Consider the following 57,671-nt stretch of genomic DNA (forward strand, 5'->3'; position numbering starts at 1 on the left):
AGCGCCCCCGAAAAATTAAGCCCTTCTATGCTCGGAGTAATGTCAAATAACTCAACTTTATTAAAAACCAGATGGATATCTTTGTAAGAGTTCTTGCCCATCTTCCCTCCTATCGAGATAATTTGCTCTGCTTGTTGTAACTGAAAGTTTTCTATATGAATCGAATCAAGTTTCTTGTCAAAAACCACCCGATTGTTCTTACCTTCTTTATTTACAATCCAATCTTTTCCTTTGAAATGCACAATCGATTTCTTTAAACCCACAACCGAAGACTGATTCTGGTCAAGCGTATGATAAAAATTCAAAGTATAATTATCTTCCTTCTTATTCCCACCTTTGAACTCCGTGCGAAAAAAAAGAGTATCCTTAATTGTAGCGTTAATCAGATTGAAATCGGATATATCGTATATGGAATTTTTAAATTTGTCTATCTCGAAAAACGTATTATACAACGGATTTTTATTATCTATTAACAAATTGATTTTTTCTAACTTATTTCCATAAAGGTCAATGCTTGGCGATTTAAAATTCAACTTAAAATCACCCGAATCAGCAACAATATTCCCTCGTATGAATGTGTTTTTGCCCAAAGTAACTTCCGGAAGGAATATTTCTATAATCTTATTATAAATTTTGAAATCAAATGAAAGGTATTGCCCCTTCGAAACTTTAAAAGGCTTGTAATTTGCATAAATACTCCCTATGGAATTTCTAAAAATCTTGTCCAACTCACCAAAAGCAAAGTTACCCACAACCTTTCCAGTAATAACATCTGGAGAATCAATCAGAATTGTTCTTACTTTTTTCTCATCTAAAGAAATATTTACATCAAAATCTTGAAAAGTATACCGAGTAGCATTCTTTTCGAATATGGTATTATGTATTCCTACTTTCCCTGTAATATCATCAAGTGTTTTACCTTTTACATCAAGTATAACAAGACCTTTTAGTTTTGCTATCGAATCATTCTTAATAAAACCAAGCGCTTTTAGGTCAGCATGCTCTATATCCGCTATGAAATCATATATATTTTGCTTCTTATCAAGCTGTGCAAGCCCATCTACCGACATTTTCAGATTGACATCATTTATTTTAACCTCTCCCTTGAAGTATTGTTTGACAAAATCACCTTTTACATCTATATTTGTATAATTGTAATCATTAAAAACAATTTGTTGTATCTTTCCATCAACAAATATTTTATCAATTTTGTCAAAATTCAACCCTTTTCCTACAAATTGAATATTCGATGTTATTTTTCCCAGATTATTTTGCTCAATAATTTTCCCCAAATCCAACTGATGTGTAGTCAAATACCCTTTGTATGAAGTTTTTTCCAAATTATCAAGGTCATTTAATATTCCTTCTATTGTAAAATCACCCAATTGAGAAGAAAAAGCCATATCAAGTTCTAGGTCAGTTGTTGAATAATCAATAGTTCCACTGGTTTCAAAAAAACCAAAATGGCGAACTTGTTCAGGTAAGTTTTCTCCTAACTGGACTGGCATAAGTCCTACCAAATCAGAATAAATCGAAACCAAATGTGTAATATCTCCTTTTATATGAATAGGTTTGTTTTCTTCAAATAAATTAGCCAATGTAAAATTTCCTAAAAGTTCTGTATTCTGATACCAAGCCGAAAGATTATTTATTGAAAAATTATTAAGTGTTCCTTGAACTTCTCCTTCTAATTCAATTAGTTTTTTATTAGAAAATCCATTATACAAAGGAATAATATCTTCGGTTCTTACTTTACTATTGTATATACGAGCGTGTACCTTTACATCATTTAAAAAATTATTATAACTTCCATTAGCAGAAGCAAATTTTACATCGGCTCTTATATGAGAAAAAGGAGTAATAAGCGTTGTATTATCAATAGAAATAAACGAATTTGTATATGAAAAATCGGTTTTTAAATCCGTAATTTTCAGATGTTTGTCCAAAACGAAACTTCCCGAATGAAGTTTCAGACCTATATCAGAATCTTTTATCGAAAAATCTGAAATCTCAGTAAAAAGACTATCTACAACAAGCTGTGAAGGATTTTCATTATTATAATCTAATATATGAAAATAGCTATTTTTCAAATAGATACCTTTGGCTTTCATAATAAAAGGTTCTTGTGAAGGTGGCGTACCATCATCAAAACTATTTATAAATACATCTAAATTAGAAAGTGTATCTCCTTTGTACGTATTAAGATGAAAATGTAAATCTTCACCATAAATATTTCCAAAATACAAATTACCTTTTATAAGTTTATTAAAATTGGTTATTGAAGTACGAAGCGTTCCTGCTGATATTAGCGTATCATTCTTAAAATCGTTAATTAAAACCTCTTTAAGAGAAATCATTCCAAGTACGCTTATTGAAGTTTTCCCTATGCGAATATCAATTCCATAACTTTCATTGAGTTTTTTAGTTACAAACGACGCAATTCCACTTTGCACTGGTGGTAATAGTAACAATATGAAAATCAATACTATACTCAGTACAAGTAGTTTTATAATTCGAACAATTATGTGAAAAAATTTTTTGATATCAGAAAAGGTTTTATTTTTGTGCAAAAATAATACATTTCTTAAATTAAGCAATGAATACAAACAATATTTTTATACTTTCGATAGAATCTTCGTGCGATGATACATCAGCAGCAGTATTGCAAAATCAGAAAGTACTTTCTAACATAACAGCAAGTCAAAAAGTACATCAATTATACGGAGGAGTTGTTCCTGAACTTGCCTCGCGCGCTCACGAACAAAATATCGTTCCAGTAATACAACAAGCCTTAGAACAATCTGGAATAACAAAAGAACAACTCTCAGCAATTGCTTTTACCCGAGGTCCGGGACTTATGGGGTCACTCTTGGTGGGAACTTCTTTTGCCAAGTCATTAGCTTTGGGACTTTCTATTCCGTTGATAGAGGTCAATCATATGCAAGGACACATTTTAGCTCATTTTATTGAAAACGAAAAACATAAACGTCCTACATTTCCTTTTTTAGCACTAACTATCAGCGGAGGACATACTCAAATTATTCAAGTAAACGATTATTTTTCAATGACTCTTTTGGGCGAAACCCAAGATGATGCCGTAGGTGAGGCTTTTGACAAGACTGCTAAAATACTCGGATTACCTTATCCTGGAGGACCTTTAATTGACCTATATGCTCAACAAGGTAATCCAACTGCTTTTTCTTTTCCTAAACCCAATGTTGAAGGGCTAAATTTCAGTTTTTCAGGACTGAAAACATCTATTTTGTATTTTATTCAGAAAAAAACACAAGAAAATCCAACTTTCATTGAAGAAAATTTACCTGATATTTGTGCGTCTGTACAAAATACAATTATTGAAATTATTATGTTAAAACTTCGAAAGGCAGTAGCACAAACTGGAATTACTCAAATAGCAATTGGAGGTGGTGTTTCTGCAAATTCTGGTATTCGTAATGCTCTAAATAATGAAGAAAAATATGGTTGGACGACTTTTATTCCGCGTTTTGAATATTGTACCGATAATGCCGCTATGATTGGTATTGCCGCATATTTTAAATATTTACAAAAAGATTTTGCCTCGATGGATATTACTGCACAAGCAAGAATGATGATTGATAAATCGTAATTTTTAAAAGTAATTATTCTTAAAAACGCATCACTATTTGATTTAAAAACATTACTTTTGTTGCCAAAATAAAATATTATGAATATTGCGATTGTTTGTTATCCTACCTTTGGGGGGAGTGGCGTTGTGGCTACTGAACTGGGAATTGCCTTAGCTCAAAAAGGACATCAAGTGCATTTTATCACGTATAGTCAGCCTGTAAGACTTGCCCATTTTTATAGAAATATCCATTTTCATGAAGTTCATGTAGAAGAATATCCTTTGTTTCACTATCAGCCGTATGAGTTAGCCCTTTCTAGTAAAATTGTTGAAGTGGTGAAAAAATTCGGTATTCAAATTATTCATGCACACTATGCAATTCCGCATGCATACGCTGGATATATGGCAAAACAAATCTTAAACGAAGAAGGTATTGATATTTCAATAATTACAACCTTACATGGAACTGATATTACGCTTGTTGGTAATCATCCATATTACAAAACTGCTGTAAATTTCAGTATCAATGCGTCTGATGTTGTAACTTCGGTATCAGAGAGTTTGAAAAAAGATACATTAGAATTATTCAATATCAAAAAAGAAATACACGTAATTCCCAATTTTATCAATCTGAACAAATATAAACAAATCCCTTCAGTTTGTAAACGAAGCGCCGTTGCCACTACAGACGAATTTGTTATCACTCACATTAGTAATTTCAGAAAAGTGAAACGTACACAAGATGTAGTTCGTATTTTCGAACTTATTCTACAAGAAAAACCTGCCAAACTGGTGATGGCGGGTGATGGTCCGGAACGTGAATCAACCGAAGAACTTTGTAATAAAATGGAAATTGCAGACAAAGTTATCTTCTTAGGCAATTATTTGAATATAAACGAAATACTTTGTTTTTCAGATTTGTTTTTAATTCCGTCTGAGTCAGAAAGTTTTGGGCTGGCAGCCTTAGAAGCAATGGCGATGGGTGTTCCTGTTATTTCGAGTAATGCAGGTGGACTTGGCGAGGTAAACAAAAATGGATATTCTGGGTATTTAAGCCCTATTGGAGATGTTGCTCAAATGGCACAAAAGGCACTTTCTATTTTGAGTTCGCTTGAAATTTTAAAAAAATTCAAAAAACAAGCTAAAAAACAAGCTATGCTTTTTGATGAAGAAAAAATAATTCCGATGTATGAGGATATTTATCAAAATATTATAGATAAAACTTTTTGAAAACAAGCCTTTTATTTACAAATTATATAACAGCATAAGCTATTTAATTAAAAAAAGATGCCTCTACAAAAGGCATCTTTTAAATGAAATAGTATGTAAAATAAAATAATTAGTCTTTTTTGTAGAAAGGTAGTTTTACCACTTTGGCAGGTATATTTTTATTTCTGATTTGAATAAAAATTTCACTTCCTACCGATGCGTATTGTATGGGGACATACCCTAATCCAATGCCGATACCCAACGAAGGCGACATTGTCCCACTGGTTACTTTTCCAATTACATTTCCGTCAGCATCTACAATTTGGTAATCGTGGCGCGGAATGGCTTTTTCTTTCATTTCAAAGGCAATTAACTTACGCGTAACGCCAGCTTCTTTTTGTTTTTTCAAGAAATCGGTATCAATAAAGTCTTTGGTGAATTTGGTAATCCACCCCAAGCCTGCTTCAAGTGGCGAGGTTGTATCGTCAATATCATTTCCGTAGAGACAATATCCCATCTCTAAGCGAAGTGTATCACGAGCGGCAAGTCCAATGGGTTTTATTCCATACGATTTACCCGCTTCAAATACTTTGTCCCAAAGTTTTTGGGCATCTTCATTTTTTACATATACTTCAAATCCGCCACTGCCTGTATATCCTGTTGCAGAGATAATAACCTGTGGAATTCCTGCAAAATCACCTATTGTAAAGTGATAAAATGGAATAGCTGCCAAATTGATTTGGGTAAGCGATTGCATAGCCTCTACGGCTTTGGGACCTTGAATTGCAAGCAACGAATACTGGTCTGAACAATTTTCGAGTATAGCTCCAAATGTGTTATGTTGGTTTATCCATTGCCAGTCTTTATCAATATTCGAGGCATTGACCACAAGCATATAATTTTCATCAGCAATTTTATAAATGATTAAATCATCAATTATACCTCCTTTACCATTGGGCATACAACTATATTGCGCTCGCCCATCAACTAATGTAGAAGCATCGTTGGAAGTTACCTTCTGAATAAGGTCTAAAGCTCCTTTTCCTTTGACAAAGAATTCGCCCATATGACTTACATCGAATACACCTACACCAGTGCGAACAGTCTGATGTTCGGCGTTAACCCCTTCGTATTGCACGGGCATATTGAACCCAGCAAAAGGAACCATTTTAGCTCCTAAGGCATTATGTACATCGTTTAATGTGATATTTTTCATAAAAAATCATTGTTGATAATCTGAGACCAAAGGTACAATTATTTTTTTAGATACCAATTGTTTTTTCAAAAAACTTTTTACAGCGTTCCGCATCTGTTTATTCAAAATAAAAGCGTAATTTTGCTAAATTTTTGAACTATTTCACTAATGAAACTTATAAAATATCTCTTTTGGGCTATTTGGCGCAGTTGGTTTTATACCCTTGTTTTTATACTTACAGTTACCTTGGCTCCTGTGCTACTTGTGCTTATGCTTCGAGCGCCTTGGTACGGAGCGCTGTACTTTGTAGGACGCCATTTTTGGGCTACACCTATATTGTATGGGATGGGATTTTTACCTCGTATTAAAAAACATCAGCGTCTTGAAACTTCTAAAAGTTATGTTCTTATTGCCAATCATACTAGTATGATGGATATTATGTTGATGTTTTACATCAGCAAAACACCTTTTGTTTTTGTTGGGAAAAAAGAGTTAGGCGATTTACCTATTTTTGGTTATTTTTATAAACGTGTAGCTATTTTGGTCGATAGAAATAGCCCCGAAAGCCGAAAAGCTGTCTATGCTTCTGCAAAGGAGCGTATGGACAGAGGGCTGAGTATTTGCATTTTTCCCGAAGGAGGCGTACCTGACGAAAAAGTAGTCTTAGCTCCTTTCAAAGACGGAGCTTTTCGCTTAGCGATAGATTATCAAATACCACTTGTTCCGATGATTTTTTACGATTGTAAAAAGCGCTTTCCGTTTCGATTCTTTTCAGGAAAAATGGGGATAATGCGGGCTGAAGTATTCCCTTTTATTTCTACCGAAGGATACACACAAGAGCAACGAAGTGAATTAAAAGAAAAAACCTATCGCTTTATGCTAGAAAAATTGACTCGCTAAGTATAAACACTTACCTTCTGTATAATAATTTTTAGCTTTTTTACTAAAAAAATCGCAGGCAATGTTTTTTTTGATAGAAAATAATTTTCAATCTAAATAACAACTTGCCCACGATACTTAAAAAGAAAGCATGCACAAAATTTCCGTAAGCGAATTGGGTTTGTTTACCTGTTGGTTTATTGCTCCAATTCTTGATTGATATTTCTGATTAGCCGGTCAAACTTGTCTTTGCCCTGCAAAAAAGCTAATGAGTTAATGGTCTGCATAAGTTTTTTGAACACTTCGTACATTTTACTACGTGCCACTTTGCTCACTTCCATTTTTATTATACAAAATAATATTTCTTTGAATTTAAAACTTTTATTTCCTTTTTAAAACTTTCATAACGGCGGTAATCACACCATCTTTGTTCAATCCATATTTCTTCATTAGGGCACCAGGAGTTCCTGACTCTCCAAAAGTATCATTAACGGCGACAAATTCTTGTGGAGTAGGTAATTTTTGTACCAAAACACGAGCTACACTTTCTCCTAACCCTCCGTAGTAATTATGCTCTTCGCAAGTAACAACGGCTCCTGTCTTTGTTGCTGATTTTATGACGATTTCTTCATCCAAAGGCTTGATTGTGTGAATGTTTATCACTTCCGCAGAAATGCCTTGCTTTTCTAGATCGTCGGCGGCAAGTAAAGCTTCCCAAACCAAATGCCCCGTTGCTATAATCGTAACGTCTGTACCTTCGGTTAGTTGAATTCCCTTTCCGATTTCGAATTTTTGATTTTCGGGGGTAAAATTAGCTACTGCAGGACGTCCAAAACGCAAATAAACTGGCCCAACATAGTCCGCAATGGTGATAGTCGCAGCTTTGGTCTGATTATAATCACACGGATTGATAACAACCATTCCTGGGAGCATCTTCATCAGTCCAATATCTTCTAAAATCTGATGTGTAGCCCCATCTTCTCCGAGAGTAAGACCGGCGTGCGAAGCACAAATCTTCACGTTTTTGCCCGAATAGGCTATCGACTGACGGATTTGGTCATAAACTCGTCCCGTAGAGAAGGCTGCAAATGTACCTGTAAACGGAATCTTTCCGCCAATGGTAAGCCCCGCTGCGATTCCCATCATATTGGCTTCGGCAATACCTATTTGAAAAAATCGTTCGGGATTTTCTTCAATAAATTTTTCCATTTTGAGCGAACCTATAAGGTCAGCACACAATGCTACTACATTAGGATTGGTACGCCCCAATTCCGCTAATCCTGCACCAAAACCACTACGTGTGTCCTTCTTTCCTGTGTCTGTGTATTTCATAAACTAAATGTATTTCTTTGTTTGTTATTGATTATTTGTTATTGATTATTTGTTATTTATACTATATAATTGATATAATCTTCCTTATCTTTTTCAATGTCCAAAGGAATAGTTTCTCCATCAGAAATACTTTTAACGAATGGCGAAATTTTGATTTGTTATTTTACATCATCTTCACCGAGTATCTGTAAGTAATCCGTTATCAATTGAGAAAGACTTATCTTTTTTTACTTAGCATATTTGGTAGCTTATCTATAATTGACTCGTCTACTTTTATAGTTAATATATTCATTTTAACTTAACTTTGTTTTTTCTTTTTCTTACTTCAATTCTGTCAATACTTTTTCGAGTCGCGGTAATACGTCCTTGATGTCTTGTAAGGAGCAGCCACCTACCGAAGCTCTGAACCAAGGCATTTGACGCGAATTACCAAACGCCGAGAAAGGAACTAACGCCATTCCTGCATTTTTTATGAGATAGAATACCAAGTCCGACGAATCTTGTATCGATTGGTGCTTCCCTATATAGTCGAGCTTGATTGTCAAGTACAAAGCACCCATTGGCTTGATGCTATCTACCGCAAATCCTTTCTTTTTGAGGTCTTGAATACCGCGGTGTAAGGTTTCTAAGCTGGTTTGTATCTTCGCTTTGAAGTCAGCTACAAAATCGTTTACCGAATGGGAGTCTTTCAGAAAGTCAGCCATTGCTTGTTGTTCCGGTTTGGGAGCCCACGCTCCTATGTGCGTCAGTAATGCCGCCATTTTGGAGATTACTAACGAAGGACCAAAGCACCAACCTACACGAACACCTGTCGCAGCAAAGCATTTCGATGACCCATCAATAAAAATGGTATAATCCTTCATTTCGGGCATCAAACTCACGGGGTTAAAATGTTCCTCGCCAAAGGTAAGCATTGCATAAATCTGGTCATACATTAGGTAGAGCGGTTTCTGTCCTTTGTCCCGACGTCTGTTTTCTTGAACGATTAGCTCACATATCTCTAAAAGCTGCGTTTTTGAGAACATCGTTCCGGTGGGGTTCAAAGGCGAACACAAAGCGATGAGTACCGCTTCTGAAAGGTGTGGTTTTAGCTCCTGAGCCGTAGGTAGAAAATTATTTTCCGGAAGGGTTTCTATCTCAATCTTCTGTGCCGAATTCAAATACGTATAATGGTTATTATTCCACGAAGGCACGGGATAAATTACCTTATCATTTTCATCAACAATGGTCTTAAACGTAGCGTAAATCAACGGTCTTGACCCTCCGGCGACGAGAATATCACTGGCGGGGTAGTCCAACTGATAGCGGTTCTTTAAATCTGAAGAAACGCTCTGCCGTAATGATAGCAATCCGCTGGCTGGCGGATAGTTGGTCAAGTTATCGGTGTACGCCTGTTGGATTCCATTTTTGAGAGCCAACGGAATGGGATAAATATGGGAGTCCAAATCTCCGATAGTTAGGTTTGTTATCTTCTCGCCTTTGGCTTTTAAATCATTTACCTCATTCCCAATTTTAACAATCTCAGAACCAATTAAATGTTGTGCTAATTTTGATACTTTCATTATGTTTTAACTTTTTAATTCTCCAAATCTGTAATCGTTTTTTTACCTCTCTATTTTTTGCAGTATGGAACAGTAAACTTACCAGTAGCTTTATTTCCGTTGATGGTTTCTGCTTCTATCCAAATGGTAAAACTCGTATCTGTATACTCATATTTTACACTGCTATTGAGGGCATTCATTGATTTGTTCTTAGAATTGAAAACAACATTTAGCTCATTCGATGTAGAGTTCTTTGGGATAGTTACCGAAATATAATCTACAAAATCAATAACCTTGGAATTGCAATCACTTTCGTGAGGTGTAATATTTACAAAAATAGAATTATCACTATCGAAAGCCTTTCCACCTTTTGCTGTGAAATTTTGTCCATTTGTAATCCAAGTAAGTGGACTATCATTCCTATCATCTGATGAGTTATTATTATCTTTTGAACAAGAAACGTTCAAAAATAATAGTCCCATTAACGTAATCTGTGTAATTTTCTTTAACATTGCTAATTGTTTTATATTTAATAATTTATTTTACTTAAAAATTGTAATCCAATCAATTGGTTTATAAATTGCATTTTTAGAATTCAAATACCATTTTTTACTCTGCATTTCCGTAGCCTAACATTATAGGTTATTTTCATCGCTATAGAAATAAGAAACCCATAGTTTGTAACTATTTTTGCTTATTTTTCTGCTCCGATTCCAAATGTTGGAGTAAATTCATTCGATTATTATCTTAAAATACAAAATTTATTTCCTTTATTTATACAAAACTATCCTGGGTCTTCGCTATGATACTCCATTTTGTTGATTAAATTTTTATCATTATAATAAAGTATCAAATAATCTGATAATCCACCACCTTCTATAATAGTATTTTTTTCAGTATCGGTAGTAATCTCAAATCTATCCCACTCAATAACTTCCTTTTTTAAGGAAAATTTTAATATATTGGTACTTGGAGGCAACTTTTCAAACCAACCCTCTCCATCAGTCTCTACTTTTACTTCAATAATGCCGTCTATCTGTTCTTTTTTCAATTGTGTAACTTCTCCTTTGGTAGTTCCATCACCACGAAAGTATGCGTGATAAACAAAAGTCCAGCTATCACTAAAAAAAGCACTTAAATTAGCTCCTTTTTCGAGTGTTTGTAAAAATTCAACCGTATGAGAAGGGTGGATATTGGTATCTGGAAGTATATCTTTCTCTTCACCGAACGATTTTTCTTCACTTTCAGTTATTATTTCTTCTTCTATAATATCTGAAATAGGATTTTCCTCTTCTTGAACCATCTGATTGGTTGCATTACGACACGAACTAAATAAAAAAGCTATGAAAAAGATACTAATAAAAATAGTTTTTTGCATAAAAACCTAAATTATTTTACATTTTCCAAAGTTTCTTTTTCTCCTTTGCCTTTTCTACCACTCCGAACTGCCAGAATATCAGCGTAATACTTACGGCTGTTGTTCATCACGTCCAAAACTTTTTTGTAGTACTCATCTTGCTTCACATCGGCTAAGGTTTCAATATATTTTGTCATTTTCCGATAGATGGCAGTCATCTCCTTACGCAATTCACGCGAATTTAGCGTCTCTTTTTGTAGCATCAGAAACGAGCGATGAGCAAAAACATCATTAAAAGCCTTGTTGGTCTTTTCCAGTTCGGTAACAAATTCCCCGATTCTTAGTGTTTTCACGTGCGGAGCATATTTGTCGGACTGCAATGTAGAAACTAAAGTGCTAATTAGGCTTGTTTCTTTCTCGTATCCTTCCTTGGAAGCGTTTTTATAGACGTCGATAACTATTTTCAGTGCCTCGTAAGCGTTCTTCTGAACGGCGTTCTTAGTAGCTCGATAAGGCTTAATACTATCTCTAAGTGCCTGAAAGTCGATGTCACGAACCTTGTCCAATTCGGCTATTTTTTTAGACTCTTCGGTAGCTCGGAATTGCTCAAGCGACCTATTATAGCTCGGAATTAGCTCTTTCAAACCATCGAAAAGCATCTTAAAGTCCGCATCGGTTTCTTCACTTAGTGAAGTCTTTCCAAAATCTTCATAAAATCGGGTAATAAATTGCCCAAACTCTGCCTGATGTAGCCCGTGTAAGTCTACCGTAATCAATTTGTTTGCACTCATAATAAAAAATTTTAAATTACTAATTAGTATTCTATGTTCCGAATTTCGGTTACTGAGTTGATAACCTAAAACCTACCCTCCGCACATTGGGAAGGAGATTTCGCCTCAAAGGTACTTATTTTTTTATTCAAAAACAAGCATTTAGAATGTTAAAACTCACTTTTAGCTTTATTTTTACTAATTTTTAAGATGGATACTCAATAGCTGCCACTATTAGTTATCTTCCTTGACAATTATCTTCTTAGATTCTAACCGAGTGGATAGCCAACGCTTCATTTTTTCCATTTCTGCCTTGCGGTCAGTAGCTTTTGCTTCTTTTTTCCAATGAATTCTGAATACAGGAATGGTATCAATTTTCTTAAAGTTATTTTGAAGCTCATTGGCAAACGAAACTGAAACTACATCATCATAATTTACTGAAATTTCCTTACATATCTGTTTGAATTTGGACGCCTCGCGATTGTATTTGCTAAGTACATCTACTTCTTTCTGCAATAATTTTATCTTACTCTCGCTGGACAAAAGTTGTTGCTTGCTCGTGGTGTAAAGTTCTTGCACATAATGACTTTGATCTTTCTGCTGCGTGTCGTTCAGTATGTAGAGTTTGGCATTTTTAAGATATTGATAGTTATCTTTTTGGTTATTCCAAAGTGTCTGTACTTCCTGCGATATGGGCGTATCCCCGAAAAAAACCAACTCTATGTACGGATTTCCGTCGTTATATTCCACCTTTGACAAATCCTTCAAAAAGCGTCCGTCTGTAAATTCGTAAGTCTCAATACTATTCTCGATAAAGGTATTTGCACTATTTTTAAACTGCGACACCTTCCACACTTGGTAGAATGTATATCCAGCAGGAATCATTATCAGTGTTGCTACTACGTAAGCTATTCTTGAAATTCGTTTCCTTCTGGACGAATTAGCATATACTACCATTGGGAGTTTCAATACCCGAAGCACAATAAAAGTTGCCAAACCAATAAATATCGTATTGATTAAAAATAGATATAATGCTCCAAAAGCCAATTTCCAATTACCTACCGCCAAGAAAAAACCAACTGTACAAAGTGGAGGCATCAAAGCCGTAGCAATGGCAACACCAAATATAACACTTGCCATCGTGCCGCGTTTCGCACGAGCGATAACCAATGCTAATCCTCCGAAAAAGGCAATCAACACATCGCGAATATCAGGAGTAGTTCTTGCCAGAAGTTCGGACGAAGTGTCACGAAGTGGAAACAACCAAAAAAAGATAAATGCCGATGTAACACTCAAAAAAACCATCACTCCGAAGTTCTTAACTGCTCGGCGGAGTAAATCTACATCATTGATTGCCAATGACAACGCCATACCTAAGATAGGACCCATCAGAGGCGATATTAACATCGCACCAATGATAACCGCCGTGGAGTTTGCATTCAGTCCGAGCGAAGCAATGACAATCGAGCATATCAGAATCCAAGAGGTATGTCCCTTAAAAGAAATATCATTCTTGATACTTTCGATAGTTGCTACGCGGTCGGTATCTTGCTGAATATTCATCAGCTCTCCAAAAAAGTCTTTTATCTGTTCCCAGATATTTTTCGGTTGTTCTTCTAAAGATACACGTTCTTTTGTTTCATTTGTCTGATTCATATATAGTAGTTTTTAGTTTATTTACCCTTGATTTTTTATTATTTTTTGTTCCAATCCCGAGCGAATATGAATATCCCGTTGTGGAAATGGTATCTCAATATTATGTTTTTCAAATTCCTTAAAGATAATATAGTACAGCTCACTTTTAAGTACCACAGGTTTCTGTATATAAGTAGAAGTCCAAACAACAAGCTCAAAATTTAGTGAGTTATCGCCATACTCTACAAACCAAAGGGCAGGTGCGGGGTCTTTAAGCACACCTTCGTGATTTTCGGCCACTGATAATACTATCTTTTTTACCTCTTCAGGATTTTCTTTGTATGAAACGCCTATTGGATAATGGAAACGTACCAATCTATCATTGTGCGACCAATTGGTAACATTCCCGTTGATAAACTGAGAGTTTGGCACGATTACGGAAATATTATCATTAGTGATAATTCTTGTAGAACGCATTGAAATTGCTACAACATCACCCATAATATCACCTACCTGAATGCGATCGCCGACTTTAATCGGGCGTTCAAACAAAATAATAATCCCAGAAATGAAATTATTAGTAATATTCTGCAAGCCGAACCCCAGACCGACACCCAACGCTCCTAAAAGCCAACTAAACGCCCCCAAATCAAACCCCGCTGATTTGAAAATAAACAAAAATCCAAAAAGTAGAATCAAATAGCGTATAATAGTAACAATCGCCGACCGATTTCCCTTTTCTGTAATTCGAGTAGCAAAAAATTTATGCTCCAAGAAGTAAGTAATTCGCTTAACCACAAATACAAGTACCATACTTGACACCACCAAATAGATAAGCGTAAGCAGTGTAAAATTACTTCCTTTGACATCAAATATTACAAAGTTCATTACATCTTTTAGTTTCTCTACAAAATTTATTTCCATAAAAAGATATTATTTTTATATGTTAATAATTTTATTTCTTACAATACAAATCAAAATAAACACATATAAATATATAAATCTCTATTTTGATTTAATTTTGATAGACAGAAAAATAAAAATTCTATTTATTATATCAAAATTGATACAAATACATTTTTATTTCTACCTTCCGAATATCAAATACTACATTTTAACAATTCAAATTTCTATCCGAATTTCGGAATATAGCATACTATTTTATTTTCTCCTATCCGAACTTCGGACGATATATTTCATTTTATAAAACTAAAATCATAACTTCGGACGATATGTTTTATTTTATAAATCTACGCTCCGAATCTCGGACAACATATTTCAATTTATAAAACTCCAATCAGAACTCCGGACGATATGTTTTAATTTTTATTTACTCCGTCCGGACTCCGGATAAAGTGTTTCTATTTTTATTTTTTCCTTCCGAACATCGGATAATACCTTTTTATTTTTCTAATTACTATTTTTATACAAAAAAATACAATTATATTTTTAAATATCTAAATTTACTATAAAATAGATAGTTTTTAAATTATAAATATAGTAATTATAACCAAAAAAGATATAGCCTAATATTTTTTTGGTAGTTCATAATTACTTTTTTTAGTAAAAAGTATCAGAATACATAGAACTGAAAAAGGGATTGGAATTTATATTTTTTCTTTTCTTACGTCTTGCAATGTATTGGTAAATAAATTAGCTATAAATATAAAAACAATAAACAAAACAGATAGATAACTCATTACCAAACGTTTTTTTATAAATATTTAGTGAGTAATATTTTATCTTCTCCGATGCCTTTCGATAGTAATTAGTAGCATTACATACATCAATAGTATAAAATAGAGCGTATTCGTTAGCTTTACATATAATATTCTAACCTCCGACATATAAATTAATAGATATCAACCAAAAAAATAAGGAGCAATCTACCTAACGGATAAGTATACTCCTTGATTTATACTAATAATCACCCAGAGTTTCAGGATTCTGAGCCAGAGCCTTTGCCAATTGCTCATCATTGGGGGATTTTCCGTGCCAAGCGTGTGTTCCCATCATAAAATCTACGCCATTACCCATTTCGGTATGTAGTAATACACATACGGGCTTACCCTTTCCAGTTAGCGACTTGGCTTCTTTCATACCTTTTAATATAGATGAAATGTCGTTCCCTTTCTCTATATCGACAACTACCCAACCGAACGCTTCGAACTTAGCTCTTAGGTCTCCCAACGGAAGGACGTTGTCTGTACTCCCATCGATTTGCTTTTTGTTATAATCAATCGTCGCTATCAGATTATCGACCGCCTTTCCGCCGGCGTACATCGCAGCTTCCCACACTTGTCCTTCTTGCAATTCACCGTCTCCGTGAAGTGTATATACCAAATGTGTATCCCCATTGAGCTTTTTCGCAAGTGCAGCCCCTATCCCGACGGACAGCCCTTGCCCTAGCGACCCCGAAGCGATGCGTATGCCTTCCAATCCTTCGTGTGGCGTAGGGTGGCCTTGCAATCGGGAGTCTATCAATCGGAATGTATTTAGTTCTTCCACTGGAAAGTATCCTCGCCGAGCCAATACACTATAAAATACCGGCGAAATATGCCCGTTAGATAGGAAAAAAAGGTCTTCTCCTTTGCCATCCATCGAAAATTTCGTCTCGATTTCCATCAGCTCATTGTACAGGCATACTAAAAACTCCGCACACCCTAGCGAACCACCTGGATGCCCAGAATTTACCTTGTGAACCATTCGTAAAATATCTCTACGCACCTGCGTAGTAAGGTCTGTAAGTTGTTGAATATTTGACATTTTTGATTTTTTTGATTTTTAATTGCACAAAGATACATTTTTTCAAGAAATAATTAAAATATTTTATTTTTTTAACCGCGTTGTCAGATGAAAATATAGCTTAAATATGATTATTTGACAAAATATGGATCGGGAGTCTTGTATTTACTAAGTCGTTCATCTTGTGGCTTGTCAGTCATATCGAATGTTAATTTACCTCCTTTCATTATTTCATCATATGTAATGTATAAACGATCTAAAGGTTGATTATTCAAATACAAATCTTTAATATATCGATTACTATGTGATAGATTACGCGCTTTTACCACAAAAGTATTTCCATTTTCTAACTGTAATGTAATTTCTTTGAAAGCAGGTATTCCCAACATAAATGTTCCTTGAGCCGGATTGACAGGATAGATTCCCATAGCGCTGAGAATATACCAAGATGACATTTGCCCACAATCCTCATTGCCACAATGTCCGTCAGGAGTATTTTTGTATTGTGTATGTAATATTTCCCAAACGCGTTCTTGGGTTTTCGATGGACGTTTGGTATAATTATAAAGATAAGCTACGTGATGACTTGGTTCATTGCCGTGAACGTATTGTCCTATCATTCCGGTGCTAAAAATAGGTAGCTTTTCATCGACGGTTGAAGCAAAGTTGAACATTGAATCTAATTTGATTTCAAAGGCATCTTCTCCGCCCATCACCTCGACAAGAGCAGGAATATTTTGAGGAACTGCCCAACGATATTGCCAAGCATTACTTTCACAGAAATATTTTGTATATTCTTTTGGATTGAAGTTTTTTATAAACTGATTTTTAGCATTTTTAGGACGGAAGAATTTTGTTTCTTGATCAAAAAGATATCTCCAATTTTCGGAACGCTTCAAGAAATATTCGTAGTCTTCATTTTTTCCTAAATCTTTGGCAAACATAGCAATACACCAATCATCGTACGCATATTCGAGAGCTTTTGATACAGACCAATTTTCTCCTGAAGAATCCAATTCGTAGGGAATATACCCATAGTTTTTGTACAAATTGATTTCTCTTCCGTCTTCCATAGCACTTTCTTTGCAAGCTCGGTAAGCCAAATCTTTATCCATTGGTATTCCTTTAAAATAAGCATCAACAATGACAGGAATGGCATGATACCCTATCATCATATTGGTTTCATTTCCTTGCATTGACCAAACAGGGAGCAATCCTGTTTCTTTGTAATGAGCTAAGAAAGAGGCAATAAAATGTGCCGTTTTTTCAGGTTGTAAAATCGTATATAATGGATGTGCTGCACGAAAAGTATCCCAAAGCGAAAAGGTATCATAGCGGTTGTAAGTATCTATTCGTTGGACACTTCCATCAGCTCCTTTGTAAAAACCATCTACATCGCTCAGTAAATTAGGAACAATCATTGATTGATACAACATTGTGTAAAAGATTGTTTTTTCGTTTTCATTCATTGTTTTTATCTGAACCTTTTGAAGTTCTTGTTCCCACATATCATTTGCTCTGATTTTAAACAAATCAAAGTCAAATCCTTGTGCCTCGGCTTGCATATTTTGATAAGCTCCTTCAATGCTTGTAGAAGATATTGCAGTTTTTAAGACAATTTGTTCGTTTTCATTGGTTTTATAATTCAAAACTATTCGTGTATCTTTGGAATGCGCATAATAAGTTGAAGCCAAAGAGTCTTGGTCAAAAAGTTGATAACTAACAAAAGGTTTGGATAGTTTTATCACAAAAAAAACTTTTTGGTCTTTTGCCCACCCAGTAGAATGTCGATATCCTTCAATAGTTGTACTATCTACTACATTGATACAAGTTTCGGTAGGTTTGTCCCAATTTATGGCATATCCTAAATCGACACTAATTTTTGTTTTTTCATCGGCGGGGAAGGTATATCGATGTATGCCTACACGTGGAGTTGCTGTTAATTCAGCTTTTATTTGAAAACTTTGCAAATCTACGGAATAGTACCCTGGTGAAGCGATTTCATTCTGATGATTAAATATGGAATAAGGAATATAATTATTGGCTGAAATTCGTTTTTTGAAACGACTATTGGTAGGCATTATCAAGATATCATACAAATCACCAGCACCTGTTCCTGAAAGGTGCAAATGTGAAAAGCCCGAGATAATACTATCTTGGTAAAAATATCCTGATATTCTGTCCCAGCCTGCAATTCCTATATCGGGACTTAATTGTACCATTCCGAAAGGAGTAGTTGCACCAGGATACGTATTACCTGTTCCATCGGTGCCTATAAAAGGATTAACATACTGAGTAAGTCGCATGTTTTCGGTTTCGCCAAATTCTTGTTTGCACGAAAGAAGAGTACTTACAATTCCGAAAATAAAAAGTATCTTTCTCATAAAATAATTGATATAAAAATTTCCTTGCAAAAATACATTTTTCTTATCAAAATCAAATATGAAAAATTGATTTTATTGTTTTTATTTTTTACAATATACACTCATTTTTATATTTTTTGATAGTAGCAATTAACTCTTTCGGTATAAACTTTGGAAATTATTTTTTCATAAAAAACATAATATTCTATATATCAATAAGAAATAAAGTATTATAACATAAAAAAATATTTTTATAAAATGATTTTTATATTTATTTGTTTTTCTATACATTTGCAAACGCTTGTTGATTATAAGATATTTGTTAAATTTTATAACTATCGAGCACCGAAGAATTTTCTAATAAAAATAAAAACTAAACTTACATAACAAATGGATAACGGAATTTATGCAAAATTTATAACTTCCAGAGGAGAAATTCTGGTACGTCTTACTTATGACAAAACACCTGCAACGGTTGGAAATTTCGTAGCTTTGGCAGAAGGGACAATGAAAAACACAGCTCGCAAAGAAGGTGAGCCTTACTATGATGGATTGAAATTTCATCGTGTAATTGCTGACTTTATGATACAAGGAGGTTGTCCTTTGGGTACGGGTACAGGCGATGCTGGTTACAAGTTTGATGATGAGTTTCACCCTGATTTAAAGCACGACAAACCCGGAGTACTTTCGATGGCTAATGCAGGAGCTAACACCAATAGTAGTCAGTTTTTTATTACCCACACTCCTACTCCGTGGCTTGATAATAAGCATGCTGTTTTCGGTCAAGTTATTGAAGGTCAAGATGTTGTCGATTCGATACAACAAGGAGATACTATTGAAAAAGTAGAAATTCTTAGAATTGGTAAAGAAGCCTTGGAATGGGATGCTTTGGTTCATTTTAATCAATTCAATGCAGAAAAAGAAGAGCGAATAGCCGAGCAAAAACGAAAAGCAGAACAAACCTTCGCTCAAATAACACAAGGTTTTGAAAGAACCCAAAGCGGACTTTTCTACAAAATAATAGAAAATGGAAGCGGAAAAAAAGCACAAAAAGGGCAAAATGTTTCAGTGCATTATACCGGTATGCTCTTAGATGGACAAGTGTTTGATTCTTCGCTTAGAAGAGGTGTACCGCTTGATTTTGTGGTAGGAATTGGGCAGGTTATTGCCGGTTGGGACGAAGGTATTTTATTATTGAATGAAGGGGACAAAGCTCGCTTTGTTATTCCGTCAGAATTGGGATATGGTAGTCGTGGAGCAGGTGGAGTTATACCTCCTAATGCTATACTTATATTCGATGTAGAACTAGTGAAGGTTGGGTAGAAGCTATTTCTTCTATTATTTTCAAATTATCTTTAACACATATTGATTCGTATCAATTGTTAATACCACAAAATAATTTTATAGGAATAAATATTATACTTTGTTCTAATGAAACGAATATTTGATAACATACTTTCAACTCGTAAAGAGCCTTGTTTATTTATAAACTTAGGAGGTGTTTTGAAAAAACTCTTAGAAGGTTCTAAAATGTCTAAGCAATATAAACCTATTATATTCAATACGCTTGAAAATAAGCATACAATTACAGAAGTAGTTAATCGATTGAATATCCGAATTATTGTAATTGAAACATCAAAAGTAAAAGAATATAAAGAAGACGAAATACACGAGCTTATAAAGCTTAGAACTCAGGGAGTTATTATTTATGAAGCCGAAGAGTTCTATGAACTAATAAACAAACGGATACCGATTGTACGTTTGAATGAACGGGAATACTTAGGAGATGCCATTTTTTCTATTCGGATGCGAAGACGTTATAAATATTTGAAAAGGCTCTTTGATTTGTTCTGTGTGCTGATGATTTTTCCTTTTGCTTTGGTACTAATTATCATAGGGGGAATTTTGGTGAAACTAACCTCTAAGGGAAGTGTCTTTTTTTCGCAAGTACGAGTGGGTGAGAATAGTGAAAAGTTTGTCATTCGCAAAATAAGAACGATGGAAACGAAAGGAAATGACGGAGGTTTTACACAAACTAATGACACGCGTATTACAACTGTTGGGAAATTTCTGCGTTTGACCAAGATTGATGAGTTACCTCAGTTGTGGAACATTCTAATAGGTGATATGAGTATTGTAGGTCCTCGACCTGAGCGCCCCGAATACGTAGAACAATACTCAAAAATCAATCCGTTTTTTAATTTAAGACATATGGTAAAACCAGGAGTTTCTGGTTGGGCTCAAATTCATATTCCGAAAGCTACTCCGCAGGACAATTTAAAAAAATTGGAATATGATTTATTTTATATCAAAAAATATCACTGGTCGTTGGATATAATTGTCTTATGGGAGACTATCAAAATCGTTTTCAGAATGGATAGTAATTGATATTTTGAAAAAAATTTTTATCTTTGTCCGAAAAAAAAAATTCTTATGAAAACCATTACAGACATCAATCAGTTAGATATGAACGGCGTATATACGTATGCGGATTATCTGCTATGGAAGTTTCAGGAACGAGTGGAGCTTATCAAAGGGAAAATTTTTAAAATGTCGCCTGCGCCGAGTAGGAAACATCAAGATATTTCAAGAAAAATAAATCGCAAATTAGATGCTTTTTTTTGCAACGGAAGTTGTAATTTGTACTATGCTCCTTTTGATGTTCGTTTACCTCAAAAAAGTAAAAAAGACGAACAAATATACACGGTAGTTCAGCCTGACCTTTGTGTGATTTGTGACCCAAAAAAACTTGATGAACGTGGGTGTATCGGTGCACCCGATTTGATTATCGAAATACTTTCGCCGGGGAACTCTAAAAAAGAAATGAAAAACAAATATGAACTTTATCAAGAGGCAGGTGTTCGGGAATATTGGGTGGTAAATCCTTTGGAAGAAAATATTTTGATATATGTGTTAGATAATGGAAAATATCATTCACTAAAACCTGTTGTTGATGATTTTGCTTGTTCTGAAATTTTCCTTGATTTGAAAATACATACAGATGATATTTTTGAACAGGAAATAAAACATTCATAATCAACAAAATACAAATTGCAAAATCAATTATGAAAACCATTACAGACATCAATCAGTTGGATATGAACGGCGTATATACGTATGCGGATTATCTGCTATGGCGTTTTCAGGAACGAGTAGAACTCTTCAAAGGGAAAATTTTTAAAATGTCGCCCGCTCCCAATACAAAACATCAACGAATTTCTAAAAATCTGAATGGAGAATTATATCCATTTTTCAAAGGAAAAACTTGTCAACTCTTTGCTGCTCCTTTTGATGTTCGTTTGCCTCAAAAAAGTAAAAAAGACGAACAAATATACACGGTAGTTCAGCCTGACCTTTGTGTGATTTGTGACCCAAATAAACTTGATGAACATGGGTGTATCGGTGCACCCGATTTGATTATCGAAATACTTTCGCCGGGGAACTCTAAGAAAGAAATGAAAAACAAATATGAACTTTATCAAGAGGCAGGTGTTCGGGAATATTGGATTGTTGAGCCTGAATATGAAAATGTGTTGATTTATGTGCTGAAAAATGGCAAATATACCTCTCTCCCACCCGTTGTTATGGACGATATAATTACTTCGGAGGTGTTTTCGGGACTAAAAATCAACACAAAAGACATTTTTACCTAACAAAAATACGATTGATCTACCAAAAAATACTTTTTTTAGGTCAAAACAAGGTATTTTTAGTTTGAAAGAGTACATTTGTTGGTTGAAGGAATGCACTTGTTACTCGAAGGAGTGCAGATGTAGGTTGAAGGAATACAAATGCAGGTCGAAGGAACGCATTATTGCTTTTTAGAATTAAAAAATAAATTAAATATCATGACAAAAGCTAAATTTTCACAGGAAAAAATCTTACAAGATATTGATATTTTGTTAGATAATTTAAAAAATCAGCCTATAATTGCTGAAAAAATGAAAGCTTTCACGTATGATGAGGCAAAAATACAAGAAGGAAAAACGCTTTGGAACATCGCTAAGCAACAATACGAACTTACCAAGCAAGAAAGTGCTGAAAGTACGCAGGCATATGCCGATTATACAAGCAAATGGAAGGAATTGCAACAGATTTATTCGTTTGACCGGAAGAAGGTACGCACTTTGTTCAAAGGAAAAGACGAAGTATTGAAAGCTCTGGCAGTTGATAAGCCCGAAGCACGTGTATATTCGGTATGGATTACAGAAGTAGAGCGTTTTTATGAGCGTTTGCAACAACATTCGGAGTATCTGAAAGCCTTGGAGGCAATGCAACTGAATTTAGACCATGTAAAGGCACAACAACCGAAAGTTCAGGAGGTTATTCGTCTGTATTCGAACTATATACGAGAGAAAGGAGAAAGCCAAGATGCTACACAGAAGAAAGATATAGCCTTTAAAAACTTGCAAGAATGGGTACGTACCTGCTATGGAGTAGCCAAAATTGCCCTGAGAGACCATAAACAACTCTTGGAAAGCTTAGCTAAATTAGTAAAAGGGTAAATAACATGCAAGCAAGACTTGGAAATATTTTGACTATTTTCAGGAATAATAAAAAAATAATTGAGAATTATTTTTTTATGACTGTTTTATTAGCTCTTAACTCACTTTTTGCCTTACTTATATATCCTTATTTAATAAGAACATTGGGTAAAGAGATGTATGGTTTGTATATTTTTGCTACAACTATTACAAACTATTTCATTTGTTTTATTGAATTTGGTTTTGATATGCATGGAGCTCGAAAAATTGCAGAAAATTCAACAGATACGAGAATAAAATCAGAAGTAATGTCAAAAGTTTTTACTGCTAAACTTTACATAGAATGTATCTCTATTGGAATTTTTGCTTTTTTATTACAAACTATTGATGTGTTACAATCCTATCATTCTATATATTGGATTTGTTTCTCTATTACTTTGGTAAATATCCTTTTTCCTTCTTGGTATTTTCAAGGAATACAAAAAATGCGTATTGTTACTTATATTCAGTTGGTATTTAAGCTTTTATCATTACCTTTTATCTTTTTTTTAGTAAAAAAACCTGAAGATATTTCTCTTTTTGCTTTTATAATGTCTTGTTCAACAATAATGGGAGCCTTTACTGCTTTTTTATATTTATTAAAAAAAGAAAAAATACGGATATATATAGTAAGTATACAAAGTGTGTGGAGATATATTAAAGAAGCTCAATATTTTTTTTATGCTAATTTTCTGAACATATTAAAAAATCAATCATTAAACATAATCATTGGAGCACGCTTTGGAATGACGGATTTAGCTGTATACGATTTAGCAACCAAAATAACTATGGTTCCAAGAGTTTTTCTTACAAGTATTAATGCTGCACTTTTCCCAAAAATAATACAAGATTTAAATTTTTCAAAAATAAAAACCATATTAAAAATAGAGCGATTAATAGGAGTTTTAGCTATTTTGTTTATTGTTTTGTTTGGAAATATAGGTATTAATATTTTAAGTGCAGGGCAACAGATGCAACAGGCCTATCCTATTGCTATTATTTTAAGTTTTACAGTTTATGCTTTTTTGCAAACAGGGGCATATAGCTCATTAGTTTTAATTCCTAAAAGAATGGATAGATATATATTATGGAATTTGATAGTTGCATTCTTTAGTTTAGTCGTTTATTTGATTATTGGTTTTGCGATAACGAGTTCTATACTACTTTTACCCATTGCATTAGTACTTTCGGCCTTCACAGAAATATTTTATTTACAGTACATTATAAAAAAGAAAAAATTGTTATATGAAAATATTATTAAAACAACTTAATGTTTTTTTTCGCTGGTTGAAAAAAGAATATAAAATGTGGAAAAATCCCATTGATGTAAAATTTTACAATCATTGGGAAGGAATATTAACAGAAAATTCACCCAATAGATTATGGTTTTATCGTTTTATAAAAAACAGAAATATCAAAACCTCAATGACTTTTTTTTCTGTTTTTGGATTTCGGTGGTTTATGAAATTTTTTAGAGGGAAAAAAGTGTTTTTTACAGGAGAATATGTACAAAAAGGAGGAATTACTAAAAGTCTAGAAACATATGCAGATAATTGTGTTAATGATGTAAATTTATCTATGGGCTTTGACTATATTAAGCATCCTAATTATGTCCGTTTTCCTCTTTGGATACTTTATTTTGTTCAACCTGAGATGACTTTTGAAGACCTTAAAAACCGGATAGAGACTATAAATAATCCATTGTATAGAAAAAATCAAGAACGAACGAAATTTTGTGTTCAAATGTCACGTCATGATAAAAATAATACTCGCAGAAAAATGATAAATTTACTCAATAAAATTGAGCAAGTAACTTGCGCGGGAATATTTATGAACAATGCTGATGAATTGAAGACAAAATACAATGATAATAAGGTGAATTATCTTAGAAATTTTAAGTTCAATATTTGTCCCGAAAATATTTCAGCTAAAGGATACATCACAGAAAAAATATTAGATGCTATTGTAGGTGGTTGCATTCCTATATATTATGGTGGGGGTAAAAAAGAATGGGTTGAGTCAAATATATTTAATCCAAATGCATTTTTGTATTATGAAGAAGGTAAAGAAGAGAAGTTATTTAAAGAAGTTAAAAAACTTTACTCAGATTCAGAGGCTTACAACCAATTTATAGCAGAACCTCCTTTCAAGGAGAATGCTACAGAATTTATTTGGGAAAAGATTACTGAAATTGAGAATAGATTAAAAAATTTATAAAATGTATTCTCTTAAAATATAAAAATATGCAATTTTCTATTATTATCCCAGTATATAACGTTGAAAGATATTTACCAGAATGTGTAAATTCAGTGTTAAGCCAAGATTTTCTTGATTACGAAGTGATTTTGGTTAATGATGGCTCTACCGATGAATCGGGAAATATTTGCGATGAGTATGTAGAAAAATACTCGAATATAAAAGTAATTCACAAAGAAAATGGAGGTCTTTCTGATGCTCGGAATTTTGGTATCAAAGAAGCAAAAGGTAATTATTTGATGTTTTTGGATAGTGATGATTTTTGGCAAGGAACAAATATATTGTCTGATTTGTCAAAAATTATTCAAAAGGAAAAGCCTGATTTAATATTATTTGGGCATACCCAGTTTATCGACGGAGAAACAAATATTACATTGAACAACGATATAGAACCTCAAAAAGGATTGACATATAGCTTCCAAGCTGATTTTAAATATTTGGTTGATGATCTTACTTATAAGGCTTCGGCTTGTGATAAAATCATCAAAAGAGAGATAATAGTTCAAAATGAAATATTTTTTCCAAAAGGAAAACTGCATGAAGATATAGCTTGGTGTTATGATATTATTGACCATATAAAAGTCTATCAGATTTATCCAAAATGTTTTTATTGCTATCGTAGAAATAGGGAGAGCTCTATAACCCATAAAACTTCTGAAAAGGCAATAATGGACATAGTAGATATAACCTATGAAAAAGCAAAAAATTCACCCAATTTGAAAAACAAGAATTCTTTTCTATTCTTATGGGGGTATATTATTATTATTATTATTATACACAGCTTATCAAAAGAAAATTTTACTATATATTTCAAAAAAGTTAGAAAAACAAGCTTTTTACTTAATGAAGCTCCCCTGAATTTGAGTTTCAAACACAAAATACGACTGTGTGCTTATAAATTATTAGGCTTAAAAATAGCTGGAAAATTAGAATATGAGTCACGTAAATTTTTAGGAAAAAGATTATGAAAAAAATACTCTTAATATTTGGCACACGACCTGAAGCTATCAAAATGGCTCCACTCGTGAAAGCTTTCCAAAAGGACAACTCTTTTGAAATCAGAGTTTGTGTAACAGCACAACATAGGGAAATGCTTGATCAAGTTTTGAAATTCTTTGATATTCAGCCTGATTATGATTTGGATTTAATGAAACCCAATCAAAATTTGTATACACTTACTGCCGACATCATTACGGGACTAAAACCCATTTTGGAAGATTTTAAACCTAATTTTGTATATGTACACGGAGATACAACTACGACTATGGCTGCAAGTATCGCCGGATTTTATTCGGGAGCAAAGGTGTGTCATATCGAAGCAGGACTAAGAACACACAACAAATATGCACCATTCCCAGAGGAAATCAATAGGCAAGTAACCGGACGAATTGCTGATTTTCATTTTGCACCTACACCTATCTCAAAAGATAATCTTCTGAAAGAAAATATCAAAGAAGAAAGTATTTTGGTAACTGGAAATACGGTGATTGACGCTTTACTGGAAAGCGTAGAACGTGTAGAACATATTGAAGATAAGGAAATAGAAGAGCTAAAAAAGATTGTGGATACTTCCAAAAAACTGATTTTGGTTACAGGACATCGGAGAGAAAATCACGGGGCTGGCTTTCTTGAGATTTGTGAAGCTCTCAAAGAAATTGCTATTAACAATCCCGATGTACAAATCGTGTATCCAGTACATCTAAACCCGAATGTACAAAAACCAGTTTATCAGATACTTTCACAAACAGAAAATATTCATCTTATAGACCCTTTGTCATATCCCGCATTTGTATGGCTGATGAAATATTCTTATTTGATTATTACCGATAGTGGAGGCGTGCAGGAAGAAGCTCCAAGTTTGGGTAAACCTGTTTTAGTAATGCGTGATACAACTGAAAGACCCGAAGCAGTAGAGACGGGGACAGTGATTTTGGTAGGAACAAACACCGAAAAAATAGTATCAGAATGCGAATTATTACTAAATAATCAAGAGCTATACAACAAAATGAGTGCTTTGCACAATCCCTATGGAGATGGTAAAGCATGTGAGCGAATTGTGAGTTTTATAAAAAATCATTCATAATGTCCGAAAAAGTAATTTTTTTGCGTAGTCAATTACCTAAAACAGATGCAAGATTGCAAAGATATATATCCATTCTTGAGCAAGAGAAAATAGAGCATCTTGTGATAGGATGGATACGAAACGGTATTCAGGTAGATCTAGATAAAAAACAGATTTTATATAGAAGTAAAACTCCTATTGGGGGAGGAATTAAGAATATATTTTCTTTGATACTTTGGAATTTTTTCCTAATCGGAACGTTATGGAAAAATAGTAAAAATTACACTACAATCCATTCTGTTGATTTTGATACTGCAATTCCTGCATATGTAATATCTTTCATATTAAAAAAGAAATTCATTTTAGATATTTATGACAAATATACAGATGCAAGAAAAATGCCTTTATTCATATCTAAGATCATTGATGTGATTGAATATTTCTGTTGCAAAAGGGCTTCTGTCTTGATACTTCCTGATATTTGTAGAATAAAACAATTGAATTTAGAGGATAATATAAAACCTATTATATTTGAAAATGTACCTATTGTATCTAATTTTCAAAAACACAATATAACATTTGACAAAACGATAATACTTAGCTATGTAGGTATTTTGGAAGCTAAAAATAGAGGATTGGAAAATCTATTAGATGTAGTTTCAGAAAACGCTACTGGTACAAAGTTACTAATTGCAGGAGATGGAGAATTGAAAGAGTTTGTTGAAAAAATGGCTGAAAAATATGATAATATACTATTCTATGGAGGTGTTTCTCAACAAAGAGCTTTAGAGATAATGAATAGTAGTCATATTATAGTAGGAATGTATTACAAAACAATTAAAAATCACTTATTTGCTTCTCCTAACAAATATTATGAACATTTGTTTTTAGGTAAAACTTTATTAACAACTGAAGGAACTCCTCCAGGTGATAAGGTGTTAAAATACAATACAGGTTATGCAATAGGAGAGACAAAAGAAGATATAGAAAGAATCATTGATGATTTTGATTTTTCTCAATGGCAATCTTTTACAGAAAATGCAAAAAAAAGATGGAATGATCAATATTCTAATTATCAAGAAGAGCTATCCAAAAGATATATCAACCTAATAGAACATAAATAAGAGAAGTACGTGATATCAGTATTTCATCTATAATTTCATAATATCTTCCTTGTTTTTGGAATAAAACAAAAAATTATTTAATTCAGAAAATTATACTCAAAAAAATGTACATTTATATTTTACTTTTTTGTATAGTTTTGCTCGTAGCATTATTTAGAGTAAAGAATCTATTTTTATTAACTATATTTTGCGTTTTTTTAGTCTTTTTCGTAGGGCTAAGACATCAGATAGGAGGTGATTGGGAAGCCTATTTAATAATGAAAGAACAAATACAATCATTCAATAATTTTGGTATAGCTTTACTTTATACAGACCCTTCTTATGGAATGTTAAACTATATAGTTGCTGAAAACGAAACTGGTATTTACGTTGTTAATACAGTATGTGCCTTATTCTTAATATGTGGTATATATGTTGTAAGTATAAAGCAATTTGATTCTTTTTTTTCATTGTTAGTTGCAATACCTTATATTATTTTTGTAGTAGGAATGGGATATACACGTCAATCTGCTGCCTTAGGGCTAATTTTTATAGCAATAGAATTACTGATCAATAATAAGAAAAAACTTTCTATTTTGGCTATATTACTTGCTTCTACATTTCACCTAACTGCAATTGTAATGTTGGTAGCTGTATTTTTTCGTCAAAAGATTAATTACAGAACTATCCTACTAATTACAATAGTTTTTTTTATAGGATTTATTATGTTAAACCAATATGTATTATCCAAAATGGTTATATATGGTTCAGAAGATGTTGTTTCTTCTTCGGGTGGTTTTTTTAGACATTTGCTAAATATTATTCCTGCTTTATTGTTTTTTAAGTACAGAATATTCTTTCAAGAGCATGCGCCTAATCATTACAGAGTTCTTAAATTTCTATCAATTGGTTCGATTTGTTTGTTTTTGTTGGGTTTTGTTTTATCAACCTTAGCAGACAGAATTGCGCTTTATTTTTCGGTTATTCAACTTATGATATACCCTATTTTTATGCAAAAGATAGTAAAAAAACAACGCACTCTTTTCATTTTGGGGATAGGTGTTTTTTACTTAATTTTTATGATTACATGGTTTAATCTTTCATTCTATGCCAAGTGTTGTTGGATGTCTTACAAAAATTATTTGTTTTTATGAAAAAAATAGCCTTAGTTTCTAATACCACTAGTTCACTTTTGAACTTTCGCAAACACTTAATTCATTTTCTAATAGAAAGAAAATATAAAGTGTATTGTTTATCAACTGATTATACACAAACAACTAAAAAAATAATCGAAGATTGGGGAGCTATTCCTATTGACTATAAGCTAAGTCGCGCAGGGTTAAATCCTTTTGCAGATATAAAAACAATCAGAAATTTAGAAAAAATATTTGGTGAAATCCAGCCCGATATTGTACTCTCCAATTTTGTGAAACCTGTTATCTACGGAAGTATTGCTGCATATCGAGCCAAAGTCCCTCGTATTATTGCAATGATTGAAGGATTGGGATATGCCTTTACAGACCAACCCGAAGGAATGTCGTTAAAACAAAAAATTATTCAAAAAATCCAAATTTTTCTTTACAAAATAGCTCTTCCTAAGGCCGATGTGATTATCTTTTTAAACAACGATGACCCAAAAGACCTTATTCAAAAATATAAGATTCATACTAAAAAGATTGAAGTTTTAGGAGGAATAGGTTTGGATTTGAATGATTTTCCTAAAACACCAGTCCCACTTAATCCGATTTCTTTCTTATGGATAGGTAGGTTACTCAAAGAAAAAGGTATTTGGGAGTTCCTAAAAGCAGCTGAAATTGTTAAACAAAAACACCCCGAAGTAGAATTTAAAATAATTGGTGGTTTAGACGAAGAAAACCCTGGTGGTATATCCCGTCTTGATTTAGAAAAATTCACTCAAAAAAACATCGTTAAATATCTCGGAGAGGTACAAAATGTAGCCGAAGTAATTTCTTCTTCTTCTTCTTCTTCTTCTTCTTCTTATAGAGAGGGAAGTCCCAGAAGTATTCAAGAAGCAATGGCAGTGGGGAGAGCTATCATAGCAACGGATATACCAGGTTCTCGTGAAGCTGTCATTGATGGAGTTAATGGTTTTTTAGTCCCAAAATGGAATCCAAAGGCGTTAGCTGAAAAAATGTGTGTACTTATCGAAAATCCAGATTTATTGGTTACTATGGGAGAAAAAAGTCATCAAATAGCCGTTGAAAAATACGATGGAAATAAAGTCAATGAAAAATTAGTAAAAATTTTAAAAGGGTAATTAAAAATTTTAAATAAATTATGAATGATTTTTTAACTATTAGTAAATATTCACAAAAAGTACTTCTAACAGGGAAAGAGTTTTGTGAAAAAGAAAATAAAATCTTAAAATATTGTCTTTTTTTACCAGTAATAATTACTATATTTTTTATGTATATTTTTTTTATTTTATATTTAAATAACTTTTTATACTTTTTTGTGGGAATAATTTCAGTATATTTCTATTATGCAACTATAAGAATTTGGCAAAATTATAAAACACAAAAACATTTACAAGATAATATCGAAGGATATTCATTCTCTATGAAAACTCTTTGGAATACAGATTGGAATAATCCTATTTTATTGAAAAAATGGTGTAGAATGGCCAATAAAAAGGTATTAAACGAACGAATTTCTTCGGAAAAAATATCATTTTCTTTAAACTATTATAAAAATATACAGTCATCAGAGAGTGTTTTTACTATTGAATTGATTTTACTTGTAAATACTATATTAATACTTTCTTCTCAAAAAGAATTTAATGAAAATTCTATCTGGAAAGAAATTATCATAGTGATAACGATATTTTTATTTTTCATAAAAATATTATATAAATACTACCAAAAAAACAAAACTATGGATAATAATAGTTACAAAAAAATACAATTTCTTTGTGAATATTTATTACAAAAACAGAATAAAGATTATCTTTGTAACATTAAAAAATAATAAAATAAATTAAAATAAATATGTCAAAAAAAGCACTTATAACAGGAATTACAGGGCAAGATGGGGCATACCTTGCAGAATATTTGCTGAAAAAAGGATATGAAGTACACGGAATGAAGCGCCGTTCTTCCCTTTTTAATACAGATAGAATTGACCACATCTATCAAGACCCTCACGTGGAAAACCGAAACCTCATTCTCCACTACGGCGACCTTACTGATAGTATGAACATCACTAAAATTATTCAGGAGGTACAGCCTGATGAAATCTACAATTTGGCGGCGATGAGTCACGTACACGTCAGTTTTCAAACACCTGAATATGTGGGAAATGCCGATGGACTCGGGACACTTCGCATCTTGGAAGCCGTACGATTGTTAGGATTGACTCAAAAAACTCGCATTTATCAAGCATCTACCTCCGAACTTTACGGATTAGTACAAGAAGTGCCACAGAGCGAGAAAACACCTTTTTATCCGCGTTCGCCCTACGCCGTAGCAAAAATGTACGCCTTTTGGATAACCGTAAATTACCGCGAAGCATATAATATGCACGCGTCTAACGGAATTTTGTTCAATCACGAGTCGCCCATTCGTGGGGAGACTTTCGTTACTCGAAAAATCACACGAGCGTTGAGCCGTATTGCTCTGGGTATGCAAGATAAGGTTTTTATGGGAAATCTCAGCTCTCAACGCGATTGGGGGCACGCCAAAGACTATATCCGTGCGATGTATCTTATCTTGCAACAAGAGAAACCCAGCGATTATGTTATCGCTACGGGCATTACCACAGCTATCCGCGATTTCATCATTTTGGCAGGGAAAAATATCGGCTTAACGATTGAATTCAAAGGTGAAGGCGTAAATGAAACAGGGCATATCACCGCCATGGATAAGAGTATTTTCTCGGAAAAGGTCGGTGAGAAATATCTTCCAAAAATTCAAGAGAAGATACAGCAAAATGTAGCTGTTGTTTTGGTTGATCCGAAGTATTTCCGCCCTACCGAAGTAGATTTACTCATAGGAAACCCTACCAAATCCAAAACTATTTTAGGTTGGGAACCAAAATACGACCTTAAAGGCTTAGTGGAAGATATGATGCAAAGCGATATAAAATTGTTCAAACGAGATGCTTATCTCAAAGAAGGGGGCTTTCAAATTATGAACTATTTTGAGTAGAAATAGCTTCATTTTTTCAAAAAATTACTATTTACGCATAAGTTTTACTAGGAATTCATTATCGCAGGTACGAATTCCTGACAGAAAATAGCTGTCGTAAATAATTTTTATACATTTTTTGTTAAAAATTCGCTATACAAGTATTTAAAAACCTTTTCATTAACGAAAAATAAATATTCCAACAGCTATTTATTAAATAAATACTATCTTATTATATTATTTAAATATACCGTAATAATCTACAATACTTTGACTTCTCTCAGCATAACAAATACTATGTCAGGTCATGCATATCCTATGCTGTGGAGTATAATATCTTTCTCAGCAATGGGAAAAAAGATATGCTTTCTCTGTTGCCAAAGGCTCATATTCAAAAAGAAATACTGAATTTCAAAAATTTCAAAAGAAAATAAGAAAATAAAACATCATATTTCGGTAAAAAATAAATCTTTTGAATTGTAACTTATATATAGAAAACTATTAAGGAAATAAAAAATATCATAAAATGAACAAAGACGCAAAAATATATATCGCAGGACACCGCGGATTGGTTGGCTCTGCTATCTGGAAAACTCTCAAGCAACAAGGTTTTACAAACCTTATCGGAAAAACCAGTGATGAATTAGATTTAACAGATTCACTAGCTGTCTGCAATTTCTTTGAAAAAGAAAAACCTGAGTATGTTTTTCTAGCTGCAGCAAAAGTTGGAGGAATTATAGCTAACAATACCTACCGTGCTGACTTCATCTACGAAAACTTGATGATACAGAACAATGTAATTCATCAATCATACAAAAACGGAGTAAAAAAACTACTTTTTCTTGGTAGTACTTGCATTTACCCTAGAGAAGCCCCACAACCAATGCCCGAAAATAGCTTACTTACCTCACCTTTGGAATACACAAATGAGCCTTATGCCATTGCAAAAATTGCTGGTATCAAAATGTGTGAAAGCTACAATTTGCAATACGGTACAAACTTTATTTCGGTAATGCCAACTAATTTGTATGGTCCGAATGACAATTTTGATTTGGAAAAATCACACGTACTACCTGCTATGATTCGGAAAATTCACTTGGCTAAGTGCTTGGAACAGAACAATTGGAAGATGATACGTCAAGACTTAAATCGTCAAGCTGTGGAAAGAATTACTGGAGAAAATTCCAAAAACAAAATAAGAACTATCCTCGCCAAGTACGGTATTTTCAGCGATAAAGTAGTGCTTTGGGGCACAGGAATGCCAATGCGTGAATTCCTTTGGAGCGAAGATATGGCAGAAGCTTGTATCTTCATTATGAAGCATATCGATTTCAAAGATACTTTTAACAAAACACTCAATAATGAAATCAGAAATACGCATATCAACATTGGTACTGGTCAAGATATTAGTATTCACGATTTGGCCAAAATCATACAAAAAGAAATAGATTTTTCTGGTGAAATATCATTCGATAGCTCCAAACCAGATGGCACAATGAAAAAACTTACTGACACTTCAAAACTATATCAATTAGGTTGGAAACATCACATTGAACTTAGCGAAGGAATTAAGTTAATGTATAAATTTTATCTTAAAAAGATATAAATTTTCAATATTGTTGCTTAAAAATACAATTACCTCTCTACCTATGAAATGTTAGAAATATTAAAAATATTAAATCAACAACTTTAAAATTACTTAATCTTCTTTTTGCCCCATAAGCATTAGGTAGGCTTTAAGGAATTCGTCTAACTCTCCATTCATCACACCATCAACATCACTAGTTTCATAAGAAGTACGTACATCTTTGACTAATTTATAGGGGTGCATCACGTAATTTCGTATTTGGCTTCCCCATTCTATTTTCATTTTCCCTGCTTCTATTTCATCACGTTTTGCTTGACGTTTTTTGAGTTCTATTTCATAAAGTTGTGATTTTAAAAGTTGTAAGGCTTTATTTTTATTATCTAACTGGCTACGAGTTTCAGAATTTTCAATAATAATTCCTGTGGGGTGGTGTCTTAATCGAACGGCAGTTTCTACTTTATTAACATTTTGCCCTCCTGCTCCACTCGATCGCATTGTTTCAAATGTAATATCTGCTGGATTTATCTCAATTTCGATAGTATCATCGGCTAACGGATATACATATACCGACACGAATGACGTATGTCGTTTTGCATTGCTGTCAAAGGGTGAGATACGCACCAAGCGATGTACGCCATTTTCTCCTTTAAGATAGCCGAAAGCAAATTCGCCATCAAGTTCGAGTGTTACCGTTTTTACCCCTGCAACATCTCCCTCTTGATAATTAAGTTCCTTAACAGAATATCCTTGTCTATTTGCCCACATTATGTACATACGCATCAGCATTGAAGCCCAATCACAACTTTCTGTCCCCCCTGCTCCTGCAGTAATTTGTAAAACAGCACTCATCGCATCTCCTTCATCAGAAAGCATATTTTTAAATTCCAAATTTTCAATATGTGCAATAGTTTTGTTATATAACTTGGTTACTTCTTGTTCGGTTGCATCGCCTTCTTTATGAAATTCGTACAATATTTGAGTTTCTTCAACTAGTTCTTGTGCCTTTTCATAATCTGAAATCCATTTTTTTTGAGATTGAATTTTTTGCATCAAATTTTGAGCTTCTTTGGCATTGTCCCAAAAATCAGGAGCAAAAGTTTTTTCTTCTTCATTAGCAATTTCAATGCGTTTTGCTTCTATTTGCAGATATTTCTCCAAATCAGAAACTCTCGAATGCAATTCTTTTAACTGGTCAGTTGTTATCATTTTTTCTATTTTAATGTGATTTTGCAGTCAAAGACACAATACTTTCTAACATTTTCTGTATTTTTTCTACAATAGTGTAGTCTTTTATGTTATATTTTTCTGCCAAAGTAGTCATATTTCTAAAAATGAGTTGTACTTTTTGATTCTCATCTTCTACAACAGCTATTTTCAAAGGCAAATCAAGAGCTATCTGTGGATTATCAAGCATTAATTTTGTTCCGACTTTTGGATTTCCAAAAACAACCACCCGACTTTGAGGCATCTCTATAGCTACTTCATATGCATTTTTCTGATGATTGAAATCAGCAAAAATATCTAATTGCTTACTCTCCAATACTTTATATAATTTATCAAGAGTTGTTATAAAATCATATTCACTTTGAACAACGCAAAGCTCATTTTTAGATTCTTGTCCAAAAGAAATATTTTTCACAAAAATAAACAATAAAAGAATAAATATTTTTCTCATTTTTACAATATTTTTACTAAAAAAGACTACTACCAAGCAGTCTTTAATCCTATTTCATATCAATTTTATCAAATAGTAAATACTTTTTCTGTCTGATTTTGATAACGAGTTTTACACTCGTGATATATCTTGATTGCTTCCTGAAAATCGCCCCAACTATTAACCGCTACTTTTTTCTTTTCCAAATCTTTATACACTTGAAAAAAATGTTCTATCTCATTTATTAAGTGCGGATTAACATCGCTCAAATCATTCAATTTATTCCATACAGGGTCAGAAATTGGTACACAAATAATTTTCTCATCAGGACCTTTTTCATCAGCCATATGAAATACTCCTATGGGTTTTACACGCATTACACACCCTGGAAAAGTAGGCTCTGATACCAATACCAAAACATCAAGCGGATCAGAATCAAGGGCTAATGATTCAGGGATAAAACCATAATCCGCTGGATACATCATCGAAGAGAAAATCATTCTATCATAACGTATTTTATGCAGTTCAAAATCATATTCATACTTATTACGGCTTCCTTTAGGAATTTCTATCAATACATCGAATGAAAGATTGTGTTTTGTATTATTCATTTCATTTATTTTTAAAAGATTGCAAAGATACAAAAATATTTCAAAATCTAGTTTTTGCTTCCCAATTATCCAAGCAAATTCAAAAGTTGCTCGGTATGTTCTTTGGTTTTAACTTTATCAATAATATGTGTAACTATCTGATTTTCATCTAAAACAAAAGTTTTTCGATGTATTCCATCAAAGATTTTTCCCATAAATTTTTTTTCACCCCATACGCCAAACAAATTAGAAATTTCTTTATTTTCATCTGCCAAAAGGAAAAATGGAAACTGATATTTTTCAGAAAAATTCAGTTGTTTCTCAACAGAATCTGTGCTTATTCCCAAGAGTTCATACCCTTTGTTTTTCAACTGATTGTACCCATCGCTTAGGCTGCAAGCCTCTGCCGTACAACCTGGAGTATTTGCCTTCGGGTAAAAGAAAATTATCAATTTCTTTCCTTTGTAATCTGAAAGTTTTATAAGATTACTATATTGATTTTTCGCCTGAAAATCAGCAACTTTGCTTCCTATTGTCATCTTTATTTTTATTTAATTACTATTTTTCTTATTTTTGTTGCAAATTTATCAAAAAATGAACAAAAAAGAAAAAGTACAATTTGTTATTGATACCTTAGAAAGATTGTATCCTAATCCGCCTGTGGCTCTTAGGCACAAAGACCCTTATACACTACTTATTGCAGTACTTCTTTCTGCACAATGCACCGATGAAAGAGTAAATCAAATTACCCCTATTTTGTTTGAACAAGCTGATAATCCGTATGATATGATTAAACTTTCACAAGAAGAAATACAACAGATTATCCGTCCTGTGGGGCTTTCTCCTATGAAATCTAAAGGAATTTACGAACTTTCACATATACTGATTGAAAAATACAACGGGCAAGTTCCTGCGGATATGAAAGCGCTGGAATCTTTACCTTCTGTTGGGCACAAAACGGCAAGTGTAGTAATGTGTCAGGCTTTTGACGTGCCTGCTTTTCCAGTTGATACACATATTCATAGATTGATGTATCGATGGAATTTTTCTAACGGAAAAAGTGTAGAACAAACGGAAAAAGATGCAAAACGACTTTTCCCTATTGAAAAATGGATAAAACTACATTTGCAAATTATCTATTACGGACGTGAATATTCCCCCGCACGAGGTTGGGATATTCAGAAAGATATTATAAGCCAAGCGATTGGGCGCAAAAGTCTTCTGAAACAATTCTCTTAAAACAAAAAGACTATCCCAAAGATAGTCTTTCATTTTTTTATAAGGATTGGAAAAATGCTTCCATTTTTTCTTTTTCTTCTTGGGCAAGTGCCGCATCAACGAGTATTCGTCCGCTGTGTTCGTCAGTTATAATCTTCTTACGGGCAGCTATTTCCATTTGTACTTGTGGAGGAATTACAAAAAACGACCCTCCCGAAGCGCCACGCTCCACAGGAACTACAGCCATTCGATTCACTACACTATTGCGAATACGACGATAAGCATCAAACAAACGAGGTTCAATATTTTTGGAGATTTCTTCTGCTTTTTGAAGTAATGCTTCTTCTTCTTTTTGGGTTTCTGCCAAAAGCGAATCAAGTTCATTTTTCTTATGTAACAAGTGTGTTCTTCGATTTTCGATACGTTCTTTTAATTCGCTTATCGTTTGTTTTTTATATTCGGTTTGTGCTTTATGTTCTTTGATACGTTTTTCAGCCAATTGAATTTCAAGTTCCTGATATTCAATTTCTTTGGTAATAGAATTAAATTCTCTATTATTACGAACATTTTTTTGCTGTTCGTTATATTTTTTTATCAAAGTTTTGGCTTCTTCAATCGTATTTTTTTTCTTAGAAACTTCTTCACTGATGGTTTCTAACTCTGTACCGAGTTTTTCCAAACGACTTTCAAGACCGGCTACTTCATCTTCCAAATCTTCTACTTCTAACGGGAGTTCTCCACGAACATTTCTCAATTCATCAACTTGGCTATCAATAAGTTGCAAACTATACAATGTTCTTAATTTTTCTTCTACGGTTACTTCTTTCTTTGACATATTTTTATAGATACTTGATAGGATTTGTATTTTGTGCTATTAGAACGGGTGCAAAGTTAGGAAATTTTTTTGTAAGTTTTTCAAATAAAAGATTTTTTGTGAATTGTTCACTCTCATAATGTCCTATATCTGCTATCAAAATCTTGTTTTCGGCTTGAAAAAATTCGTGATATTTCACATCGGCGGTAACAAAAGCATCGGCTTGCGCTTTTATAGCATTACCAATGGCAAATGCGCCACTCCCACCCAAAACAGCTACTTTTTTTATTGGTTTGCCTGTAAAAGCTGAATATCGAATACAATCCGTTTGCATTTTATCTTTTAGCATTTGCAAAAAATCTATTTCAGACAATACTTGTGAGAGTTCTCCGAGCATTCCTAGCCCAATATGTTGGTGAGTATTTTTCAGGGTATATATCTCATAGGCAACCTCTTCGTATGGATGATTTTTGAAAAGAGCTTCCAACACTTTGTTTTGTACATGCTTGGGAAAAATTATACCTATTTGGGTTTCTTTTTCGTGGTGAAGTATATTTTTTTCACCAATTACGGGATTACTATGTTCGTTGCCTTTGAATGTTCCTACTCCACTGAGATTAAAACTACAATCGCTATAATTACCTATATTTCCGGCTCCGGCTTCAAACAGCTTTTTTCTAAGGATTTCTGCTTGATTTTCGGGAACGAAAGTAATTAGTTTTTGTAAGGTTTCTCGTTGAGGAATGAGTATTTTTCGTGTTGAAAGTCCTAAAATTTCGCAGATACGTGCATTCACTCCCCAAAAAGAGTTATCAAGTGCGGTGTGTATTGCATAAATAGCAATATCGTGGCGAATGGCTTTTATTACAGCACGCTCTACATAAGTTTCTCCCGTTAGTTTTTTCACTCCGTTAAAAATAATTGGGTGAAAACTTACAATTAAATTACATTTTTTTTCAATTGCTTCTGCAACAACACACTCAGTTGTATCAAGAGTGATGAGAATACCGCTTACTTTATTTGATGGATTGCCTACCAAAAGTCCTATGTTATCAAAACTTTCGGCATAGGCAAGCGGAGAAATTTCTTCGAAGAAATCAATAATATTTTGTACATTCATTATTTTGTTTTTATCGGAAAACCTTGCTCAGCCCAAGCTATCATTCCTCCTTGCAGATTTATTACATTAGTAAATCCTTTTTCTTGTAAAAACTGAACCGCTTTAGCACTTCTTCCTCCGGCTTTACAAGCTACAATCACTTGTTCTTGAGTAGGGATTTGAGAAAATTTTTCAGCAAGCTCCCCAAGAGGTATATTCAAAAAATTGGGTACATCGTAAGCGACTTGTTCTACTTCGGAGTGTTCTCTTACATCGACCAAAAGTGCGCCTTGGCTTAGCATTTTGACTGCTTGACTAATAGATATTTCTTTCATAGGTTATTACTTTAAAATATTTCGCCAAAATTACAATTATTTTCAAAAAAAGCAATTTTATTTTATCTTTTTTCAACTGAAAATATTTTTGCATAAGCAATAAGTAAATACTTTATTATATTTTGAGTAGAGAAAAATAAAAATATCTATCGAAAAAATTTTGTATAATCCAAAAATAAAGATTAGTTTTGTGCCTTGTGAAATTTTTAATAAAAAAAAGAAAATATGAGACGAGAAAAGCACTCCAAAGAGTGGAATGAGATAAAAACTAACGACTCGTGGGGAATATTCAAAATAATGGGCGAATTTGTATCTGGATACGAAAAATTGGGCGAAATAGGTCCGTGTGTGTCTATCTTCGGTTCGGCCAGAACAAAACCTGGTTCTCCATATTACGAACTTACCGTTGAAATAGCTGAAAAAATAGTTGAAGCAGGATTTGGAGTAATAACTGGTGGTGGACCAGGAATTATGGAAGCCGGTAACAAAGGAGCACATCAAGGCGGTGGTTCTTCGGTCGGATTGAATATTGACTTACCTTTTGAGCAACACGAAAACCCTTATATTGACCGAGATAAGAGTTTAAAGTTTGATTATTTCTTCGCACGTAAGGTAATGTTCGTCAAATATTCACAGGCGTTTGTGGTGATGCCGGGGGGCTTTGGTACGTTGGACGAACTCTTTGAAGCTATTACCTTGATGCAAACTGAAAAAACCGACAAATTCCCTATTATTCTGGTAGGAAGTGAGTTTTGGAGCGGACTTATTGCTTGGTGCAAAACTACACTTTTGGAACAATTTGGCAACATTAGTCCCGAAGATATAGAGTTATTCAAAATAGTTGATTCCCCCGATGAAGTGGTCGATATTATTGAAAAATTCTACTTAAAATATAGCTTACGACCCAATTTTTAAAATTTTTTATTATGAAACAACAAATTCCTATTTTTAAAATTATAATTACTGCCGCAATTATTATCGGGGTATTGATGTTCGCCCTACCAATGTACAACGTATGGCAGCAGGAAATGGCAGGTAAGGCTGAAATGGCTAAAGCAGAGCAAAACCGAAAGATTTTAATCGAAGAAGCTAAAGCCCGACTCGAAGCCGAGAAATTAAATGCTCAAGCCGAGATAGAACGAGCAAGAGGAATGGCTGAAGCTATGAAAATCGAGAACGGAACGCTTAATTCTGTTTATAATCAGTATTTATTTATCCGAACACTTGAAAAATTGGCAGACAAAGGCAATCTTCCACAGATTATCTATATGCCATCGGAAGGATTAGTACCCGTGATGGATGTTTCTAAAAAGAAAGTAGAAAACAATCAATAGTTAAAAAATATCACACGTGGAAACAATTATTGTTATTGCAGGAGTATTTAATCTGGCGTTTGGGCTTTTTCACATTGCTTTTTGGAGATTATTCCGATGGAAAGACCAGCTTTCTAAACTTAGTTTTGCCAATCGAGGAATTATGCAGATTTTAAATTGGCAAATTATTTACTATTTTTTTGCTACTGCAACAATTTGTTTTTTGTTTCCTACTGAATTGGCAACAACCCATTTAGGAACTATTTTTTTACTATTTTGTTCAGGATTTTGGTTTTTTCGTACCATAGAACAATTCATTTATTTGAAGAAAAATCACAAGGCAATTCACTTGCTTACTTTTTTATTTATCGTCGGGACAATACTTTTTGCTGTACCTATCTTGGACAAATTATGCTAAATTACATCTGAAAATAAATTATATCTGTATATTTAGCCTCTGTATAAACATTTCGTGTCAAGCCAAACGAACTCAACACCCAAGAATTTTTTTATTTGCATACTTTTATAATAAAAATACTAAATTTCTTACCTTATTATTTGGTTTTTATAGAATAAAAAAATAATTTTGCCAATAAATTTTTGTTCCTTGAAAAGACGCTAAATTTTCCTTTCCAAAAAGGAATTTTAAAATAAAGATGCAAGCCAATAACTATTTTTTGCTCCCTTTATGATAAGGAAACTCACGAACAAATATTTTTTGCTTCCTTTACGATGAAGAAGCTCGCGAACAAATGTTTTTTGCTTCCTTTACGATGAAGAAGCCCGTGAACAAATATTTTTTGCTTCCTTTACGATGAAGAAACTCACGAACAAATATTTTTTGCTTCCTTTACGATGAAGAAGCCCGTGAACAAATATTCGCAGAACAATACATAGCGTTGATGGTGCTGGTGGTGTATATGATTAATGAAAGGATGAATTATGAATATAGAATTACACATTCAAAAAGTACAATCTCTTTTAGATCAAATAGATCCACAAAAGAAATGTAAATTTTCGGCTTGGTGCTGTAATGCACTAGTCCTTGAAAAAAAAATAAAAGAAAATATAACCAAAATAACTAATTCAAACGAGAACCACCAACTCTGTGATGCTATTATTAAAGCTGGTTGGTATGATTTCTCCCAAATAAATATTGAAATCTCTCAAAAAGCTATAGAAGATATAAATTGGGATGATGATGATCCATTAAATGATATGGTAGAAACACAAGGAACTATAGAATTATTAGCTTCGATTCGAAATATGTTACTAGGTATACAAAAAAAATCATCTGATAGTTATTATTTTGCCGCATGTGCTGAAAACGTAATTAACTGGAAAGATGCTTTAGCGAATTTCCCATACTCCAAAGATGGCAAAATAGAGGAGGAAAATTTAAAACGTGAATATGAAATTCAATTGTTATTTTTAGATGATTTAAGAAATAATCTAATTACCTTACAGGATATTAAAAAATATAGATGAATAGATACAAGCCTGACTAGCCTAAAACCGTCAAGGCATAAACCCAACTTCAATCTCTATTCGTTCCTTAACAATCCATATCCGTACTATTTTGAAAAATTAGTTATAAATATAAACAATTTAAACAATCAAGAATATGAATAAAATTAGTTTTAAAATCCGCGTATCCGAAATAGCCGATGTGGCTCATCGTTTAGTGAATATCTTTGCCAAAGAGGCGTCATTACAAAACGATGTATTTCTGAAAAATCTGTTTGCTAAAATTGAGTTGCAAGCTACGGCAATTTCGATAGCAATAAAGAAAGAAACTGCTGTTTCTAAACTTGAAGATGCTGATAATCTACGTGATGAAACTATCATCAATTTACACAATATTCTGGTAGGCTATCGCTCAATGCGTACAACAGAAATCAAAGAAAGTGCCGAAAAAATATATGCCGTTTTTGAACGCTACGGAACGAAAATCACGCGCGAGAATTATTCGAGCGAATCAGGACATATTGAGTCGCTTTTGCGCGATTTGGCAGCCACCGACTTGCAAGAAGCCATTGGCAAGCTCTCAGGTGTTGCCGAGACCATCGAAGAGCTTCGCACACGCCAAAAAGCATTCCATACCGAGCAACAGACATACGAAAAAGCACTCTCAGCACAAGGTACTTCAGAGTCTGCAACAGCATTGAAAAAAACACTTTTGGAACTTATTAACAACAAGTTGGTATATTTCCTCATTGCAACGAACACAGAGGCACACTATCAGAATTTGTCAAACCTAGTTGCACAAATTATCAATAGCACCAACGAAACCATTTCGCGACGAAGCAAAAAAACAGACAAGTAATTTTTTTCAATTCGTAGCAATCTATCCGTTATACCTATATAATATATGGTGTATAGGGGCTTTAAAATTAGGAAAAAAACGCTTTAATTCCGCTCAGCGAGACAAAATGCAACGTCAGTCTGAGCGAAGTCGAAGACTTTAATCCGAATTAAAAACCAGAAAAAAATATTTTTTTCGCTTTATTTTATAAAAATATCTTAATAATTACAATGAAATACATCCAATTATTATTTTTCTTCATTTCGACCGTAATTTATGCCCAGCAGGGCGGTATGTGGATACCTTCACTTTTGAAAGGACAGAACGAAAAAGAAATGAAAGCCTTGGGTATGAAAATATCAGCCCAAGATATTTATGACATTAACAAATCATCACTCAAAGATGCAGTTCCTCATTTTGACGGAGGATGTACCTCAGAAGTCATTTCTCCCAAAGGGTTGCTACTGACCAACCACCATTGCGGATATGAACAAATACAAACTCATTCTTCGCTAACAAATAATTATATAAATGATGGTTTTTGGGCAAAATCATTAGAGGAAGAACTTCCAAACCAAGGAATGGAAGTAACGTTCATCGTACGTATCGAAGATGTAACTCAGGCAATTCTCAAAGGAGTTGAAAATGTATCATCTCTTGATGAGCGTCAGCATATTATCGAAAAAAATATGAGCCAAGTAAGTAAAAATACCCCCAAAGAACCTTGGCAAGAAAATCGTATCAAAACCTTCTACAAAGGAAATCAATTTTTGTTGTTTGTTGTTGAAACTTTCAAAGATATTCGTTTGGTAGGCGCTCCGCCCTCATCTATTGGGAAATTTGGCTCCAATACCGATAATTGGGTGTGGCCACGACATACCGGCGACTTTGCCCTCTTCCGCATTTATGCCGACAAAAATAATCGCCCTGCCGAGTATTCCAAAGAGAATGTACCTTACAAACCAAAACATTATTTTCCTATTTCTCTAAAAGGACTTAAAGAAAATGATTTTACAATGATTTTTGGCTATCCTGGTACAACGAACGAATACCTGCCCGCCGTTGCTGTTGAGCAATTAGTTGAAGTTTTGAACCCTGCCAAAATCAACATTCGTGAGGCAGCACTCAAAATACAAGACAAATATATGCGACAAGATGCCGCTATTAAAATACAATATGCGTCCAAAAATGCCCGTATCGCCAACTATTGGAAAAAATGGAAAGGCGAAAGTTTAGGACTTATAAAAACAAATGCCGTTGCTAAAAAACGTATGCAGGAGAACATTTTTACCGAAAAAGTTAATCAATCCGGAAAACAAAACCAATATGGGCATTTACTCTATAATTTTCAACAAAAATACAAGGATTTTGAAAAATATGCGCTCTCAATGGATATTTTTCAAGAAATTGTATTACGTAATGTAGAAATTCTCTCCAACGGATTTAAAATTTATCAACTAAATAACGTATATCAATCAAAAGGCGAGCAAGCATTCTCCGACAGAAGAGACAATCTGGTTAAGGATTTAGAAAAAACTTACAAAGATTATAGTTCTCGTGTAGATAAAGAAATTTTTTCTGCACTAATGGAAATTTATATAAAACAAATGCCTGCTCAATTTGTACCAAAAGAACTCACAAGTGTCGACATAAATACATTGACTAATACCATTTTTGAACAATCTGCATTGACTTCATATGACAAAGTACAACAATTACTCGCCGGAAGCCCTTCGCAAGTTGCTAACAAAGTGACCAATGATAAAGCAATGCAATTAGTCTCGCAAATTACTACTATTTTCTTTCAAGAAATCGTTCCTATGTATCAACATTATAACAGCGAAATTGCGGAACTCCAACGCACTTATATGAAGGCTATTTTAGAATTTTCTACACCGAAAGACCGCATTTTCCCCGATGCTAACAGTACTTTACGCGTTACCTACGGAAAAATAGCAGGATACACACCCGCCGATGCAATTTATTATCAACCCTTCACCTATTTGGAAGGAGTGATGGAAAAATACATTCCTAACGACTACGAATTTGACGTTCCAGCCAAATTACGCGAGTTATACGACAGAAAAGACTATGGAATATATGCGGACAAAAATGGAAAGATGCCCGTATGCTTTATCGCCACGAATCATACGACCGGCGGTAATTCCGGAAGTCCTGCCATTGATGCACACGGAAATCTTATTGGACTCAACTTTGACCGCGTTTGGGAAGGTACAATGAGCGATATTTACTATGATCCAAGCATTTGCAGAAACATTATGGTAGACATCCGCTATGTGCTGTTCATTATAGATAAATATGCAGGTGCTACAAATATTATAAATGAACTTAAATTGGTAAAATAATACAAAAATATAAAGATATGAAATTATTATCAGGAAAAACAGCTATTATCACAGGTGGAAGCCGTGGGATTGGCAAAGGAATTGCCGAAGTATTTGCTCAACAAGGAGCTAATGTTGCTTTTACATATAGCTCTTCGGCAGAGGCTGCAAAAGCCTTAGAAGCTCACTTACAATCGTTTGGAGTAAAAGCAAAAGCCTATCAAAGTGATGCTGCCAATTTTGAACAATGTGAAACCCTTGTCGATGAAGTTTTGAAAGAATTTGGCAATATTGATATTCTTATCAATAACGCAGGAATTACCAAAGATACGTTGCTTATGCGTATGACCGAAGCCGATTTTGATAAAGTAATTGAAGTAAATCTCAAATCAGTTTTCAATATGACCAAAGCCGTACAAAAAATAATGCTAAAACAGCGAAGAGGTTCTATTATCAATATGAGTAGTGTAGTAGGCGTGCAAGGAAATGCAGGGCAAACAAACTATGCAGCATCGAAAGCAGGAATATTAGGCTTTACCAAATCGGTAGCTCTGGAATTGGGTTCGCGTAACATTCGTTGCAATGCAATTGCTCCTGGTTTTATAGAAACTGAAATGACTGCCAAGTTAAGTCCTGAAATTGTAGAAGGTTGGCGCAATGCAATTCCGTTAAAACGCGGAGGACAACCCGAAGATATAGCTAACGTGTGTGTGTTCTTAGCCTCAGAGATGAGTTCATATATTACAGGGCAAACACTACGTGTTGATGGCGGTATGATTACAGCTTAATTCATCTTTTTGAGGATAAAAAAGCTGTCTGTCAATGTGATTCAGGCAGCTTTTTATACTTGAATTGGCTACGATATATCCTTTTTTTGAAGCATCAAATTCCTTTTTGAGACAAGTTACAGGATTTTTTTCAGATAAAAACTTATTTTAATCAAATTTTTACTATCTTTGTCTCGTGCAAAAAAATATTAACATACAGAACAAAAGAGCTCGCTTCGAATACGAAATCATTGAAAATTATATCGCTGGAATGGTTTTGAGTGGAACAGAAATCAAGTCTATCAGGCTGGGAAAGGCTTCTATTGCCGAGAGTTTCTGCGAATTTAATGAGCAAAGCGAACTTTTTGTTATCAATATGAATATTGAGCAATATGCTTACGGAACTTATTACAATCATAAGCCGAAAAGTGAGCGCAAATTATTACTTCAACGAAAAGAACTCCGTAAACTGCACAAAGAAGTTAAGAATTCGGGGTTAACAATTGTCCCTTTGCGTGTTTTTCTTAATGAAAAAGGGTTAGCGAAAATTGAAATTGCTTTAGTGCGCGGTAAGAAACTTCACGACAAACGTGAAAGCATCAAAGATAGAGATAACAAACGTAACTTAGACCGTATTAAAAAGGAATACAAACACTAAATACCCTCTCTATTATACCTCATTCTAATATACAATAAAACAATTTTATTAACACAAAGTCAAATATAACGATACCGACATTCTTATTTCATTGAAGTAGAAACAACAAGAAGGTATTCGATATTCTTATTTCATTAAAACAAAAACAACAAGAATGTATTCGATATTCTTATTTCATTGAAGTATAAATAACAAGAAGGTATTCGATATTCTTATTTCATTAAAACAAAAACAACAAGAATGTATTCGATATTCTTATTTTATTGAAGTAGAAACAAGAAGAATGTATTCAATATTTTTATTTCATTAAAGCAAAAATAACAAGAATATATATACTAATAAAACTTCATCAGTAAGACAACTAAAAAAATGAAGTCAATAGGTATACTTATTTATTATTTTACTTTATATTTTGTGTATCTTAGAATAGATTTTATATTTGTATAATACTTAAAACTTAAACAATAAAACAATGGCATTTGATATTGAAATGATTAAAGACGTGTATTCTCGTATTACAACTCGCGTAGATAAGGCACGCTCTCTGTGCAAAAAGCCACTTACTTTGACAGAGAAGATTTTGTATGCTCACCTTTGGGAGGGAGAACCTTCTAAAATGTTTGAAAGAGCGATAGATTATGTTGATTTTGCCCCTGATAGAGTAGCTTGCCAAGATGCAACTGCCCAGATGGCACTCTTACAATTTATGCATGCGGGAAAAAATAAAGTAGCTGTTCCTACCACGGTACACTGCGACCACTTAATTCAGGCTAAAATAGGAGCAGAAAAAGACCTTGAACGAGCCAAAGAAAGTAGTAATGAGGTATTTGAATTTCTTCAATCGGTATCAAACAAGTATGGTATTGGTTTTTGGAAACCAGGGGCTGGAATTATACACCAAGTTGTTTTAGAAAATTACGCTTTTCCGGGAGGAATGATGATAGGTACAGATTCACATACGCCCAATGCTGGAGGGCTGGGAATGCTTGCTATTGGTGTTGGAGGCGCTGATGCTGTTGATGTTATGGCTGGTATGCCTTGGGAGTTGAAGTTTCCAAAAATTATTGGAGTTAAACTCACTGGAAAGTTATCAGGTTGGACAGCTCCTAAGGATATTATCTTAAAATTAGCAGGTATATTGACTGTAAAAGGAGGAACTGGAGCTATTATAGAATACTTTGGCGAAGGAGCTCAGTCTATTTCTTGTACAGGAAAAGGTACAATTTGTAATATGGGAGCAGAAGTAGGAGCTACAACATCTACCTTCGGATATGATGCTTCTATGGAGCGTTACCTCAGAAGTACAGGTCGTTCTGATGTTGCAGATGCTGCTAACGAAATAAAAGGTTATTTGACTGCAGACCCCGAAGTTTATTCAAATCCATCTTTGTATTTTGACCAAGTTATTGAAATTGATTTATCAACATTAGAGCCTTACTTGAATGGTCCTTTTAGTCCTGACTTAGCTACACCTATTTCACAGATGAAAAGCAAGGCAATTGAGAATAACTGGCCTTTGAAGGTAGAGGTCGGTCTAATAGGTTCATGTACAAATTCGTCATATGAAGATATATCGCGAGCAGCTTCATTAGCAAAACAAGTAGCAGAAAAAAAACTGCAAACGAAATCTAAATTCACAATAACTCCTGGCTCAGAACAGGTTCGTTATACCATAGAGCGAGATGGGTTAATTGACACACTGCAACAGATTGGTGCGACGGTATTTGCCAATGCTTGTGGTCCTTGTATTGGAATGTGGGACAGAGAAGGCGCTGAAAAGAAGGAACGCAACACTATTGTTCATTCCTTTAATCGAAATTTTGCCAAGCGTGCCGATGGTAATCCCAATACATTAGCCTTTGTCGGTTCTCCAGAAATAGTTACCGCGCTTGCCATAGCTGGTCGATTGGACTTCAATCCGCTAACAGATTCTCTTACAAATAGTGATGGGCAAGAAGTTTTCCTTGATGAACCACACGGATTCGAGTTGCCTTCCAAAGGTTTTGCTGTTGAAGATAACGGATATATAGAACCTGCCATTGATGGAAGCAATGTAAAAGTGGTAGTAGCTGACAGCTCGGAACGATTACAGCTACTTGCTCCTTTTGAGCCTTGGAATGGAGAGAACATTCTCGGAGCTAAATTACTGATAAAAGCCCAAGGCAAATGTACTACAGACCATATATCAATGGCTGGACCTTGGCTCAGGTATCGAGGACACTTAGATAATATTGCTAATAATACACTTATTGGTGCTGTCAATGCATTCAATGAACAAACAAATAGCGTGAAGAATCAATTAACAGGACTTTATGGTGCTGTACCCGATGTCCAACGAGCCTACAAGCAAGCTCATCTGCCTACAATCATCGTTGGCGACCACAATTATGGAGAAGGATCGTCAAGAGAACACGCAGCTATGCAACCGCGCCACTTAGGTGTGAAAGCTGTACTGGTAAAATCATTTGCGCGCATTCATGAAACGAATCTGAAAAAGCAAGGTATGTTGGCGCTTACATTTTCCAATGAAAAAGATTATGATATTATTCAAGAAGATGATACTTTTAATTTCATTGATCTAACAGATTTTGCTCCAAATAAGCCTTTGACATTAGAAATAATTCATAGCGATGGTACAAAAGATACAATCAAAGTCAATCATACCTACAACGAATCACAAATTGCTTGGTTTAAAGCAGGAAGCGCACTGAATTTGATTGCCGCCGAAGGGAAAAAATCATAATATATCTTATCGATTGTTAGCAAGAAATATATTTAAGTCAAATTAAAAACCTTTGGTATGTTTGTTCTATAAACATACCAAAGGTTTTAGTTTATGTACGTACAAGCGTATTATAGATTCTATATCAGTAAAATCAATTTATAAAAATCCTTTTTCTAACAATGTCTCTGCTATTTGAATAGTATTGGTAGCTGCTCCTTTACGTAAGTTATCAGAAACTACCCACATATTCAAACTATTGGGAGCTGATTCATCACGACGTAGTCGTCCAACAAACACATCATCTTTTCCTTGTGCATAAATCGGCATTGGATAAGTATTCGTATCGGTATTGTCTTGAAGAACGACTCCGCTTGCTTCGCTTAGTAGCTTTCTGACCTCAGTTAAGTCGAAGTCTTTTCTAAATTCTACATTTACCGACTCACTATGACCTCCTACCACAGGAATACGCACGGCTGTCGCTGTTACTTGAATTGTATCATCGGCAAATATTTTCTTAGTTTCTCGAACCAATTTCATCTCTTCTTTGGTATATCCATTACCTTCAAATGCATCACAATGAGGAATTGCATTTCGATGTATCGGATAATGGTATGCCATTTCCGCTTTCTCTCCTCTGTACTCGCTTTCTAACTGGCGTACAGCTTTAACCCCTGTTCCGGTAATTGATTGATAGGTCGATACAATTATTCGCTTAATTCCATATTTGGCGTGCAATGGTGCCAAAGCTACCAGCATTTGGATAGTCGAGCAATTTGGATTGGCAATAATCTTATCTTCTTTGGTCAATACGTGTGCATTGATTTCAGGGATAATTAGTTTTTTATCATCGTGCATACGCCATGCCGAAGAATTATCAACAACAATTGTTCCTACTTTGGCAAATTTCGGTGCCCATTCCAGCGAAACGCCTCCACCCGACGAGAATAAAGCTACATCAGGTTTAAGTGATACAGCCTGTGACAAACCTATAACTTTGTAATTATTCCCTTTAAACTCAATGGCTTTCCCTATTGATTTCTCCGAAGCAACAGGAATTAACTCTGTCACGGGAAAATTACGCTCTTTAAGTACTTCGAGCATTACATTCCCTACCATTCCAGTTACTCCAACTACAGCTACTTTCATAATATTTTCTTTTAAACTTATGCAAAGATAGCTATTTTTCTAAAATATTTCTCTTTTTTTCTTTGAAAATTACGTATCTTTGGAAATTCAAAAAACTTTCTCTTTGTGAAAAGAAATATCATTATTACTGCTGACGGCTCTACTACAATACAAGTCGAAGAATGGAATGAACATTATCATTCGATACACGGAGCTATTCAAGAAGCTTATCACGTATTTATCAAAAATGGATTACAACTCTTTGCTGGTCAAAATATTTCCATATTAGAGATTGGTTTAGGCACTGGACTGAATGCATTTATTACTTTTTTAGAACATCAAAAACTAAATCAACATATTCATTATCAAGGTATTGAAGCATATCCTGTAAGTATCGAACAAGCCTTGCAGATGAATTATGTACAAGAGTTAAAAACTGATGAATTTCTTCCTATTTTTGAAAAATTACATACGAGCGAATGGGAAAAAAATATCGTTTTAACAGAAACTTTTTCTTTTAGAAAACGACAACAACATTTCCAAGAGATAACCGATACAGATGGTTTTCATCTTATTTATTATGATGCTTTTGGTGCAAGAGTGCAACCTGAACTCTGGACAAATATTCTTTTTGAAAAAATGCACAAAGCACTGAAAACCAATGGAATATTAGTTACTTATTCAGCTAAAGGAAGCGTAAGAAGAGCGATGATTGATGTCGGATTTGAAGTAGAAAAACTCCCTGGTCCCCCAAGAAAACGCGAAATGCTAAGAGCTGTAAAGAAATAAATCTACTCTCAAAAATTTAATAATGTCCGTAGGCAGATAAAACTTCAACTCGTTTTTCTTCTTCAAAAATTTCATAAACAAGTCGATGTTTTTTGTCAATTCGTCGAGACCAAACTAAACGCTCTCCAAAGCCTTTGAGTAATTCTGCTTGACCTGTTCCTGTGGTAGGATGTATTTCTAATTCGTCAAGAAGCGTATCAATTTTCACAAGGAGTTTCTTTTGACCTGACTTATTATGTTTTTCTAAATGTTTAAGATATTCATCAGAATATAGAAGTTTATAAATTTCACTATTCATTCCCTAAGAGCATTTTTTTCATATCTTCCCGACTAATTTCGTGTTTCTTACTTTTTCTCGCTCTATCTATCATCGCAAAAAACTCCTCTTTGCTCATTTTGGTATCATCTTTTTTTACTGAAATATTGATACTTTTAAGCAACTCAACTACTTTTTTATATTGTTCCTTAGTGATTCCTTTTTCTAATTGAATGGTTGTTATCATTGTGTAAGTTTTTTATTATCTATTTTTTTTTAATTATATTTTTCATTTGACAAAAGATAATTTATAAAATGTTTAGTGCTTTTTTGGGTAATACTATAAACTTATTGAGCCTAATTTTTTACTTAAATCTTTTAGAGCAAAATTAAGCGTTTTTATTTCTTCATCAGTAAATTGAGCAGGACTTCCATTAACTATATTACCATTTAGTCGTTGGTAAAACCAACTTTTTGATTTCTGAAAATAATGTTCAGCAATGTAGGATAAAGGTAAGATAGGTAACACTTCATTTAATCGAACTTTAACGGATAATTCTTTGGTTTTTTGAAGGGTATCATCTATTGAAAATTTCATTGCATCGATAAATTTTTCCTCATTTTCAGAGGCTAATTTACTGATTTCTAGATAGATGAGTTTTCGCTCAGCTTCTGTTTTTGTTTTCACATATAGCTGTTTTAATTCTTGTATTTTTTCTTTCATATTATTATTTTTAAAAGATTTTTTATTTGCCTAATTCTTTGAGTTCTTTTATAATTTCTTCAATTTTGGTATCAAAATAATCTTTTATCTGCTTGCCTCTTGTTGAGATTTCTTTATAATTATCTATAAAAAAAATCTAACTCTTTTCTAAGTTCTGCCTTGCGTTTCTTTTGTTCTTTGGTTAGCATATATCTTACCTTGAATTAACATTGCAAAGATAATAATATTTTTATTATTACACAAATATTTTACAAGTTTTCTTCACCTATCAAATTAAAATTGCAAAAAGACTGTCATCATTTACAACATATTAAAATAAGTAAATAAATTTTTATTAGTTTATCCTGAAACACCTCTTATAAAAAACGAATATAGTGGTAAATAATTTTCGTTTTATTTATGTTTTTCAAACACAAATAGATATAAAAAAACACCAATAAATGTATATTTTATTGGTGTTTTAGCTTTTTGACTTTAAACAGATTAAAGATTTTGTGACCTCGACAGGATTCAAACCTGTAACCTTCTGAGCCGTAATCAGATGCGCTATTCAGTTGCGCCACGAGGCCTTTTGTATTTCGGGTGCAAAGATACAACCTTTTTTCTATTCTACAAATAAAATCATATTTTTTTTGTTATTTTTTTTGTTATTTTTTTTCACTACCTTTGCATATTGTTTTTCAATTATCTTAATGGATACTAATTCCTTAGAAATATTAAAAAAATACTGGGGATACGATAGTTTTCGAGAACCTCAGCAAGAAATCATTTTTTCTGTTTTACAAAAAAAAGATACTCTCGCTATCCTCCCCACAGGCGGAGGAAAATCTATTTGCTTTCAAATTCCTGCCTTACTTCAAGAAGGGATTTGTCTGGTTATTTCTCCATTGATTGCACTAATGCAAGACCAAGTCAGCAACCTACAAGATAAAGGAATCAGTGCGGTAGCTCTAACAGGAACGATTGTATTCCACGAATTGGAACGAATTTTAAACAATGCCATCTACGGAGCTTACCAATTCCTATACATCTCGCCCGAACGATTGCAAAATGCTTTTGTTCAAGAGAAACTCAAATCAATGAAAATCAATCTTATAGCTATTGATGAAGCACATTGTATTTCTCATTGGGGACAAGATTTTCGCCCTGCATACTTAGCATGTGGGCAACTTCGAGAATGGTTCCCCGAGGTTCCTATTATTGCATTGACTGCTAGTGCTACTCCTGCCATAGAACAAGATATTATCAAAAACTTACAACTACAATATCCAAATATTATCAAAAAAACTCTTCGAAGAGTAAATTTGAGCTATATGGTATATGAAATAGAAGATAAAAGAGGGCGATTGGAGAGAATTTTATCAAAAAATACAGAAAGTTCAATAATATATGTTCGAAATCGAAAACTCACAATGGAATTGACTCAATATCTGAAAGATAAGGGATTTTCTGCTACTTTTTTTCATGGAGGGCTTTCTTCTGAAGAAAAAAAAATACGAATGAACATGTGGCTAATGAATGATGTACAGGTAATGGTAGCAACCAATGCTTTCGGCATGGGAATTGATAAACCCGATGTTCGTACAGTTATTCACTGGGATTTACCAAATTCGCTTGAAGATTATTTTCAAGAGGCAGGGAGAGCAGGGAGAGATGGAAAAAAAGCATATGCCTTCCTTCTTTACAATCAAAATGATGTAAAAAAATTGCAATATACAACACAATTAAGCCAAGTATCTCTTGATTATCTAAAACTTGTTTACAGAAAACTATGTAATTACTTTCAAATAGCTTATGCTGAAGGGGAAGGCACTACACACGTTTTCAAACTATCCGATTTTACTTTTCGCAATAAATTAGATGTCTATCAGACATATCAAGCTTTAGAAGTTTTAGACCGAAATAGTGTTCTTTCGCTCAGTCAAGCTTTTTACAGAAAAGCTACTCTTCGGATTCTTGTCAGTAGTGAGCAAGTAAGGTCATATTTGTTACAAAATCCTGCCGAAAAAGAATTGATGTATTATTTAATGCGTAATTATACAGGTATTTACGAACAAATTATTTCCTTTCAGGTAGAAAAAATTGCTCCTCATATACGAAAATCTACTAATGAAATTTTACAACAACTCAACCGACTGAAAGCAAATCAAATTATTGAATACAAAGAAGAAAACACCGATGCTGAAATAACCTTTCTTATGCCTCGTGATGATGATAGAACGATTCACTTTATCAGTCCACAAGTAAAATGGTTCAATAAACATAAAAAAGAACAAGCACAAGCCGTTTTTGATTTTTTGAATGCTAAAAATCAGTGTAAAGAGCGTTTTTTATTAGCATATTTCGGCGAAAAAACTGATAAAGATTGTGAAATATGTTCATATTGTATCGAAAAAAAATCAAAAAATAATTTGATAACTCCCGAAATAGAACTTCAAATAATGCAATTTCTGCAAGAAAAACCTACGACATCACAAGAGATTTGCCAAAAATTCTCTATTGAAGAGTCTAAAATTATACTTTTACTAAAAAAATGGATTGATAAACAGATAATAAAACGAAATTCCTTTAATCAATATACAACATAATATATTATTGCTATGAAAAATATAAGAATTGTGTTTATGGGGACACCCGATTTTGCCACAGAAACGCTAAAAAAATTAGTTGAAAATAGAGTTAATGTTGTCGCAGTGATTACTGCTCCAGATAAACAAGCTGGACGTGGGCAAAAACTACAATCCTCGTCTGTAAAACAATACGCTATATCACAACAAATCCCTGTATTACAACCTACAAATTTAAAAGACACTTCTTTTTTGGAAGAATTAAAAAGTTATAATGCTGATTTGCAAATTGTTGTTGCTTTTCGTATGCTTCCAAAAGCAGTTTGGGCAATGCCTAAAATGGGGACTTTCAATTTGCACGCTTCCCTCCTTCCCGATTATCGAGGTGCTGCTCCTATAAATTGGGCAATTATCCAAGGCGAAAAACAAACTGGTGTTACCACTTTTTTTATTGATGAAAAAATAGATACTGGTGCTATTATTTTGCAAGAAACTACCGAAATATTACCCAGAGAAACTGCTGGTTCGCTACACGACAAACTAATGGTACAAGGAGCAAATCTTGTACTAAAAACTATTGAATTGATAGCTCAAAATAAAGTAAAATCACAAATTCAACCTGAAAAAGTGTACAAAGAGGCTTTCAAAATACACAAAGAAACCTGTCGTATCGATTGGACAAAATCTCTTGAACAGATTGATTATTTTATCAGAGGAATGAGTCCTTATCCAACTGCTTGGAGTGTTATTAAACGACAAAGTATTGAAATTCCCGTTAAAATATACGAAGCAACTCCTTTGAAAGAAAAACATTCACTTACTGTGGGAAGTATTCTGATAGAAAACAAAGCACTCAAAATAGCAACAACAGATGGTTTTCTACAAATAGATCAACTGCAACTACCTGCTAAAAAACGAATGACATCCAAAGAGCTTCTTAATGGATTTTCTTTCGAATTAGGGGATTATTTTTCTTAATAAATTTTGTATTTTTACTTAAAAAAATAATAAAGATGCGGTTTTACTGAGAAAAGTTGATTGAAAAATTTGTCTATCTAAATAAAATCTTTATATTTGTCCCGTTTTAGAATATTAAAATTAACACCTATGAACAAAACAGAACTTATCGACGCAATTGCAGCTGATGCAGAAATCTCAAAAGTAGCTGCGAAAAAAGCATTAGAGTCTTTCCTTTCTAATGTTGAAAAAACATTGAAAAAAGGAGGAAAAGTATCATTAGTAGGTTTCGGTTCTTGGTCTGTAACAGATAGACCTGCACGCGAAGGAAGAAACCCTCAAACAGGTAAAACTATTAAAATTGCTGCTAAAAAAGTAGTAAAATTCAAAGCTGGTACAGAACTTTCAGATGCTGTAAACTAATTGAATTTTTAAATAGTTACAAACGATACTTAAAAACACCAATAAAATATTTTGTTGGTGTTTTTTTGTAAAAGAAATAATAGAATACTTAATTTATTTTGTTTCAAAAGATTGTTAAAAATTTATTCATTTCTAAATTATTACTTCCCGATGTAAAAACCAAAACCTATATCTTACTATCTGAAAAAAATACAAAAATGTACGCCTAATTTTTATACCTTATTATTCGTTTGGTACATATCTTCTATATCCGTTTAAGTCCTAATTCGTCTAAAAATTTGTTATGTTTTTCAGTCTGCAAATCAATAAGTTTGTTAATTTTTGAAAGTTGCTCTTGAACAGCTTCTAAGTCTATAAGTTCTTCTTCTTGTTGAAGGCTTACATACTTTGAAATGTTTAGGTTATATCCGTTTTGTTCTATTTCTGACATCGGGACACAACGTGAATAATTTTCTATTTCACTACGGAATTGATAAGTCTCTACAATGCGGTCGATATGCTCATCGTTTAGTGTATTTTGTCGTTTGCCTTTGTCAAAATGTTCGGAAGCGTTGATAAACAACACATCATCTTGTTTTTTGCATTTCTTTAAAACTAAAATACAAACAGGTATTCCCGTAGAATAAAACAGATTGGAAGGCAAGCCTATAACTGTATCTATATTGTTGTCTTTGAGCAATTTAGTACGGATTCTCTCCTC

The 57,671-nt window shown here is 33.6% G+C and carries 56 protein-coding genes and 1 tRNA gene (2 of these 57 cut by a window edge); 32 read left to right on the top strand and 25 right to left on the bottom strand.

What is annotated here, in order from left to right:
* Window positions 1-2,471, bottom strand: the 5' portion of a protein-coding gene (locus OO775_RS06025) for a translocation/assembly module TamB domain-containing protein (RefSeq protein WP_264846143.1). Its footprint begins 1,837 nt before the window's first position; only the first 2,471 of its 4,308 coding nucleotides appear in the window; the start codon lies at window positions 2,469-2,471; its stop codon lies beyond the left edge, outside the window.
* 125 nt (window positions 2,472-2,596) lie between these two features.
* Here OO775_RS06025 and tsaD point away from each other — a divergent pair, with 125 nt between their 5' ends.
* Both tsaD and bshA read left to right on the top strand, forming a co-directional pair.
* A complete protein-coding gene (gene tsaD / locus OO775_RS06030) occupies window positions 2,597-3,625 on the top strand; it encodes a tRNA (adenosine(37)-N6)-threonylcarbamoyltransferase complex transferase subunit TsaD (RefSeq protein ID WP_264846144.1) in 1,029 nt (342 codons plus the stop codon).
* A 78-nt stretch (window positions 3,626-3,703) separates the two neighbouring features.
* Complete coding sequence (gene bshA / locus OO775_RS06035) at window positions 3,704-4,834, top strand: N-acetyl-alpha-D-glucosaminyl L-malate synthase BshA (protein ID WP_264846145.1); 1,131 nt, start codon at window positions 3,704-3,706, stop codon at window positions 4,832-4,834.
* Window positions 4,835-4,943: 109 nt separating this feature from the next.
* On the opposite strand, the gene gcvT is transcribed toward bshA, so the two are convergent.
* On the bottom strand, window positions 4,944-6,029 hold the full coding sequence (gcvT, locus tag OO775_RS06040; protein WP_264846146.1) for a glycine cleavage system aminomethyltransferase GcvT: 1,086 nt from the start codon (window positions 6,027-6,029) through the stop codon (window positions 4,944-4,946).
* A 147-nt stretch (window positions 6,030-6,176) separates the two neighbouring features.
* Here gcvT and OO775_RS06045 point away from each other — a divergent pair, with 147 nt between their 5' ends.
* Window positions 6,177-6,908 (top strand): lysophospholipid acyltransferase family protein, encoded by a 732-nt coding sequence (locus OO775_RS06045; protein ID WP_264846147.1) that lies wholly within the window; start codon window positions 6,177-6,179, stop codon window positions 6,906-6,908.
* 176 nt (window positions 6,909-7,084) lie between these two features.
* On the opposite strand, the gene OO775_RS06050 is transcribed toward OO775_RS06045, so the two are convergent.
* The 10 genes from OO775_RS06050 to OO775_RS06095 form a co-directional block, all read right to left on the bottom strand.
* Window positions 7,085-7,228 carry a hypothetical protein gene (locus OO775_RS06050; protein ID WP_264846148.1) on the bottom strand — a complete coding sequence of 48 codons (144 nt, stop codon included), beginning with the start codon at window positions 7,226-7,228 and terminating at the stop codon, window positions 7,085-7,087.
* A 40-nt stretch (window positions 7,229-7,268) separates the two neighbouring features.
* Window positions 7,269-8,219, bottom strand: a complete 951-nt coding sequence (locus OO775_RS06055; protein ID WP_264846149.1) for a transketolase family protein — start codon at window positions 8,217-8,219, stop codon at window positions 7,269-7,271.
* A 320-nt stretch (window positions 8,220-8,539) separates the two neighbouring features.
* Window positions 8,540-9,781 (bottom strand): pyridoxal phosphate-dependent aminotransferase, encoded by a 1,242-nt coding sequence (locus OO775_RS06060; protein ID WP_264846150.1) that lies wholly within the window; start codon window positions 9,779-9,781, stop codon window positions 8,540-8,542.
* Between the two features lie 50 nt (window positions 9,782-9,831).
* Window positions 9,832-10,272: a hypothetical protein gene (locus tag OO775_RS06065; RefSeq protein ID WP_264846151.1), complete on the bottom strand. Its 441-nt coding sequence runs from the start codon at window positions 10,270-10,272 to the stop codon at window positions 9,832-9,834.
* A 272-nt stretch (window positions 10,273-10,544) separates the two neighbouring features.
* Entirely contained in the window at window positions 10,545-11,138 is a 594-nt protein-coding gene (locus tag OO775_RS06070) for a hypothetical protein (RefSeq protein WP_264846152.1), read from the bottom strand.
* Between the two features lie 11 nt (window positions 11,139-11,149).
* Window positions 11,150-11,908 carry a DUF6261 family protein gene (locus OO775_RS06075; protein WP_264846153.1) on the bottom strand — a complete coding sequence of 253 codons (759 nt, stop codon included), beginning with the start codon at window positions 11,906-11,908 and terminating at the stop codon, window positions 11,150-11,152.
* Between the two features lie 213 nt (window positions 11,909-12,121).
* Entirely contained in the window at window positions 12,122-13,543 is a 1,422-nt protein-coding gene (locus OO775_RS06080) for a TIGR00341 family protein (protein WP_264846154.1), read from the bottom strand.
* A 21-nt stretch (window positions 13,544-13,564) separates the two neighbouring features.
* The gene (locus OO775_RS06085; protein WP_264846155.1) at window positions 13,565-14,446 is read right to left on the bottom strand and encodes a mechanosensitive ion channel family protein; all 882 of its coding nucleotides are present in this window, start codon (window positions 14,444-14,446) and stop codon (window positions 13,565-13,567) included.
* 996 nt (window positions 14,447-15,442) lie between these two features.
* Window positions 15,443-16,288, bottom strand: a complete 846-nt coding sequence (locus tag OO775_RS06090) for a transketolase (RefSeq protein WP_264846157.1) — start codon at window positions 16,286-16,288, stop codon at window positions 15,443-15,445.
* A gap of 110 nt (window positions 16,289-16,398) precedes the next feature.
* On the bottom strand, window positions 16,399-18,651 hold the full coding sequence (locus OO775_RS06095; RefSeq protein ID WP_264846158.1) for a GH92 family glycosyl hydrolase: 2,253 nt from the start codon (window positions 18,649-18,651) through the stop codon (window positions 16,399-16,401).
* A 369-nt stretch (window positions 18,652-19,020) separates the two neighbouring features.
* Between OO775_RS06095 and OO775_RS06100 the strand changes: the two genes are divergently transcribed.
* The 15 genes from OO775_RS06100 to OO775_RS06170 all read left to right on the top strand — a co-directional run bounded on the left by OO775_RS06100 (window position 19,021) and on the right by OO775_RS06170 (window position 34,325).
* A complete protein-coding gene (locus tag OO775_RS06100; RefSeq protein WP_264846159.1) occupies window positions 19,021-19,953 on the top strand; it encodes a peptidylprolyl isomerase in 933 nt (310 codons plus the stop codon).
* 108 nt (window positions 19,954-20,061) lie between these two features.
* On the top strand, window positions 20,062-21,018 hold the full coding sequence (locus tag OO775_RS06105) for a sugar transferase (protein WP_264846160.1): 957 nt from the start codon (window positions 20,062-20,064) through the stop codon (window positions 21,016-21,018).
* A 45-nt stretch (window positions 21,019-21,063) separates the two neighbouring features.
* The gene (locus tag OO775_RS06110; protein WP_264846161.1) at window positions 21,064-21,666 is read left to right on the top strand and encodes a Uma2 family endonuclease; all 603 of its coding nucleotides are present in this window, start codon (window positions 21,064-21,066) and stop codon (window positions 21,664-21,666) included.
* Between the two features lie 29 nt (window positions 21,667-21,695).
* Entirely contained in the window at window positions 21,696-22,283 is a 588-nt protein-coding gene (locus OO775_RS06115) for a Uma2 family endonuclease (RefSeq protein ID WP_264846162.1), read from the top strand.
* A 195-nt stretch (window positions 22,284-22,478) separates the two neighbouring features.
* Window positions 22,479-23,135 carry a PQLLE family protein gene (locus tag OO775_RS06120; protein ID WP_264846164.1) on the top strand — a complete coding sequence of 219 codons (657 nt, stop codon included), beginning with the start codon at window positions 22,479-22,481 and terminating at the stop codon, window positions 23,133-23,135.
* A gap of 5 nt (window positions 23,136-23,140) precedes the next feature.
* On the top strand, window positions 23,141-24,424 hold the full coding sequence (locus OO775_RS06125; RefSeq protein ID WP_264846165.1) for an oligosaccharide flippase family protein: 1,284 nt from the start codon (window positions 23,141-23,143) through the stop codon (window positions 24,422-24,424).
* Window positions 24,399-25,370 carry a glycosyltransferase family 10 domain-containing protein gene (locus OO775_RS06130; protein ID WP_264846167.1) on the top strand — a complete coding sequence of 324 codons (972 nt, stop codon included), beginning with the start codon at window positions 24,399-24,401 and terminating at the stop codon, window positions 25,368-25,370. The genes OO775_RS06125 and OO775_RS06130 overlap by 26 nt, the downstream gene beginning before the upstream one ends.
* 26 nt (window positions 25,371-25,396) lie before the next feature.
* Window positions 25,397-26,377 carry a glycosyltransferase family 2 protein gene (locus OO775_RS06135; RefSeq protein WP_264846168.1) on the top strand — a complete coding sequence of 327 codons (981 nt, stop codon included), beginning with the start codon at window positions 25,397-25,399 and terminating at the stop codon, window positions 26,375-26,377.
* Entirely contained in the window at window positions 26,374-27,492 is a 1,119-nt protein-coding gene (gene wecB, locus OO775_RS06140) for a non-hydrolyzing UDP-N-acetylglucosamine 2-epimerase (protein ID WP_264846169.1), read from the top strand. Before OO775_RS06135 ends, wecB begins: the two co-directional genes overlap by 4 nt.
* Window positions 27,492-28,595, top strand: coding sequence for a glycosyltransferase (locus tag OO775_RS06145; protein WP_264846170.1), 1,104 nt, complete (start codon window positions 27,492-27,494; stop codon window positions 28,593-28,595). Before wecB ends, OO775_RS06145 begins: the two co-directional genes overlap by 1 nt.
* A 104-nt stretch (window positions 28,596-28,699) precedes the next feature.
* The gene (locus OO775_RS06150; protein ID WP_264846171.1) at window positions 28,700-29,728 is read left to right on the top strand and encodes an EpsG family protein; all 1,029 of its coding nucleotides are present in this window, start codon (window positions 28,700-28,702) and stop codon (window positions 29,726-29,728) included.
* Entirely contained in the window at window positions 29,725-30,852 is a 1,128-nt protein-coding gene (locus OO775_RS06155) for a glycosyltransferase family 4 protein (RefSeq protein ID WP_264846172.1), read from the top strand. Before OO775_RS06150 ends, OO775_RS06155 begins: the two co-directional genes overlap by 4 nt.
* Window positions 30,853-30,872: 20 nt before the next feature.
* On the top strand, window positions 30,873-31,562 hold the full coding sequence (locus tag OO775_RS06160) for a hypothetical protein (protein WP_264846173.1): 690 nt from the start codon (window positions 30,873-30,875) through the stop codon (window positions 31,560-31,562).
* Window positions 31,563-31,582: 20 nt separating this feature from the next.
* Window positions 31,583-32,740 carry a GDP-mannose 4,6-dehydratase gene (gene gmd, locus OO775_RS06165; protein ID WP_264846175.1) on the top strand — a complete coding sequence of 386 codons (1,158 nt, stop codon included), beginning with the start codon at window positions 31,583-31,585 and terminating at the stop codon, window positions 32,738-32,740.
* 505 nt (window positions 32,741-33,245) lie between these two features.
* Entirely contained in the window at window positions 33,246-34,325 is a 1,080-nt protein-coding gene (locus OO775_RS06170) for a GDP-L-fucose synthase family protein (RefSeq protein ID WP_264846176.1), read from the top strand.
* Window positions 34,326-34,418: 93 nt separating this feature from the next.
* Here OO775_RS06170 and prfB read toward each other — a convergent pair whose 3' ends face one another.
* From prfB to bcp, 4 genes are all read right to left on the bottom strand, one after another.
* The gene (gene prfB / locus OO775_RS06175; protein WP_264846178.1) at window positions 34,419-35,513 is read right to left on the bottom strand and encodes a peptide chain release factor 2; all 1,095 of its coding nucleotides are present in this window, start codon (window positions 35,511-35,513) and stop codon (window positions 34,419-34,421) included.
* 10 nt (window positions 35,514-35,523) lie between these two features.
* Window positions 35,524-35,982 (bottom strand): DUF302 domain-containing protein, encoded by a 459-nt coding sequence (locus tag OO775_RS06180; protein WP_264846179.1) that lies wholly within the window; start codon window positions 35,980-35,982, stop codon window positions 35,524-35,526.
* 68 nt (window positions 35,983-36,050) lie between these two features.
* Complete coding sequence (locus OO775_RS06185; RefSeq protein WP_264846180.1) at window positions 36,051-36,572, bottom strand: inorganic diphosphatase; 522 nt, start codon at window positions 36,570-36,572, stop codon at window positions 36,051-36,053.
* Between the two features lie 65 nt (window positions 36,573-36,637).
* The gene (gene bcp / locus OO775_RS06190; RefSeq protein ID WP_264846182.1) at window positions 36,638-37,090 is read right to left on the bottom strand and encodes a thioredoxin-dependent thiol peroxidase; all 453 of its coding nucleotides are present in this window, start codon (window positions 37,088-37,090) and stop codon (window positions 36,638-36,640) included.
* 55 nt (window positions 37,091-37,145) lie between these two features.
* Between bcp and nth the strand changes: the two genes are divergently transcribed.
* Window positions 37,146-37,790: an endonuclease III gene (gene nth / locus OO775_RS06195; protein ID WP_264846183.1), complete on the top strand. Its 645-nt coding sequence runs from the start codon at window positions 37,146-37,148 to the stop codon at window positions 37,788-37,790.
* 37 nt (window positions 37,791-37,827) lie between these two features.
* On the opposite strand, the gene OO775_RS06200 is transcribed toward nth, so the two are convergent.
* The 3 genes from OO775_RS06200 to OO775_RS06210 are packed head-to-tail and all read right to left on the bottom strand — an operon-like array spanning window position 37,828 to window position 40,017.
* Window positions 37,828-38,604: a zinc ribbon domain-containing protein gene (locus OO775_RS06200; protein ID WP_264846184.1), complete on the bottom strand. Its 777-nt coding sequence runs from the start codon at window positions 38,602-38,604 to the stop codon at window positions 37,828-37,830.
* A 4-nt stretch (window positions 38,605-38,608) separates the two neighbouring features.
* Complete coding sequence (locus OO775_RS06205) at window positions 38,609-39,703, bottom strand: Nif3-like dinuclear metal center hexameric protein (RefSeq protein WP_264846186.1); 1,095 nt, start codon at window positions 39,701-39,703, stop codon at window positions 38,609-38,611.
* Window positions 39,703-40,017, bottom strand: a complete 315-nt coding sequence (locus tag OO775_RS06210) for a rhodanese-like domain-containing protein (protein WP_264846187.1) — start codon at window positions 40,015-40,017, stop codon at window positions 39,703-39,705. Before OO775_RS06210 ends, OO775_RS06205 begins: the two co-directional genes overlap by 1 nt.
* A gap of 225 nt (window positions 40,018-40,242) precedes the next feature.
* On the opposite strand from OO775_RS06210, the gene OO775_RS06215 reads away from it, so the two are divergent.
* The 9 genes from OO775_RS06215 (at window position 40,243) to OO775_RS06255 (ending at window position 50,148) form a co-directional block, all read left to right on the top strand.
* On the top strand, window positions 40,243-40,932 hold the full coding sequence (locus OO775_RS06215) for an LOG family protein (protein ID WP_264846188.1): 690 nt from the start codon (window positions 40,243-40,245) through the stop codon (window positions 40,930-40,932).
* Between the two features lie 11 nt (window positions 40,933-40,943).
* Entirely contained in the window at window positions 40,944-41,351 is a 408-nt protein-coding gene (locus tag OO775_RS06220; protein ID WP_264846189.1) for a hypothetical protein, read from the top strand.
* 16 nt (window positions 41,352-41,367) lie between these two features.
* Window positions 41,368-41,748: a hypothetical protein gene (locus OO775_RS06225; protein WP_264846190.1), complete on the top strand. Its 381-nt coding sequence runs from the start codon at window positions 41,368-41,370 to the stop codon at window positions 41,746-41,748.
* Between the two features lie 524 nt (window positions 41,749-42,272).
* Window positions 42,273-42,818 carry a hypothetical protein gene (locus tag OO775_RS06230; protein WP_264846191.1) on the top strand — a complete coding sequence of 182 codons (546 nt, stop codon included), beginning with the start codon at window positions 42,273-42,275 and terminating at the stop codon, window positions 42,816-42,818.
* A gap of 136 nt (window positions 42,819-42,954) precedes the next feature.
* Window positions 42,955-43,656, top strand: coding sequence for a DUF6261 family protein (locus OO775_RS06235; protein WP_264846192.1), 702 nt, complete (start codon window positions 42,955-42,957; stop codon window positions 43,654-43,656).
* 209 nt (window positions 43,657-43,865) lie between these two features.
* Entirely contained in the window at window positions 43,866-46,001 is a 2,136-nt protein-coding gene (locus tag OO775_RS06240; RefSeq protein WP_264846193.1) for a S46 family peptidase, read from the top strand.
* Window positions 46,002-46,018: 17 nt separating this feature from the next.
* Window positions 46,019-46,768, top strand: coding sequence for a 3-oxoacyl-[acyl-carrier-protein] reductase (gene fabG / locus OO775_RS06245; protein ID WP_264846194.1), 750 nt, complete (start codon window positions 46,019-46,021; stop codon window positions 46,766-46,768).
* Between the two features lie 175 nt (window positions 46,769-46,943).
* Window positions 46,944-47,405: an SsrA-binding protein SmpB gene (gene smpB / locus OO775_RS06250; protein WP_264846195.1), complete on the top strand. Its 462-nt coding sequence runs from the start codon at window positions 46,944-46,946 to the stop codon at window positions 47,403-47,405.
* A gap of 472 nt (window positions 47,406-47,877) precedes the next feature.
* Complete coding sequence (locus tag OO775_RS06255) at window positions 47,878-50,148, top strand: aconitate hydratase (RefSeq protein WP_264846197.1); 2,271 nt, start codon at window positions 47,878-47,880, stop codon at window positions 50,146-50,148.
* Between the two features lie 138 nt (window positions 50,149-50,286).
* On the opposite strand, the gene OO775_RS06260 is transcribed toward OO775_RS06255, so the two are convergent.
* The gene (locus tag OO775_RS06260) at window positions 50,287-51,276 is read right to left on the bottom strand and encodes an aspartate-semialdehyde dehydrogenase (protein WP_264846198.1); all 990 of its coding nucleotides are present in this window, start codon (window positions 51,274-51,276) and stop codon (window positions 50,287-50,289) included.
* Window positions 51,277-51,381: 105 nt separating this feature from the next.
* Between OO775_RS06260 and mnmC2 the strand changes: the two genes are divergently transcribed.
* Window positions 51,382-52,044, top strand: a complete 663-nt coding sequence (mnmC2, locus tag OO775_RS06265) for a tRNA (5-methylaminomethyl-2-thiouridine)(34)-methyltransferase MnmC2 (RefSeq protein ID WP_264846199.1) — start codon at window positions 51,382-51,384, stop codon at window positions 52,042-52,044.
* Window positions 52,045-52,060: 16 nt separating this feature from the next.
* Here mnmC2 and OO775_RS06270 read toward each other — a convergent pair whose 3' ends face one another.
* The 4 genes from OO775_RS06270 to OO775_RS06285 form a co-directional block, all read right to left on the bottom strand.
* Window positions 52,061-52,342, bottom strand: coding sequence for a Txe/YoeB family addiction module toxin (locus tag OO775_RS06270; RefSeq protein WP_264846201.1), 282 nt, complete (start codon window positions 52,340-52,342; stop codon window positions 52,061-52,063).
* Window positions 52,335-52,547 carry a hypothetical protein gene (locus OO775_RS06275; RefSeq protein WP_264846202.1) on the bottom strand — a complete coding sequence of 71 codons (213 nt, stop codon included), beginning with the start codon at window positions 52,545-52,547 and terminating at the stop codon, window positions 52,335-52,337. Before OO775_RS06275 ends, OO775_RS06270 begins: the two co-directional genes overlap by 8 nt.
* Before the next feature lie 93 nt (window positions 52,548-52,640).
* The gene (locus OO775_RS06280) at window positions 52,641-53,024 is read right to left on the bottom strand and encodes a DUF5053 domain-containing protein (RefSeq protein ID WP_264846203.1); all 384 of its coding nucleotides are present in this window, start codon (window positions 53,022-53,024) and stop codon (window positions 52,641-52,643) included.
* Between the two features lie 495 nt (window positions 53,025-53,519).
* Window positions 53,520-53,593, bottom strand: a tRNA-Arg gene (locus OO775_RS06285).
* A gap of 123 nt (window positions 53,594-53,716) precedes the next feature.
* On the opposite strand from OO775_RS06285, the gene OO775_RS06290 reads away from it, so the two are divergent.
* The 3 genes from OO775_RS06290 to OO775_RS06300 all read left to right on the top strand — a co-directional run bounded on the left by OO775_RS06290 (window position 53,717) and on the right by OO775_RS06300 (window position 56,971).
* Window positions 53,717-55,612 carry a RecQ family ATP-dependent DNA helicase gene (locus OO775_RS06290; RefSeq protein WP_264846204.1) on the top strand — a complete coding sequence of 632 codons (1,896 nt, stop codon included), beginning with the start codon at window positions 53,717-53,719 and terminating at the stop codon, window positions 55,610-55,612.
* A 12-nt stretch (window positions 55,613-55,624) separates the two neighbouring features.
* On the top strand, window positions 55,625-56,569 hold the full coding sequence (gene fmt / locus OO775_RS06295) for a methionyl-tRNA formyltransferase (RefSeq protein WP_264846205.1): 945 nt from the start codon (window positions 55,625-55,627) through the stop codon (window positions 56,567-56,569).
* Window positions 56,570-56,698: 129 nt separating this feature from the next.
* A complete protein-coding gene (locus OO775_RS06300) occupies window positions 56,699-56,971 on the top strand; it encodes an HU family DNA-binding protein (RefSeq protein ID WP_264846206.1) in 273 nt (90 codons plus the stop codon).
* Between the two features lie 244 nt (window positions 56,972-57,215).
* Here the strand turns inward: OO775_RS06300 and OO775_RS06305 are convergent, their stop codons facing one another.
* Window positions 57,216-57,671, bottom strand: partial view of a type I restriction-modification system subunit M gene (locus tag OO775_RS06305; protein WP_264846207.1) — the 3' portion only. The gene runs 1,143 nt beyond the window's last position; 456 of the gene's 1,599 nt are visible here — the last part of the coding sequence; its start codon lies beyond the right edge, outside the window; its stop codon occupies window positions 57,216-57,218.

This window comes from Capnocytophaga catalasegens (assembly GCF_026005215.1).
In the GTDB taxonomy this organism is placed as follows: Bacteria; Bacteroidota; Bacteroidia; order Flavobacteriales; family Flavobacteriaceae; genus Capnocytophaga; species Capnocytophaga catalasegens.

Bases quoted from the DNA above. Each gene is read 5' to 3' on its own strand.
- tsaD (WP_264846144.1), top strand. From the start codon at position 2,597: ATGAATACAAACAATATTTTTATACTTTCGATAGAATCTTCGTGCGAT.
- bshA (WP_264846145.1), top strand. From the start codon at position 3,704: ATGAATATTGCGATTGTTTGTTATCCTACCTTTGGGGGGAGTGGCGTT.
- gcvT (WP_264846146.1), bottom strand. From the start codon at position 6,029: ATGAAAAATATCACATTAAACGATGTACATAATGCCTTAGGAGCTAAA.
- OO775_RS06045 (WP_264846147.1), top strand. From the start codon at position 6,177: ATGAAACTTATAAAATATCTCTTTTGGGCTATTTGGCGCAGTTGGTTT.
- OO775_RS06050 (WP_264846148.1), bottom strand. From the start codon at position 7,228: ATGGAAGTGAGCAAAGTGGCACGTAGTAAAATGTACGAAGTGTTCAAA.
- OO775_RS06055 (WP_264846149.1), bottom strand. From the start codon at position 8,219: ATGAAATACACAGACACAGGAAAGAAGGACACACGTAGTGGTTTTGGT.
- OO775_RS06060 (WP_264846150.1), bottom strand. From the start codon at position 9,781: ATGAAAGTATCAAAATTAGCACAACATTTAATTGGTTCTGAGATTGTT.
- OO775_RS06065 (WP_264846151.1), bottom strand. From the start codon at position 10,272: ATGTTAAAGAAAATTACACAGATTACGTTAATGGGACTATTATTTTTG.
- OO775_RS06070 (WP_264846152.1), bottom strand. From the start codon at position 11,138: ATGCAAAAAACTATTTTTATTAGTATCTTTTTCATAGCTTTTTTATTT.
- OO775_RS06075 (WP_264846153.1), bottom strand. From the start codon at position 11,908: ATGAGTGCAAACAAATTGATTACGGTAGACTTACACGGGCTACATCAG.
- OO775_RS06080 (WP_264846154.1), bottom strand. From the start codon at position 13,543: ATGAATCAGACAAATGAAACAAAAGAACGTGTATCTTTAGAAGAACAA.
- OO775_RS06085 (WP_264846155.1), bottom strand. From the start codon at position 14,446: ATGGAAATAAATTTTGTAGAGAAACTAAAAGATGTAATGAACTTTGTA.
- OO775_RS06090 (WP_264846157.1), bottom strand. From the start codon at position 16,288: ATGTCAAATATTCAACAACTTACAGACCTTACTACGCAGGTGCGTAGA.
- OO775_RS06095 (WP_264846158.1), bottom strand. From the start codon at position 18,651: ATGAGAAAGATACTTTTTATTTTCGGAATTGTAAGTACTCTTCTTTCG.
- OO775_RS06100 (WP_264846159.1), top strand. From the start codon at position 19,021: ATGGATAACGGAATTTATGCAAAATTTATAACTTCCAGAGGAGAAATT.
- OO775_RS06105 (WP_264846160.1), top strand. From the start codon at position 20,062: ATGAAACGAATATTTGATAACATACTTTCAACTCGTAAAGAGCCTTGT.
- OO775_RS06110 (WP_264846161.1), top strand. From the start codon at position 21,064: ATGAAAACCATTACAGACATCAATCAGTTAGATATGAACGGCGTATAT.
- OO775_RS06115 (WP_264846162.1), top strand. From the start codon at position 21,696: ATGAAAACCATTACAGACATCAATCAGTTGGATATGAACGGCGTATAT.
- OO775_RS06120 (WP_264846164.1), top strand. From the start codon at position 22,479: ATGACAAAAGCTAAATTTTCACAGGAAAAAATCTTACAAGATATTGAT.
- OO775_RS06125 (WP_264846165.1), top strand. From the start codon at position 23,141: ATGCAAGCAAGACTTGGAAATATTTTGACTATTTTCAGGAATAATAAA.
- OO775_RS06130 (WP_264846167.1), top strand. From the start codon at position 24,399: ATGAAAATATTATTAAAACAACTTAATGTTTTTTTTCGCTGGTTGAAA.
- OO775_RS06135 (WP_264846168.1), top strand. From the start codon at position 25,397: ATGCAATTTTCTATTATTATCCCAGTATATAACGTTGAAAGATATTTA.
- wecB (WP_264846169.1), top strand. From the start codon at position 26,374: ATGAAAAAAATACTCTTAATATTTGGCACACGACCTGAAGCTATCAAA.
- OO775_RS06145 (WP_264846170.1), top strand. From the start codon at position 27,492: ATGTCCGAAAAAGTAATTTTTTTGCGTAGTCAATTACCTAAAACAGAT.
- OO775_RS06150 (WP_264846171.1), top strand. From the start codon at position 28,700: ATGTACATTTATATTTTACTTTTTTGTATAGTTTTGCTCGTAGCATTA.
- OO775_RS06155 (WP_264846172.1), top strand. From the start codon at position 29,725: ATGAAAAAAATAGCCTTAGTTTCTAATACCACTAGTTCACTTTTGAAC.
- OO775_RS06160 (WP_264846173.1), top strand. From the start codon at position 30,873: ATGAATGATTTTTTAACTATTAGTAAATATTCACAAAAAGTACTTCTA.
- gmd (WP_264846175.1), top strand. From the start codon at position 31,583: ATGTCAAAAAAAGCACTTATAACAGGAATTACAGGGCAAGATGGGGCA.
- OO775_RS06170 (WP_264846176.1), top strand. From the start codon at position 33,246: ATGAACAAAGACGCAAAAATATATATCGCAGGACACCGCGGATTGGTT.
- prfB (WP_264846178.1), bottom strand. From the start codon at position 35,513: ATGATAACAACTGACCAGTTAAAAGAATTGCATTCGAGAGTTTCTGAT.
- OO775_RS06180 (WP_264846179.1), bottom strand. From the start codon at position 35,982: ATGAGAAAAATATTTATTCTTTTATTGTTTATTTTTGTGAAAAATATT.
- OO775_RS06185 (WP_264846180.1), bottom strand. From the start codon at position 36,572: ATGAATAATACAAAACACAATCTTTCATTCGATGTATTGATAGAAATT.
- bcp (WP_264846182.1), bottom strand. From the start codon at position 37,090: ATGACAATAGGAAGCAAAGTTGCTGATTTTCAGGCGAAAAATCAATAT.
- nth (WP_264846183.1), top strand. From the start codon at position 37,146: ATGAACAAAAAAGAAAAAGTACAATTTGTTATTGATACCTTAGAAAGA.
- OO775_RS06200 (WP_264846184.1), bottom strand. From the start codon at position 38,604: ATGTCAAAGAAAGAAGTAACCGTAGAAGAAAAATTAAGAACATTGTAT.
- OO775_RS06205 (WP_264846186.1), bottom strand. From the start codon at position 39,703: ATGAATGTACAAAATATTATTGATTTCTTCGAAGAAATTTCTCCGCTT.
- OO775_RS06210 (WP_264846187.1), bottom strand. From the start codon at position 40,017: ATGAAAGAAATATCTATTAGTCAAGCAGTCAAAATGCTAAGCCAAGGC.
- OO775_RS06215 (WP_264846188.1), top strand. From the start codon at position 40,243: ATGAGACGAGAAAAGCACTCCAAAGAGTGGAATGAGATAAAAACTAAC.
- OO775_RS06220 (WP_264846189.1), top strand. From the start codon at position 40,944: ATGAAACAACAAATTCCTATTTTTAAAATTATAATTACTGCCGCAATT.
- OO775_RS06230 (WP_264846191.1), top strand. From the start codon at position 42,273: ATGAATATAGAATTACACATTCAAAAAGTACAATCTCTTTTAGATCAA.
- OO775_RS06235 (WP_264846192.1), top strand. From the start codon at position 42,955: ATGAATAAAATTAGTTTTAAAATCCGCGTATCCGAAATAGCCGATGTG.
- OO775_RS06240 (WP_264846193.1), top strand. From the start codon at position 43,866: ATGAAATACATCCAATTATTATTTTTCTTCATTTCGACCGTAATTTAT.
- fabG (WP_264846194.1), top strand. From the start codon at position 46,019: ATGAAATTATTATCAGGAAAAACAGCTATTATCACAGGTGGAAGCCGT.
- OO775_RS06255 (WP_264846197.1), top strand. From the start codon at position 47,878: ATGGCATTTGATATTGAAATGATTAAAGACGTGTATTCTCGTATTACA.
- OO775_RS06260 (WP_264846198.1), bottom strand. From the start codon at position 51,276: ATGAAAGTAGCTGTAGTTGGAGTAACTGGAATGGTAGGGAATGTAATG.
- OO775_RS06270 (WP_264846201.1), bottom strand. From the start codon at position 52,342: ATGAATAGTGAAATTTATAAACTTCTATATTCTGATGAATATCTTAAA.
- OO775_RS06275 (WP_264846202.1), bottom strand. From the start codon at position 52,547: ATGATAACAACCATTCAATTAGAAAAAGGAATCACTAAGGAACAATAT.
- OO775_RS06280 (WP_264846203.1), bottom strand. From the start codon at position 53,024: ATGAAAGAAAAAATACAAGAATTAAAACAGCTATATGTGAAAACAAAA.
- OO775_RS06290 (WP_264846204.1), top strand. From the start codon at position 53,717: ATGGATACTAATTCCTTAGAAATATTAAAAAAATACTGGGGATACGAT.
- fmt (WP_264846205.1), top strand. From the start codon at position 55,625: ATGAAAAATATAAGAATTGTGTTTATGGGGACACCCGATTTTGCCACA.
- OO775_RS06300 (WP_264846206.1), top strand. From the start codon at position 56,699: ATGAACAAAACAGAACTTATCGACGCAATTGCAGCTGATGCAGAAATC.